This window comes from Acidimicrobiia bacterium, from assembly GCA_036396535.1.
Classification (GTDB): Bacteria; Actinomycetota; Acidimicrobiia; order Spongiisociales; family UBA5794; genus DASWKR01.
Window position 1 is genome coordinate 1 of the sequence record DASWKR010000065.1, and the last position, 56,830, is coordinate 56,830.

Genomic DNA, 56,830 nt, shown 5'->3' on the forward strand with positions numbered 1-56,830 from the left:
GGGAGGGGGATCGACCATGTCGTGTATCCTGCTCGGGCCACTTTCGGGGGTGGTGTAATCGGCAACACGACAGGTTCTGGCCCTGTTATTGGGGGTTCGAGTCCTCCCCCCCGAGCGAGTCCGGGCATCCGCCGAGGTGTCCGTCTCCCTGGCCCCGTCGTCTAGAGGCCCAGGACGCCGCCCTCTCAAGGCGGTAACGCCGGTTCAAATCCGGTCGGGGCTACCACCCAGGAACCGTTGCCTGGCAACGGTTCCTGCGCGTTGGAGGCAGTTGGACCGTCGCCACCACGACCACCAACCGCGCTCGACGTGCTCGCAGAGGCGATGGGCCGCGACTGGATCGACCAACGAGCGGTCGCCTGGCGGGCCGAGCCGAGGGGGCGCTTGGCAGACCGGACCGGAGGATCCCCCTCGACTCGGCGTGCGGCGCTCGTCGATCCCCCGGAAACCGGGGGATTGCGGGGACACCTGCGAACCGTACGGACGGCCACCCACGCTGTCTCCCGCTCGGCGGGGGACCGGCGAGCGGTCGCCCTGCGACGCGAGCCGAGAGGGGCACTTGGCCGCCACACACTGCCCGGCCCCCTCGACTCGGCCTGCGGCGCTCGTCGATCCCCCGGAAACCGGGGGATTGCGTAAGAAGCCTGTCAACCGCACGGACGGCCACACACGCGGTCTCCCGCTCGGCGGGGGACCGGCGAGCGTCCTGCCAGGGACCGAGCCGAGGGGGCACCTGGCAGACCGGACCTCCGCGTGGCCGACGCCGCAAACCGGGACAGCCGCGGCCCGTGGTCATCAATCCCGCGACAGACCATTGGCACCCCGTGGATGACCGCCCTGTCGCGATGGTCTTGGCCCTCTTGTTGTTGCCACGCAACGACTCGTCACGATCGGGCAGAATGGGCCGGTGCTCACTCTGTAGGCGGTAACTCCGGTTCGAGTCCGGTCGGGGCTGCCCCTTGACTCACTCCTGCCTTCCGACACGGTCTGGCTTCTCACCCTGCTTGTGATGTATCACACATCGTGATACGTTGAGTGCATGGCTCAGGCGATCTCGGTTCGACTCGACGATGAGGCGCTCCGCGCGCTCGGCCACCTCGAGGCAACCGGTATGACACGCTCCGAAGCGATCCGTGCCGCGCTCGTCGAAGCAGCATCCCGGCTCCGAGACAAGCAGATGCTCGCCGCCGAGGTCGCCGCTCTCGAAGCCGACGGCGACGATCGTGCGGAGATGCTGGCGGTGGCCGAGCTCATGGAGAGCCTCCGTGCGTCGGGGTGACATCATCGCTCTGCGACTCCCGAAGGGTGCAGGGCACGAACAACTAAGGCGTCGCTTCGGCGTCGTCGTGCAATCCGATGCCTTCCTTCCACGGTCCGTCGTGCTGGTGGCGCCCACGTCGAGGAGCGCCAAAGCGGCATCGTTCCGGCCCGAGATCGACATCGATGGCACCTCTACTCGCGTGCTCGTCGAGCAGGTCGGTGCCGTCGATGTACAGCGCCTCGGTGACCTCGCCGGCCATCTGACCCCGGAAGAGCAGTGGGGAGTCGACACCGCCTTGCTCACCGTACTTGGACTCCACTGAGCAGCGCCGATCACCACGTGCTGAGCAATGATGGACACTCCGCCGAGTGCCCGGGGATCGGCACATCGAGGGCGATGGTCCACGAGGCGCCGCGATCCTTGGTAGCCCGCGGTGGGCCGATGCGATCGGGTTTTCCACCTGTATCCGCGCCTGGACCTGCGAGAATGACGACATGCTGAGCGTCGGAACCGTCGTCATGGGAGTTGAAGAGCTGCCCCGAGCGGTGGCCTTCTGGACGAAGGCCCTCGACTACGTCCCCAAGCGCGCCATCGAGCCCGGCGCCGACTTCGCGATCCTCGTTCCGGCAAAGGGGCCCGGTGCGCACTTGGCGCTCGACGTCAGCGAGACGCCCGTCCAGCAGTACCCCCGAATCCACCTGGACCTCTATGCGGGGGACGCCGCCGACCAGGCCGCCGAGGTCGAGCGGCTTGTCTCGCTGGGTGCGACGCGTGTCGACTGGGATCGGTATCCGGACGACCCCGACTTCATCGTCCTCGCCGACACCGAGGGCAACCGCTTCTGCGTCATCGATACGGGCCACGGCTGACCGCCCCGCACCAGCGAGAGGGGTGCCGTCAGACGTGGGCCAGCAGTCGATCCAGCGGTCGGGGCACTTGGCCAGGGTTCAACGCGTCGACGAGCAAGGGCGCATAGCGGATCTTCCGGCCGGCGCGGGTGCCCATGAAGCGCCGGAGTTGTTCTTCGAGGGTGCGTTCTCGCTGCGCAGGCTGTCTCTGGAAGATGCGGAACGATCCGAGCTCACCTTGAGCGTCGACGACTCGTTCCACGGCGACGGCACCGATCGACCGGATCATCTCGTCCTCCAGGTCTGCGACGCAGACATAGAAGCCGAGGAGCTCCATGTCGGCACGGGTGAGGTTGGAGCCGAGACCCGCCCGCTCGAGACCGCGCTGGAAGTCGCCCTCCTCACCGGCGTCACAGAGCCCCGCCAGCGTGAGGTCGAGCCCCTGAGGCCCGAGCAGCGCCAGGAAGTGCCCGATGTTCGTGGCGCCCCCGATCGGCACGATCGAGACGCCGTCGGCGGCGAGGTCCCGCCCTCGGCGCCGGGCGAGCGCTTCGAGCGCAAACTGGTCGCTGATCCCTTCGACGAGCACCGCGGCACGTGATCCGACGCCTGCCGGCGGCGGATGCGTGGTCGCGCCGAGCTGAGGGGCACCCCCGGCACGGGACGTCCACTCGTCGGCTTCCATCGAGGATGGCGGCTGCTCGTGCATAGCTCGCAGTTTCGCAGCTCTCGAGCGGCGGGTTCGATCAGGATCATCCCTCGGAAATCGGCGCCTCGTCCGTCGACGCGCCACCCGGCAGACTCGCCACACGCCTCCGCTTCGCCTCCGAGGCGTGTCAGGCGCGCAAGGTTCCGGGGGGAGGCGACTGGAGAGCCGCTAGGTGCTCCCCGTCACCGGGATGGCGGCGCCGTTGATGACTCCCGATCCTTCGCTCGCCAGGAAGTCGACGAGGACTGCGATCTCGGCAGGTTTCGGCCACGACACATAGTCGGCGTACGGCAGCGCCGCCCTGGTGGCGTCGGTGTCGATCACGGTCGGGAGGATGGCGTTAGCGGTGATGCCCGTGTCGCCCAACTCGCTGGCGACGCTCTTGATGAGCGCCACCACTCCTGCCTTGGCGATGTTGTACGCGGCTTGACCCGAGGGAGCGTCGAAGGCGGCCTTCGACCCGACCGCGATGATGCGCCCCCACTCGGCATCCCTCATGTGGGGGATCGCCGCTCGGATCGTGTTGAACGCCGATCGCAGGTTCAAGTCGAGCATCCTGTTGAAGCGGACGTCGTCCGTCTCGGCGACGTCACGGCCACCCGCCCATCCTCCGACGAGGGAGCAGAGCACGTTGAACCCGCCGAAATGCTCTGCCGTCTGCTTCATGAAGCTGCTGATCGCCTCGGCATCGGTGGCGTCGACGCGTCGCAGCAACAGCATGCTCTCGTCGAGGTCGAACTGGTCCTCGAACCCCCTCGCCTCCTCCGGCATGAGGTAGGTGATGGCGAGGCTGTACTTGCGTCTGAGCAACAGCGGGACGAGCGCTCGGCCGAGCGCACCAGTACCTCCGGTGACGACTGCCACTGGCTGCTGCATCGGGCCACCCTAGTTGGCGCTCCGCGGAGCGGCGGTTCACGGATGGAGGCGCTTGAAGGCCTCGCCGAGTCCGAGGCCTGCCGGTGCACCCGACTCGGCCGCCCTCTCGGCCAGGCGCTTCTCGAAGGCCGCTCGTGCCTCGTCGTCCGCCCCTCCCATCGTCGTCGGTCCCTGCGATGCGTGGCAGAGCAGTGCCGCCAGCTTGGCCGAGAACGAAGGGGCGATGTCCTCCCAATGGTCCGGCTCGTCAGCCGCCCACAGGAGCATGGCGCTCGGTCGATGAGGCGGCAGCCCTTGCTCGGGGAAGAAGAGGTGATCTCGAGCGGCGACCATCCCGTCGATGGCGCCCCACCCGGTTGCCCTGTGGTCGGGGTGCAGCATGTACCGCTTCCACGGGTCGTGGGAGAGCAGGACGTCCGGGCGATGGATCCTGATCTGGAGGCAGATCTCGTACCGGAGGGCCATGTCGTACACCAACTCGCCGTCGACGTGGTCGAGATGCACCAGGTGAGCCGCCCCCAGCGCGTGGGCGGCCGCCAGCTGTTCCGATCGCCGGGTGGCGGCCAGGTCGGTCGGGTCGGTCCCGACATCCCATGTGCCCTTCGATCCGTCGGTAACGATGAGCAGCGTCACCTCGGACCCGGCGGCGGACCACTTCGCCAGCGTGCCGCCTGCGCCGAACTCGATGTCGTCGGGGTGGGCGCCGATCGCCAAGACGCGCTCCGGAAGCGTCAGCGCATCGCTCATCTACTCGCCTGGGCGGGGACCAGATCGGCGATCCACATCCCGCGTGGATGGGACAGGATCAGCCTCAGGTCATCCGGGGTGTCGAGGTCGTATGCGAGCTCGGGGGTGACGAGCACCTCGGCTCGTGGCATCAGGCCGAGATGCTTGGCGAAACTGCCATGGCCGTACTGGAACCGGAATCCCGGCCCGGTCCCGCCGATGACGTTCGTGCCGCCGTCGTGTGAGGGAGCGATGACACCTTCGTCGGCGGCTGCGGTGAGCATGGCGGGGATGTCGGCGGCCCTGAGCATCGGCAGGTCGGCGTGCACCAGGAGCCAAGGCTCGGACATCCTGGCTGCGTGGCGGGCGACTGCGCTTCCTGCGGCGTTCAGCCCGGTGCCATCGCCTGCCGCTTCGTCTATCGGCTCGTGGCCGAGGGACTTCGCCCAGGCGGCGACGTCGGCGTCACCGGTCACGACGACGACGGGCACATCGGCCGCAGACAGCTCCGACACGGTGTGGGCCGCGATGGCCATGCCGAGGCGCGAACGGGCTGCTGCGTCGACCACGCCCGAGAGGCGGGCCTTGGCGACGCCGAATGGCTTGATCGGGACGCCGATGACGGGCATGGCTCAGACGTACCTGTCCGGAATCCCGGCTGCGACGTGCTCGACGGTGAGACCGGGCAGGTCGTCGAGGTCGACCCACTCAGCCAGTTGAATGACCACTCCGTGTGCCGACTTGGGATGCAAGAACGCCTCCTTCCAGTTGGCGCCTGCCAGGTCGACTCCCACGACGTCGAAACCTGCGTTGGCGGCGCGCTCGATGGCCTGGTGGATGTCGCTCACCTTGAGAGTGACGTGGTGGACGCCCTCGCCGTGGCGCTCCAGGAAGCGCACGAGGAAGTTGTTCGAGTCGGCCCGATCGAGCGGCTGGATCATCTCGAGCCGGCAGGAGCCGGGAAGGTCGAACTGGATCCAGCGGAACCCCTTGGCGGAGGCGTCGCCGCCGTCCTTGACCTCCCCTCCCATGAGATCGACGAGCCGGCGGGCCGCAGTGATGTCCCACACCGCGACGGAGAGGTGATCGAACCGCTCGACCACGCTCCCGAGATCCGCCGGCGCCGTGGGAGGCATGGAGCGGCAGGTTACCCGGCGCCGGCAGCCGGCCTCACGCAGAGACGAGGCTCTGCGGAACGAGGTGCGCCGTCAGCTCGTCCGGCACCTCGATCGCCGTGTAGGAGCTCTCAGGGAAGTCGGCGAGGTACTTGCGGAAGAGTGTCTCGTTCTCGCCGGCGTGCATGGCGAGGAAGGCGGCCCTGTCCTCATCGCTCATCAGGTCTGCCCTCGGGTACTTCGATTGCGGGAAGATCTTGCGGAGGGTGCGACGCGCCAGCGCCACCTGCTCGGGGGCGTCCATGTGTCGGTTCATCACCCTGGCGGCGGCGTACGCCGGCTGGGTGTAGCTCGGGTTCGACTTCCTGGTGCGTTCGAGGTGATCGACCAGCTTCCTCCCGCCGAGCGGAGCCAGGAAGTCACGAATGAAGCGGCGCGGTCCGCCCTCGATGATCTCGAATGGCCGCACCCGGACGGCTGCCACGGTCGGCAGCGTCTCGAGCAGCCCGACCAGGTCGACGTATCGCACCCGGACGTCAGAGCAGACCTGTGCCTGGAAGACCGGCCATCTCCTCGTGCCACCCCGATGGATCGCCTGCATGTAGAGCGACTCGAGTAGCCGGTCCTGGCGGCGCACGTAGAGCCAGATCTCGGTCGAGCGCGGCTCGAGCCAGTCGATGACCTGGCGCACCCCTGCCTCGGCCCGCGGCCAGAACGGATCCCCGTACTCGGGGCCGACGCGCCCGATCATCGACTCGTTCGACAGCAGCACCGTGCGCAGATCCGGCACCGCTCGCATCTCTTTCGAGACGACCTCGCGCAACCCTGCGGCGTAGGCGTCGGCGATCGCCGGGTCGCCCTTCCCGTAGGCCGCCCACGACGTGCGGCCTTCGAGGCCGTGTGTCTGTTGTCGCCCGATGTAGGCGATGCCGGCCTGGCGAAGGTGGGGGCGGAGCTGACGCATCGATCGTTGGATCAGCGAGGAGGCGGTCTTCTGGACCCCGACGTGCAGGACGAGACGGTCGATGACCGGTCGGCCCTGCAGAGTTGCCATGGGCGGGACGGTACAGGCGGGCGCCGGAGAATGGAACGACCTCAGCGGATCTGGCCGGGGATCTGGATGCGCCGTTCGTACCAGCGCAGCAGCAGGCTGAGAAGGAGCGTCAGCACGATGTAGAAGATCGTGAGCACGAAGTACCCCTCGCGGACGCGGAACGATGCGCCGACGTATATACCGGCGAGCTGGGTCAGCTCCCGGACCGCCAGGATGGAGAGGAGCGCGGTGTCCTTCATCAACGCGATCAGATCGTTGCCGAGCGCCGGCAGGGTGTTGCGGATCGCCTGCGGGAGGATGATGAAGCGCAACACCTGTCGGTTCTTCAACCCCACTGCCCTGCCGGCCTCCCGCTGCCCGTGGCTCACCGATTGCACGCCGGCCCGGATGACCTCTGCGATGAACGCCGCGTAGAACAGCGCCAGGGCGGCGCTTCCTCGCCACGCCGCCCGGATCTGGCGAGTGGGGAGATCGATCAGCTCGGCGATGTCGCGGGTGAACACGAAGGCCACGATGAAGATGAACACGATGAAAGGGATCCCGCGCACGAGCTCGATGTAGAGCGTGCACAGGTTGCGGATCGCGATCGAGACGAGCCGCAGCAAGTGGTTCGATCCTTCGTAGCGGTACATGCGGCCGAGCCCGATGACGAGGCCGAGGGCCAGGGCGATGACGAACGACACCGCCGTCGTGACGAGCGTCAGCGTGAGCCCGGGAAGGATTGCGGCGAAGGCGTCCTGATAGGTGTCGCTCGCCACGACGGCGAACACCATGGCCGCGATGATGAGGAGCATCCCGACCAGCCAGTAGGGGAACTCGTCGAAGTCGAGGTCGATGCCTGCAGCTTGCGGATTGGGCGCCGACGGATCGGGCTCCAACGGCTTGAGCTGTGTCATGTCGTCTCCCTGCGACGCGAATGCGCCGGGCCCAGAGGCCCGGCGCATCGTACGCAAACGGTCCAAAGGTTGCTCAGCCGCCGACTTCCTCGATGTCGTCGTAGGTGATGGCGAAGGCGTCGGTGAAGTACTTCCGACCGAGCTCCTCGAGCGTGCCGTCGTCCTTCAACTGCTGGAGAGCGGCGTTCACGTGCGCCACCAGCTCGCTGTCGAGCGGGAAGATGAAGCCGAGCGGATCGCTCTGGAGCGCTCCGTCGAGCGTCACGAGCTGATCGGCATTCACCCCCACGTAGCCCAAGCCTGCGGCGTCGTCGATGATGACGGCGTCGACATCACCGTCGATGAGCGCCTGCACCGCCACGGCGAAGTCCTGGTACGCCTCGACCCTGTCCTCGCCGGCGAGCTCGACGGCCAGGTCGAAGTTCGTCGTCCCGACCTGGGTCCCGATCTTCGCCGAGGTGTCGGCGATGAGGGCGTCGGAGTCGGCGAACCGATCGTCGTCGAGCCTCGCGATGAACTTCTGTTCGACCACCATGTAGGCGTCGGAGAACGCGAGGATCTCTTTGCGCTCATCGGTGATCGAGATCCCGTCCGCAGCGGTATCGATCTCTCCGGCGGCGACCTGGTCGAGCACTGCCGGCCAGCCTGCCTCGACGAACTCGGCGGTGCAGCCGAGGATGTCACAGATCGCGGCCCAAGCGTCGTAGTCCCAACCCTGGCCCTCGGTCTCGCCGACGGGGATGTAGTTGAAGGGGAGGTAGGCGTTCTCGACACCGACGGTCACCGTCTGGCCGGCGAGCGGCAACTCCTCCGCTGCTGCGGTGGTCGTCGCCCCGGCCGCGGTGGTCGTCGCCCCGCCGGCTGCGGTGGTCGTCGCACCGTCACCGCCGCCATCATCACCGCAAGCCCCTGCAAGCATGGCGAGCGACAGGACGAGGGCAGTTGCAACCCTCTTTCTTCCGATCATCTGCTGTTTCCTCCTTGGTGGTGGTTCGCGCCCGCGAGAGGGCGAGAACTGAGCACACGATAGCGCCGCGGCCCGGATCGACTCGATGGAGTCGCACCGTGGTGTGCTTCTTGGCTCGAAGCGGTCCTCCTAAGCTCGCGAGGTGAAGCGCAAGACGAAGATCATCGCGACGCTCGGGCCGGCCGTCGCGACGAGAGAGCGCATCGTCGAGTTGGTGCAAGCCGGCATGGACGTCGCCCGTCTCAACTTCTCCCACGGCACGCACGAGGCCCACCTCCAGCTGTTCAACTGGGTGCGTGAGGCCTCCGACGACGTCGGCCGGCCGGTGGCCATCCTGCAGGACATCTCGGGCCCGGGAGTCCGCGTCGGCACCTTCCCCGGCGGCTCCGTCTACGTGCCCGAGGGCGCCGAAGTGACGCTGACCCCGGGCACCCGAGAGGGCTCGGACACTCACATCTACGTCGAGAACCTCGAGACGGCCGAGCTGACGGCAGGCTCGCCCATCGTCATGGCAGACGGGCTCATCACGATGAAGACGGCGTTCGCCAGCGGAGGGTCGGCCAAGGCCGTCGTGGTCCAGGGCGGCGAGCTCAAGGACCACAAGTCGGTCGCCTTTCCCGGGGTGCACGTCGGCTTGCCCCCGGTGACCGACAAGGACCGGGTCGACATCGAGTTCGGGCAGGAGATCGGGGTCGACATGCTGGCCGCCTCATTCGTCGCCTCCGGAGACTCGATGCGCCAGATCAAGCGCCTCGTTCCCGGCGTTCCCGTCATCGCCAAGATCGAGAGCGCCCTCGGCTATCAGAACCTCGACGAGATCCTCGAGGAGGCGTACGGCACCATGGTCGCCAGAGGCGATCTCGGCGTCGAGCTCCGCTTCGAGATGGTTCCCCGTGCCCAGAAGACCATCCTCTCGCGGACGAACGCCAAGGCCAGGGTTTCGATCACCGCAACCGAGATGCTCGAGTCGATGACCCACTCGCCGCGGCCCACCCGCGCCGAGGTGACAGACGTGTCGAGCGCCGTGCTGGACGGCACCGACGCCGTCATGCTGTCGGCCGAGACCGCGGTCGGGGAGTACCCGATCCGCGCCGTCGAGGCAATGGACCGGATATGCAGGGAGGCGGAGGCGAGCCCCGAGTACGGGAGGGGGCCCGAGATCGAGTTCCTGGAGGACGAGGCGCGGTTCGCATCGGCGACGGCGGCCGCCTGCGTCGACGCCGCCAACAACCTGGGGCTCGAGGCGATCTGCGCCTTCACCGAGTCGGGGAGCACCGCCCGACTGCTCTCGAAGTACCGGCCCAAGGCGGACATCTACGCATTCACCGCGGTCGACGCCACCTACCGCCGCATGGCGATCTATGCGGGGGTCACCCCGATGCACTTCGGACGCGTCGACTCGACGGACGACATGATCATGGGGGCCGAGAAGGTCCTCCTCGGCGAAGGGATCGTCATGGAGGGGCAAGGCGTCGTCATGGCCGCAGGGATCCCTCCGAACCAGGCCGCCTCGACGAATCTCATGAAGCTCCACTACGTCGGCTCGTCGGCCCGCGGGGTGCCGGGCAGCAGGTGAACGCTATCGTCCCGTGCTCTCGGGAGGTTTGATGGGACAGACGATCAGCCTCGAGTCGCGCCGGATCCTCGGCGACGTCCTGATGCTCGACACCGACCGCAGCATCACCGGGCAAGACGGCGTGGCGTACGCCTCACCGGCAGACGCCGACGCATCGGACATCTTCCCCGCCAGACTCGCTGCCAGGCTCTTCGCTGCAGACGACGCCATCGACCACGTCTTCGTCGCCTCGAATCAGGTGGTCGTGCGCAGACCCGGTGGGTGGGACGAGGCGTCGACCGACACGGCATCGACGGTGGTGCGCGACTTCTTCCGTTTCTACAACGGAGAGTGAGCCGCCCCTCGTTGCCTGCCCTCGTCCGGCGGCGGCTCCTCTGGTGGTGGCTCCGTGTAGTGGCCGACTCGCAAGGTGATGGTCGTGCCTGCATCGACGAGATCGCCCGAGTGGGTCTGACTCTGGACGACTCCGTCCTGGGCGGGGTCCTCCACCTCGATGTCGTCGCCGCGCCTCACCGTCAGCCCGGCTTCCTCGAGAGCGTTCTTGGCGTTCTGGTACGACGAGCCGACCACGTCGGGCACCCGGACGGGACAGGTCGCCGTCGACTCAGGCATCTTGCACGGATGGACGTGCAGAATGGTCGGTGCCGCCCGGTACGTCCACGTGAAGGTCTCGTCTTCCGTGGTTCCATCGGGATGGGTGATCCGCCTGACGACCGAGTTGGTGAATCCGGTCGTGCCGCTCTGCTCGGTGATGGTGGTGTCGGGGTCCAAGGCGGGATCGGCGATGTACTCGACCTCCGACTCGACGATGTTGCTGCGTTCGCCCAGCCTGCGCTCGCAGGTCTTCCCCCCGTTGTTGCCGTAGAACGACACGGTGATCGACGTCGCCGTGGCCGAGGTCTTGATGATGACGACGGCGTCGCTGTTGTTGCGAAAGCTCAGATCGGGGGAGGGCCACGAGATGGTCGCCTCGTTCACCTCGGGATACCTGCTGAAGTAGTAGCTGTGGGGCTTGTGCTCGACGTCCTCCATGCAGGAGTAGAAGATGGCGTTGAACATCGTGGTGGCGAACTGACTAACGCCACCCCCGATGGCATCCTCGAACTCACCCCTGAGGATCTGCGGCGCCGCCACGTAGCCCTTGTCCTCCGTGCGTGGCCCGACGAACTCGTTCAGCGAGAACGTCTCGCCGGGGAACACGACGGCGTTGTCGACGAAGTCGGCCATGACGTGGATGTTGGTCACCCGCGGCTGCCCCGCCGGGTACTCGGTGTGGCCGCGCCCGAGCTGTGTGATGGGCTGCATAGCTTCCGCTGCCTCGGTCGTCAGCCGCGGCTCCTTGCCTTCCTTGAACGGGAACTCGCCCTCTCCGGTCCGGGTTCTGGCGATGACGGAGACCCGATCGGTGACGAGGTCCATGTCGAGGACCGTCTCGGAGCGGCCGGGGAGGAGCGTGGCGGAGCCGTCGGAGTTGATGGCGAAGCGGGCGTCGCGCGGCGGCTGCTCGATCTGGTCGCGCAGCGGTTCGATGACGGGCAGCAACATCTCCGGGTCGAGCCCGAACTCGATGCGCGTCGGGCTGTTCGACGTCACTTCGCTGTGGAAGGCGGAGGCGAGCTGCTCCGGGGTGAACGCCACCTCGACCTCGGGGTCGTCGCCGCGCAGGACGACGGCTGAGTCGATCAGGTCGTTGGCATCGGCGGCGGCGGCGTCGATGTCCTCGTCGGTGAGCGTCGGCACGAGCGGCGTGACCGGCAGCGTCGCCGGCGTGCGGGGTATCGAGGCGATCAGCGTTTGTGCGATGTCGATGGCGGCTGTGTTGTCGATGCCCTCCCCCGTGCGCGGGTACCGAGGAACGATGATGCCTCCGTCGAGCTCGAGTCCCCCCTCGAATGCCGGATTGGCGATCGCCTCCTGCTCCCAGACGTCGAGCAGGCCCACGAAGGCTTCGTGGTCGAAGGTGACCGGGACCTCGAGCTCGATCTCGTCGGAGAGAGTGCCGAACCATCCGAACATCTGCGACAGCAGCCCCTCCTGGCGACGCTGTTCGAGCGCCTCGGCGGCGATGGCGTCCTCGTCGATGTCGAGCCCGATGATCGCCGGCTCGATCGGGAACTGGCGCCCGGCCACCACGAATGTCGCCAGAGTCCCGGCCAGCTCCCTCTCATGGGCTTGCAGGGCAGCGACCGCATCGTCCTCGCCCAGCCCACCGAGCTGCACCCCGGCGGCGCTCACGTTCCGTGCCACCTCGCCGTTCGACCTGGCGATGTCGATTCCGATGAAGGCGACGACGAGCAGCACCAACCCGACCGGGACGGCCGCGAGCAGCGCTCGTTGGTTCTTGCTCAATGAGACTCCGGAAAGTGGCATGTGCTTTCGGGGTGATCGAACCGACGCGACGCGATCCCTCGTCCGTCGCCGACTCTCGGCAGAAGTGTAATGCGGCCTGGTGCTACACGAGTTTCACGTCGGTGAGCCAGTTCACCGTCTTTGTGTCGCGACCGACCGATACGATCGACGGCGTGATCGACTTCCCGGCCGTCGAGGACGGCGAGCCCATCGTCGTATCGGCCACGTCGTACGTGGCGTTCGCCAACTGCCCGGACCAGGCGCTCGCCCGGCTTCGCGGCGAGTACCCGGCGGACTCGACGGTGTCGTTCCGGGGCGGGCTGGCCCACCGCGTCTTCGCCCGGCATCTCGAATCGGGCCCGATCGGCGACGACGAGCTCGCCCAGGTGTGCCGCGAGGAGATCGGCCAAGCGATGAATCAGAAGATCGTGTCACTGGCGATGCGGCCGAGCAAGCTGAACGCCGTCATCGCCGAGGTGGGCGAGCTGTATGCGACGTTCAAGCGCCTCTCCTCGGAGGGATTCGAACAGGCCGAGGTGTTCATCGAGATCGAGCCGGCACCGGGCGTGACGCTGCGCGGCTCGATCGACGCCGTGTTCGCCGGCGACGGACAACCGCGCATCGTCGACTGGAAGACCGGCATGCTCGGGGCGGCGCAGCACCAACTGGCGTTCTACGCCTTGCTGTGGACGCTCGACCGTGGCGAGCTCCCCTCGCTCGTGGAGGCCGTCTCCGTCGCAACCGGCGAGCGGCATGCCGAGCGGCCGACCAGGCATGACGTCGAGCGAACGGCTGCGTCCGTCGCCGACATGGTGTCGAGGCAACGCACGGCGCTTGCCGCCGACGGCTGGATCGACCGGATCGCAGGGGGCTGGTGTCGATTCTGCCCCATCCTGGCCACCTGCGAGGAGGGGACGAGCGCCGCCGCGATCTGGGAGTGATGTCGCGCCAGATTGTCCGGGCAGCCTGCGGCTGCCGTTCCGGGGAGCGCTGATACGCTCCCGGGCAATGAGGACCTTGGTTGCCATCCATGCGCATCCTGACGACGAGAGCTCCAAGGGGGCGGGAGCGGTCGCGCGCCTTGCCGAGGCCGGGTTTCGGTGTGTGCTGGTCACGGCGACCGGAGGCGAGGCGGGAGACATCCTCAATCCGGCGATGGATCATCCGGAGGTGGCGGCACGGCTGGCCGAGGTGCGCGGTGAGGAGCTCGATCTCGCCGCCAAGATCATCGGGTACGACGAGGTGGTCAAGCTCGGGTATCGCGACTCCGGGATGCCGGATACGGATCACAATTCCCATCCCGAGGCATTCGCCAATGCACCGTTCGATGAGGTGCTGGAGCGCCTCGTAGCCATCGTGCGTCGCGAGCGGCCGTCCATCGTCTTCGGGTACGACGCCCACGAGCGGTACCCACACCCCGACCACCTGCGGGTCCATGCGCTCTCCGTTGCGCTCGTCGAGGCCGCCGCGGACCCTGTCAGGTTCCCGGCGGCCGGGGAGCCGTGGCGTATCGCACGCCTCTACGCACCGACGTTCACCAAGAGCAGATTGCTCGCCCTCCACGAGGCGATGATCGACCGCGGGCTCGAGTCGCCGTACGGAGACCGGCTCGAGCGGTTCGTCGGCCTCGACGACGACGGCAAGCCCATCTATCGCGTCGACGTCTCCGGGATGATCGAGCGGGCTCGGGAGGCGCTCCGAGCACACCGAACCCAGGTCGATCCGGAGGGCCATTGGTTCGCCGTGCCGTCCGGACTGATCGCCGAGGTGTATCCGTGGGAGGACTTCGAGCTCCTCGCCGCCGACGAAGGGGCGGCCCCGCCGGCGTCTGACCTGTTCGTCCCGGTTTGAGATCGACGCCGCCCCGCCGGCCTCCCCTGCTCGGCTCGGAACGGGTCAACGATGAGCCGATTCCGGTGGGGACCGCATGGACATGTGGTGTAATCAAGTCGTGGAGGGCGTAGAAAGCTCGCGCGCCCGGATCCGGGCTGGTCTCGAGCGGGTCGCAGAACTGCTCGACGACGTGACGTTCAAGCTGCCGACCCCCGACCGGGACGCGCTCGACCGCGAGCGGCAGAGCATCGTCGCCGTGGTCGAGGACTACCTGTTGCCGCGCCTCGACGATCCGCAGGCCCCGGTCGTCGCCGCCGTCGTCGGAGCATCCGGCGTCGGGAAGTCGACCCTGGTGAACTCACTCGCCCAAGACCTCATATCGAAAACGGCGGCCCGCAGGCCGGCCACGACGACACCGATCATCTGGGGTCATCAGGACCACGCCGAGGTGTACGCCGCCAAGCTGGTGGCGCTGCTCAAGGCGAGACAGCGGAACAACGTCGAGTTGGTGGTCGGGGCGGACGAGCTGACCCGCAACCTCACCGTCGTCGACACGCCGCCCCTCGACCTCGGGCCCGGGGAGGAGGTCACCGCCGCCGGAGACGTGCTCGCCTTCGCCGACCTTTGTGTGTTCGTGACATCGGCGGCGCGCTACGCCGACGCCGCCGGGTGGGACGTCATCCACGGGGCCAGGGACAGGGGGCTGCCCCTGCTGTTCGTGCTCAACAGGCTGCCGGCGAGTCCCGAGCTCCAGGACGACCTCAAGGCAGATTTCGCCAGGCGCCTGGCCGAGGCGGGCCTGCTGGACGACGCAGACCCCTCGTACCTGTTCGGCATCGTCGAGGGCGACGTTTCGGCATGGCACATGGGGCTCGAACCGCACAGCGTGTCGCTGCTCCGCAAGGAGTTGAGTGAGCTCTCCGATCCCGACCTGCGGGCCTCGCTGCTCGATCGGGTGGCGGTGGCGACCGGCCAGGCACTCGGACGAAGACTTCACTCATTGTCGAAGGCATTCAGCGCCGAGCAGCGGCACATCGAGCAGCTGCTCGGCCACGCAGAGTCGTCTTATGCCGACCAGATCGAGCGGATCGAACGAGAGCTGGCGTCCGGGGTGTTCGCCGAGCTCGCCGAGCTCGACACGTGGTCGCAGGCCGCCGTCGACCTGACGGGCATCGTCACGCGACGAGCCGGTGTCGCCGCCCAAGACGCCGCGTCGGCGTGGTTCGAGGACGCCGTCGGGGGTGTGCTGCTCGCCACCGGGGGTCAGGGGCTGTGGCGGCACGCCCACGACACCACCTATGACACCCAGCAGGCCTTGGAGCGGTGGGGGGCCTCGCTCGGCTCGCTGGCATCGTCGATGGCGCGCCGCGGTCACCTCTCGGAGCGGGGCAAGCGGCGCATCGTGCGCCGACTGTGGCCCATGGTGCTCGACCCGCGGCGCGAGGTGAAGGGGCTGCGGGCAGTTGGCGATCGGTCGAGTGAGGTCGTCGCCACCGCCCGGCACGGTCTCGCCGAGACTCTGGCGGGAGCATTGCTGGCAGACGCCGCCCGATTCGAGTCGTCACTCGGTCAGGCGGCGCCGGAAGGGCTGATGGCCGAGCTCGGCGTGCTGGAGCGCATCGTGGCGATCGAGCCGGGGTCCCTGGCGGCGCTCCCCGACCCCGACGTGATCGTCGTCCCTGAAGCGGTGCACGAGGAAGTCGATGCGTAGGGTCGACGAAGTGCTCGACGCCGTCGACCTGGCGATCGCCCGCTCGCGGGGGGTCGTGTCGGACGAGCGCCGGATCCAGCTTCTCGATCGCATGCGTGACCTGCGGATCAGGCGTGGCTACCTCGGCGAGACCGTCCTGCTGGCGCTGGCCGGAGGGACGGGGAGCGGCAAGTCGAGCCTCCTCAACGCCATCGCCGGTGACTCGATCGCATCCGTGAGCCACCTTCGACCCCACACCGATCGCCCTCTGGCGTGGATCCCGCAGAACCCGGATCCGGGGGTGATCGAGATGCTGCTCGACCTGGGTGTCACGGAGATGCACGAGCAGTCGGTGATGCCGGAGCTGGCGATCATCGACCTGCCGGACATGGACTCCGTCGAGGAGTGGCACCGCAGGACGGTCGAGGAGCTGTTGCCGCGCGTCGACCTCGTGATGTGGGTGTTCGACCCCGAGAAGTACCGGGACCGCGTCATCCACGAGGAGTTCTTGGAGCCGCTGGTCGAGTTTCGCGACCAGTTCGTGTTCGGGCTCAACAAGATCGACATGGTGTCGCCGGCGGATCTCGACGAGATCCGCGCCGACCTGATCGTGGCGCTCGAGCACGACGGCTTCCGCCGGCCCGAGGTCTTCGCCTTCTCGGCGAACCCGATCGACCATCCGCCGCGTGACGTCGGCCGGGTCACCGAGTTCCTCGCCGAGCAACTCGACACCAAGCGCGTCACCCTCTCGAAGATGGTTGCAGACGCCAAGCTCGTGCTGCGATCGCTCGCCGAGGAGCCGCAGATGTGGGACGGCCCATCGATCGACTTCGTGTCACGGTGGGATCGAGCACGGACGACGTCCGCCCAGGAGCTGCTGCCGGGCTCGGGACCGGCCGCCCGTGAGGACGCCCTGTGCCGCATCGAGGACCTGGTGGCCGCCATCTCGGTGGAGGTCGGTCCAGCCTGTGGAGCCGATCTGCGATCCCGGCTCGACAGGGAGACGATCGAGATCACGATCGACCTGGCCGGGAGCGCAGCCGTCGAGCGCTCGCCTGCCAGGAGGGGCAAGCGCGTCAAGCTGACGACGCAGCGCCAGTCCGCCGAGGCCGCCGCGTCGATACTCGAACAGCGAGTCGGCTCTGAGATCCGGGAGGTGCTGTGGCGGCGGGCCCGGCTCGGAGCGACGATCACGTACGCCGCAGTCGGCGCTACCGAGGTGTCGTCCCACCTGTGACATGGTGCCGACCCTGCGGACGCCTCACCGTCACGGCGAGAGGACGAGCAGCGCTCCGGAGGCCGGGGTGATCTCGAATGCGGTTCCGTATCCGAGTAGCTCGCCGTCGGCTTGGAGCGGGCTCGGGGGGTCGGCGTCGATGAGCATCTTGTCGAGCTCCGGGAACACGGTGCACCCAGGCGCATTGGACAACGATCGGCTGACGACCGCCCTGGCCACGATCGATGCCCCGGTTGCGGCGCCGACCGACTCGATGGCGCATGCGACGAGGCCGCGCCGCGGAGCGGGTCCGAGACGGAGCGGGATCCTCCCGAAGTACGTGTACACCTGGTGGATCTGCACCATCACCGCAACCGCGTCCGTCCTCGTGCCGACGCACTCGACACGGAGGTTGGCCGGCATGTTGCGGTAGCGCCTCACGAGCATCCCGACGGCGGTTGATGCGAAGTGGGCGGCTCCGAAGCTCTGCTTGCTCTCGGGGCGGCGCTCGGCTGCCTCGACGACGTCGGCATCGAAGCCGACCCCGAGGGCGAACAGGGCGTACGCCGATGACACGCCCTTCACCGTCTCTGCGACGACGTGGGCGAGGGTGACCGGCTTCGGTTCGTACTCGCCGATCGCCTTGGCCGCCGCCGCCGGCTTGGCCGGGATGTCGAGGATCTTGGCGAAGACGTTCGTCGTGCCCGCCGGGACGAGCCCGAGGGCGGTCGAGGTGTGAACCAGCCCGTTGGCGACATGGTGCGCCACGCCGTCGCCTCCCATCGCGATCACCGCGTACGCTCCGGACTGGGCGGCGCCGACCGCCTCGCGGCGCGCTTCGCTTGGGCTGGTTGGCCAGGCGGCCGTCACGGAGAACCGCTCGGAGAGTGCGGCCATCACGGCGCGGAAGCGGCCTCCGGTGAAGCCCGAGGCCGAGGGGTTGGCGACGAGAACGACGTGTCGCATCGGCTCCGAGCGTACACCGTTACCCTCGACCCACATGGCGTTCGTCGACAGGCAAGACGCCGGGCAGCGGCTGGCCAAGGCCGTCGCCGCCCTCGGCCTCGACTGGTCGGACGGCGGGCTGGTGCTCGGGGCAGCCCGCGGCGGCGTCCTCGTCGCCGCCCCGGTGGCGAGCCGGCTCGGCGCCCGGCTCGACGTGGCGGTGGTTCGCAAGATCGGGGCTCCGCACCAACCGGAGCTGGCGATCGGGGCGGTCGCCGAGAACGGGAGCCCGCTGCTGAACCACGATCTCATCCGTCGACTGCGCCTCGGCGCCCCCGAGGTCGCCGTGGCAACGGAGGGCGCCCGCCGCGAGCTGACCAGGAGAGCCGCTGCCTACCGGGAGGGGCGAGCCGTTCCCCATCTCCGCGGCGAGACGGTCGCCTTGGTCGACGACGGGGTCGCCACCGGTGCGACCATCGTGGCCCTGGCACGCTGGGCGAGATCGGAGAGCCCGGCCACGCTGGTCATCGCCGTCCCCGTCGGCGCCCCCGAGACGCTGCGGATGCTCGCAGACGAGGCAGATCACGTCGTCGCGCTCGAGCGGCCGCGAGAGTTGCGGGCGGTCGGCGAGTGGTACACCGACTTCCATCAGGTGTCGGACGAGGAGATGATGCGCGTCCTGAGGGACGGCACCGCCATCAGCTGACGATGAGCTTCTCGATGCGCTCGCGCAGCTCGATCGGTCGGAACGGCTTCGTCATGAAGTCGTCGGCGCCTCCTTGGGCCGCCTGCTCGGCGACCTCCGGCTGGGCGTGCGCCGTCAGCACGAGCACCCTGATCCCCCGAGTCGAGTCGTCGGCGCGCAGGTGACGAAGCACTTCCCAGCCATCCATGCCCGGAAGCCCGACGTCGAGGACGATCACGTCCGGGATGTAATGGCGGGCATCCTCGAGGCCTTGGATGCCGTCCTCGGCTGCACCGAGGTCGATGTCGAGCGCCCGCAGGCACACCTCGATGAGTCTCCGGACGCTGGCTGAGTCTTCGATGACGAGGACGCGTGGTTTCACAGTGTTCGCTATCGGCAGGCCTTCATCTCCTATCAAGCATATTTCTCACCTCGGTGCTCGAGCGGGCGGCGTGGCACCGATGTTCCTGCGGTGGCGTAGCCTCGCGGAGAGTCTCCGAGGAGAGTTGCGATGAGACCGTACCTGATCGAGCCATATTCCGACTTCTCGGATCGCGCCGCCAAGGCGGCCTACGAGCTGGCGCTCGCAGGCGTCGGAGAAGCGCTCGGCGCCGAGGCGCCGGTGATCATCTCGGGGGAGCCGGTCGCAACGGCCGACCACATCGTGAGCGTCGACCCGTCGCAGCCGGAGAGGATCGTGGCGGTGGCGGGGTCCGCAACGCCGGAGATCGCCGCCAGGGCGCTCGACGCATCCTGGGAGGCGTTCGCCTCTTGGGGCGCATCGCCCGCAGAGCGGCGGGCCGAGCTCGTCCATGCCGTGGGCGATGCAATCGCCGCCCGCAAGTACGAGTTCTCGGCGTGGATGACATACGAAGCGGGCAAGAACTGGCCCGAAGCCGAGGCCGACGTCGCCGAGGCCATCGACTTCTGCCGCTACTACGCCCACCAGGCCGTCGACATGGCCCGGTCGGTGCCGACGTACGACTACCCGGGCGAGAGCAACGAGTCATTCCTGACACCGATCGGCGCCGGGGTCGCCATCCCGCCGTGGAACTTCCCACTCGCCATCCTGGTCGGCATGACCGTCGGCCCCGTGGCCGCCGGCAACACCGTCGTCCTCAAGCCGGCGTCGAACACCCCGATGATGGGCGCCCTGTTCATGGAGGCGGTCGCCGAGGCCGGCGTGCCCGACGGGGTCGTCAACTTCGTGCCGGGGGCGGGATCCGTCGTCGGGGACGCCCTCGTCGACAGCCCGCGAACCCGGTTCATCAACTTCACAGGGTCGAAGGAGGTCGGGCTGCACATCGCCGAGTCGGCCGCCAAGGTTCGTCCGGGCCAGCGCTGGCTGAAACGGGCGTACGTGGAGATGGGGGGCAAGGACGCCATCGTCGTCGACGAGACGGCCGACATCGACGCCGCCGCCGCCGCCGCCGTCAGGAGCGCCTACGGGTTCCAGGGTCAGAAGTGCTCGGCATGCTCGCGGCTCATCGTCGTCGACGCCGTGCACGACGCCGTCCTCGACCGGGTGGTCGCCGGCGCCGAGGCCCTCACCGTCGGCCCACCGGTCGCCAACCACGCGGTCGGGCCGGTCATCTCGTCTGCGCAGCATCGGTCGATCCTCGGAGAGATCGAGAGGGGGAAGGACGAGGCCAAGCTCATCGCAGGCGGCTCGGCGATCGATATGGACGGCGGCTACTACATCGAGCCGACCGTCTTCGGCGACGTCGAACCTGCGGCTCGGCTCGCCCAGCACGAGATCTTCGGCCCGGTGCTCTCCGTGATCCGGGTGGGCGACTTCGACGAGGCGCTGGCGGTCGCCAACGGCACCGACTACGGGCTCACCGGCGGTCTCTTCTCGACGGACGAGGGCAGGGTCGAGCGAGCCGTGCGGGAGTTTCGGGTCGGGAACCTCTACATCAACCGCAAGATCACGGGCGCCCTCGTCGGGGTCCAGCCGTTCGGCGGGTTCGACATGTCCGGCTCGAACGCCAAGGCGGGCGGACCCGACTACCTGCGGCTCTTCATGGAGATGAAGTCCGTGGCGCGCCGGCTCTGACGCCTGTGAAGCGCTCGGTAGCCGGGGGCCGATGGGATAATCCGATCCCTTGGCTCTGATCTCGTACCGGCAGGCGCCCTTCGTCGCGGTCGCCCTCGTCTTGGCGGCGTGTGCCGCCACCGATCCGGCGATCCTCGAGGGGGACGCCCGTGGTGTCGGCATCGGAGCCGCCGGGGTGCCTGCGACGGCCCCGGGCGGGGAATCCGCCGCCCCTCCGACGGCGGCCCTCCCCGGGGGGGCCGCCGACGACGAACCGGGGCTCGCCGTCGTCCCGGCCGGTGGGGCTCCCATCAGCTCCGAGAAGAACGGCGAGGTGACGATGGTCTTGCACGAGGGCGTCCTCCTCGGCGTCGAGGAAGTCGACGGCCGTTGGGTCCGCACGATCACGCCGTGCGGGCGCGACGCCTGGGCTCGGCGCGCCGACCTCGACATCACCCAACGAGCAGACCGGGCGGTACCGGGCCCCGGCTTCGACCTGACCGCCGCCTCGATCGTCGTCGACCCTGGGCACGGCGGCCGTGACTGGGGAGGCGTCGGCGACAGCATCTCCGAGAAGGGCACGAACCTCGACATCGCCGAGCGCCTTCGCTCACTCCTGCTGTCGTCACAGCAGGTCGGCTGGGAGACGGGGGAGCTCGGCAGCGGCGACACGGTGGCCGCCGCCGGCGCCGTCTGGCTGACGAGGGAGCGGCGCGGGCCGAACGATGGCGACATCGAGCTGTCGCTGGGCTACCGGGCCGCCATCGCCAACGGCGCAGGCGCCGATGTCTTCGTCTCGATCCACAACAACACCGTGCCGAAGCGGACGCTGGACCACCCGGGCACGGAGGTGTTCTATTCAGTCGGCTCCGACGGTTCCGATCGGCTGGCTGGCCTGCTGTACGACGAAGTGGTCCGGAGCCTCGCCGCCTTCGATGCTGCCTGGCAGGGCGGCGACGAGCTCGGCGCTCGCGCCAGGACGGATCCGGCCACAGGCGACGACTACTACGGCGTGCTGCGCAGGGCGGAGATGCCGGCCGCCATCGTCGAAGGGGCGTACATCTCCGAGCCCGCCGAGGAGGCGCTCATCGCGACCGAGGCATTCAGGCAGGCGTATGCGGAGGGTGTCTACCGCGGGATCGTCCGCTTCCTGACCACCGACGACTCGAGCGACTCGATCAACCCGCCGCAGCCGTTCCCGGACGACGCCGGCACCGTCAACACGGACGCCTGCGTCGATCCAGTGCAACCGTGAGGTGGTGGCACGCCGCCGGAGCGCTGGTCGTCGTGGCCGCCGCCGCGGCGACGGCTGTGTCCGTCGTGGAGCCGCCGGGGGAGGCCGCCACCACATCTGCGCCCACCTCGGAACCGCCGGCGGGCACGACCCTCCCCGCCCCGACGACCACGCAGGCGGTCATCTCGACGACCGCGGCCGTCTTCGGCGGGGAAGGCGTCGTGTTCGCACGCAGGGGCGGGGCGGATGTTCTGGCGGGTCCGGCCGGCCCCGTGATCGCCCGGCTGCGCCGGGGCATCCCTCTCGCCGCGACGGGATGGGACGGCGAGCTCATCACGGTGGTCACGCCTTGCGACACGACCGCCTTCGTTCGCGCCGATGAAGTGCGCGCCGTGCCACCGGCGCCGGCCCAGGACCCGGGAATCGGCTTCGACCTCGGAGAGGCGATCATCGTCGTCGACCCGGGCCACGGCGGACCCAACATCGGCGCCCGCGCCCCCGACGGGACACCCGAGAAGTCCGTCAACCTCGAGATCGCCCACCTCGTGCGCGACCTGCTGGAAGCCCCGAGGGCGATCGCCGCGGACGGAGGCGTGCTCGCAGGCGACGATATCGTCGCGGCAGGCCGGGTGCTCATGACGCGGGTGGGGAAGGGAAGCCGAGGCGACTACGAGGCCGGCCTCACATACCGCGCCGCCCTCGCCAACGCAGCCAACGCCTCGGTGATGGTGTCGATCCACAACAACGCCGGCGCCGACATCTCGGTCGAGGTGCCGGGCAGCGACGCCTACTACCAGTCGAGCGTTCCCGAGTCGCGGCGCCTGGCGACGCTCATCGTCGAGGAGCTCAGGAGGAGCTTGGAGGCGTTCGACGCCGATTGGGTCGGCACGGACCCGGTCGGGGCGAAGTCACGGCTCAGCGAGCAGGACGGCAACCCTCAGTACTACGGATTGCTCCGCAGGGCGACGGTGCCGACCGTGATCGCCGAAGGGGCGTACATCGTCAACCCGTCCGAGGCGGCCCTGCTGGCCACGACCGAGTTCAAGATCGCTTACGCCGAAGGCGTGTATCGGGCCATCGTGAGATTCCTCGAATCAGGCGACACCGGAGATGCACCCAGCTACGATCCCGTCACGTGGCCGGGCGGTGCCGGCTCCGGGGACGCGCGTCAGGATTGCACGCTCCCCGAGGAGTGAGCGCTCGTCGCAGCGGGGCCGGCTTCAGAAAGAGCAGGCGGGGTGCCGATAGATCGGCACAGGACCAGGGTGGCCGCGTGCGCGGTCGAAAAGGGAGGAAACCAGCGTGCTTGACGTGACTTCGACGCCGCGACGGCGTCCACTCGTGATTCTCGTCGCCGTGATGGCGATGGGCGCCTCGATCGCATTCATCTCGTCCCCCGCGGTCGCAGCCGCAGCCGTCAAGTGTGACGGGAAGGTGGCGACGATCGTCGGGACGAACGGCGACGACGTCCTGGTGGGCACCGGCGGCAACGACGTCATCGTGGCCAGGGACGGAGACGACACGGTCCTCGGCAAGGGCGGCAACGACACCATTTGCGGCGGCGACGGCGCCGATTGGATCGAGGGCGCCGCCGGCAACGACAAACTGTTCGGTGAGGGCGGCAACGACAGCATCGACGGGGGCAAAGGCACCGACGAGATCGTCGGCGGCGCCGGAGACGACACGCTCATCGGCGGGCCGGGCCCGGACGACGTCGCCAAGGGCAACGCCGGGGACGACCGCTGCAAGGCCGAGGACGAGACGTCGTGCGAGCGGAACCCGATCGACTTCGACCTGGAGCGCTTCTACATCAACCAGGCGGTCCCGGCGGTCGACTCGAAGAAGCCGAACAAGACCGACGTCATCGCCGACAGGGTCGGCATCGTCAGGGCCTTCGTGGCCGCCAACCAGGCGAGCGTCGGCAGTCCCCGGGTGACCGTCTTCTGGCGCGACAACAACGGGTCGGGCAAGTTCAACCTCGACGGGCCCGCCAATGCGCCGACGAACCCCAAGGAGAGCAAGCTCGGCAAGACGTTCAACTACGAGTTCGACAACACGTGGCTGACGCCGAGCACGAAGATCTACGTCGAGGTCGACCCGAACTCGAAGTTCCTCGAGGCCGACGAGAAGAACAACCGGTACCCGAGCAGCGGCTGGCTCGATCTCAAGACCAAGAAGGCCGACAAGATCGACGTGACGTTCCTGCCGACCAGGGTCGACGGGAGCTCGGCGCCCAGCATCTCGAAGAATCCTCTCTTCAAGCACACCGAGCGGGTCTTCCCGATCGGGAAGAAGGCCGTGAGCGTCGGGCCGAACTACAACTACTCCCAGCAGATCCCCGGCGACTGCGCCGGCAACTGGGTGGACCTCCTCAACGAGATCACGGCCGAGTGGGTCGCCAGCGGCGCGGCCGACGAGTTCTTCGCCAGCATCGTGCGTCCCGAGAACAACCCGGGCGGGCAGTTCTGCGGCATCGCAGGCATCGCCTGGGTGAACTGGGACTACGACACGGACTCGCCGTACGGACAGGCGCTCCTCGCCAGCGTGAGCTACGACGACCCCGTCGTCGTCGCCCACGAGCTCGGCCACAACTTGGGGCTGGCGCACGCCCCGTCGACCGGGCCGGGTTGCTTCGCCGTCCCGACCGGTGTCGATCCGGACTACCCGTACGCCGACGGGTTCATCGGCTCCTGGGGGTACGACATCTTCAGCGGCGACCTGGTCAACCCGAACACGCACTACGACATCATGTCGTACTGCGACCCGACGCACATCAGCGACTACAACTACCAACACGCCCTCGACCGGCGCCGGTACTACGACCACTACGAGCTGCCGATCGCCGACGACGAGGCGGTGGTGGCCTTCACGGGCAACGTGTTCGGCGGCGGCCACGAGAAGGCCGATCCGGAGACGGCGACGGCGACGATCCTGACGGCGGAGGAAGTGTCCGCCCGTCCGATCGCTCCGAACCCCGGCCCGTATCGCCTCGTCGGCCTCGACGGTGACGGTGAGGTGCTCGTGTCGGTGTCGTTCGGCACCCACCAGGCGCACTCCTGGGGCGGCGACACCACTGACCTCGAGGGGTTCGCCTTCTCGGTCAGGATGAAGCAGTCGACGGCCGACAACGTCGTCGAGTGGCAGGTCAGGCAGGGCACCCGCGTCCTCGACGCGGCCGCCTCGTAACATCCGCTCAGACGCCATAAGGGACCCGGTCGGCCATCGTGCCGGCCGGGTCCTGCAACATCACGGTGTCCCCGCCGTTCGACCACACGGGTAGGGCGGAGCACCAGAAGAGCTCGTCCTCGGTGTCGTCGCCGCACCCGGTGCGGATGACCAAGGATCGCCCGGGCTCGATCGATGTCCCGTCGGGGAAGACGAAGCGGTTGCTCGTCGACTCGTCGCGCAAGGTCCACCCACCGAGGTCGACCGGGCGCTCCTCGGCCGACTCGATCCTCACCCACTCGTCGTTCATGACGTCGCCGTCCGGGCCTTCCGGGTCGAAGGCGACGTCGGCGACGAAGACCGCAGGGGGGATGTCCCCGCAGGCGTCGATCCCCCACATCCCGAGGCCGGCTGCGGCCGCCTGATCGCCGAGCTCGGCATAGCGTCCGGTGCGCCCTCCCATTGCGAGGGCGTCTCCGCCGGCGACCAGCCTGGCGTTCACCTCGATGCCGTCGACGAAGGCGGCAACGAGATGACGGCCGAACTCGTCGCGCTGAGCCTCCTCGACGGCGGGGACGACCTCGATGGTCCTCTCGTCGATCAGTCCGGCGAGCGCATCGCGCGACTCGTCTCCATGGCATTCCCCGCCTTCCGGCGCGTTCACGTCGAGCAGGCGCACCTCGAGATCCTCGTCCGCCACCACAGCCTCGAACGAGTCCCCGTCGAGCACCCTGGTGACGGTCACCTCCGTGCCGGCATCCTCGACGAGGGGAGGGACGACCACCTCGGGGGGCGGCACCGTGAGCACGTCGTCCCCGGAGCACGCAGTTGCCACGGCCGCGGCGACGATGACGGCGATGAGGCGCACCCCGGGGAAGATACAGCTCCCGCCCTCCGTTCTTGCGTCCCTGCGCCGCGTATGTTCGATCGGGGGACGCCGGAACGGGAGGGCGGGTGGCCCCCTCCGTTCTTGCGTCCCTGCGTCGCGTATGTGCGATGGGGGGACGCCGGAACGGGAGAGACGGTCGTTTAGACCCCGTTTAGCTGCGTGCCGGTACCGTGTGCGGCGACAGCAGGGGAGCACAGCCATGCGGATCTTGGTCGTCGAGGACGAGCCGGAGCTCGCCGAGGCCCTCGCGGTCGGACTCCGCCGCGAAGGCTATGCCGTCGACGTCGCCACCCGCGGCGACGAGGCGGTCGAGCGCCTGGCGACGAGCCCCTACGACCTGGTGACGCTCGACCTCGGACTGCCCGACATGGACGGCCGGGACATCGCCCGCGCCGTTCGCTCCCAGACGGTGACGGACGAGCCGGGGCCGCGTGTCCTCATGTTGACCGCCCGGGACCGTCTGGAAGATCGAGTCGCCGGACTCGACGTCGGCGCCGACGACTACCTCGTCAAGTCGTTCGCCTTCGCCGAGCTGCTCGCCAGGGTGAGAGCCCTGCTCAGGCGGGACGTCGGATCGAACGGCGCCGTTCTCCGCCTCGCCAAGCTGGAGCTCGACGCCGCTCGCCTCGAAGCGAGCCACGACGGCGTCGAGCTTGCGCTCACGGCCAAGGAGTTCGCCCTGCTGCGGTTCTTCATGCTCCACCCCGGCGAGGTCCTCAGTGCCGAACGACTGCTCGACCACGTGTGGGACGAGCACGTCGACCCATTCACCAACACAGTGAGGGTGACGGTCAGCAACCTGAGGCGCAAGCTGAAGGAGGCGGGCGCCGATGACTCGATCGAGACCGTCGTCGGGGCCGGTTACCGGCTGCGGGACATGCGATGAAGCTGCCCGCTTGGATGAGATCCGTCCGGTTTCGGCTCGCCCTGACGTACTCGGTCGTCGTCTTCGGACTCGCCTTCCTCGTGGTCTTCGGTGTCAACGTCGCCCTCTCCCGGTCGCTGGCCGACCAGCCGGTGTCCCAGCAGACGCAGTTCCGCACGTTCGTCGCCCCGAACGGCGCCATCGTCAGGATCGAGGAGACCGTCCGCGGTCGGATGGTGACCCTCGAGCAGCTCGTCAACGCCAGGGCGCGTGAGGACTTGCGCCGCTACTCGCTGCTGGCGCTGCTCGGGATGTTCCCCGTCAGCATCGGGATCGGGTGGCTGGTAGCCAACAGGGCCTTCGCTCCGATCGGCAAGATCACCAAGGTCGCTCAGGACATCCAGTCGACCGATCTCTCGCAACGGATCGATCTCGAGGGTCCCGACGACGAGCTGAAGCAGCTCGCAGACACGTTCGACGGCATGCTCGACCGGATCGAGGCCGGCATCGATCGCCAGCGGAGCTTCGTCCAGGACACGTCGCACGAGTTGCGCAACCCACTCGCCGTGATGGCCGTCAGCCTCGACGTCGCCCTGGCCGACGACGCGGCGGACGCGGCGACGCTCAGGAGGACGGCAGAGGTGGTGCGGCGCAACGTCGAGCGCACCTCGAGGACGGTCGACGATCTCCTCATGTTCGCCCGCAGCCAGATCCCGGAGTCGCAGCTCATCGAGGCGGATCTCGCCGATCTGACCGGTGAGGTCGTCGAGGAGCACCGGGCCGTCATCGAGGAGCACAGGCTCGCCCTGGAGTGCGACCTCGATCACGTCTCGGCGACCGTCGACGACGTCTCGGTGAAACGAGCGGTCGGGAACCTCATCGGCAACGCGGTGCGGCTGTCGCCGCCGAACCGCCAGTTGCGGATCGGAACGGGGGCGGTCGACGGGTGGGCGTGGATCGGCGTCTCGGACGAGGGACCAGGCATCGCCGAGGAGCAGCACGCCACGATGTTCAGGAGGCATTGGTCCGGGGATGCATCGAGCCTGGGCAGCGAGCTACGCGCCGGTCTCGGGCTCGACATCGCCCGCCAGGTAGCCGAGTCGCACTCCGGGCTCATCACGGTCGAGTCGCAGCCCGGCGTCGGCGCAACATTCGTCCTGTGGCTGCCGAGGGGGCCGGGCGCCGACCCTGCGATGGTCACGGAAGACGGCATCCACCCCAAGGCCAACCCGCTGGGGTGAGACCGGGGATGTATCTGGCCTGCCGCCATGGTGCGAGGCGCCAAAGCACTCGCCATGCTGCGCCGACGCACGCACGCCCTGCCTCCGGACGTCTACGCATGGCGTACGACGTGCTCAACCATCGGATCATCATGTGGTTCGAGGCCCTGGCGGACGGGGTCGGGGTCGACGATGTGCTCGTCGAGCTGCTCTCGGAGCTTCCGGCGCCGCGAGTCACGCAGACGGCGTCGGCATGACTCTCACGGCGGAGCAGCGCCCGAGGGGTCTCGACCTTGTCGGTCAGCGGTTGGGGAGCTCCCGGCCACTGTCCTGCCCGCCGGGGTTGGCGTTGCCGCCGCCATTGCCGCCGGCTCCATTGCCGCCGCCTCCGGCATTGCCGCCGCCTCCGGCATTGCCGGTCCCGGAGTCGTCGTCACCGTTCCCGCCGCGATTGCCGGGCGGATCATCGGAGCGACCCGGAGCGTCGCCGGACCCGCCGGGCGCTTCGTCGTCCTGCTGACCCGGCGCGCCGTCCCGGCTTGGATCATCCGGCCGTCCCGGCGGGTCGGCCGGCAGCCCGTAGTCATGCGGGTCGGGGTGGTCGCCGCACGACTCCTGCGGCGTTGGCATGCCGTCTTCCGCCTTCTCGCGGTCCTTGACGCACTGGGTCCAGGCGGCGACCGCCAGGGCGTATTCGTCGGCTCGCTCGCCTTCGTCGTCGACGACGGAGGTGACGGTCGTGGAGACGCCGGGGACTGCCGCCGGTGGATTCGTCCCGGCGGTGGTGACAGTGGCGCCCGCCGTCGCCTCGGCCTGAGGGATGCGAATGCCCACGTGCTCGACGACACCGGCGACTGCGTTCTGCCACCCGGTCGGCAGGTTGCCCGTGGCGGCAGCCGCGCCACCCGTGACGGTGGCGAGCGCCATGGCGCCGAAGAGGAACTTGATAACGAAGCCCGACGTGACCCCGGCGTAGGCGAGACGCCTCCGCCGGGGCGCTGGCTGCACGACGGGTGCTGCGGCGTCCCCCGCTCTAACAGCAACCTGTCGTGCAGCCATGGCAGCCTGGGCGACGTGCGTCGCTTTGGCTGCGCCCGACAGGGGCTGTTCGGAACTGGCCCGGACCCGTTCGACGAGAAGGGCGAGAGCCGGATCGGCCGAAGCCGAACCGCGGATTGCGCTCTCGAGCGCCGCGTCGTCCGGACCTCCGAACAACCACTTCATGTCGTCGTTACCGACGCGATCGCTCATCGTGCTACGCCCTCGTTGTCGAGCTTCCTGCGGATCGCCCCCAGAGCCCTCCGCTGCAGCGCAGTGATCGCCCCGATGCGCTTGCCGAGCGCCCGGGACGTCTCCTCGAGCGTGAGGCCGCCGATGATGCGCAGCATGAGCACATCTCGCTGGTCGGGGGTGAGCTCCGAGAAGAGCGTCCTCAGCAGGCCGTCGTCGATTCGATCGAGAGCGGCCCGCTCCGTGTCGTCTGCCGAGACGACCCCCGTCAGCTTCTCGGTCTCGACGAGCTGCTCCGGCCGGCGGGTGCGGGCCCGGCGCTCGTCGATGAGGCGGCTGTGAGCCACCATGAAGACCCACGAGTGGAAGTTGCGCTCGGTGCCGTCGAACGTCTCGATGTTCCGGGCGACCTGGAGGAAGACCTCGCCGACCAGGTTCTCGGCATCGACGGCACCTCGGACCCGTAAGTACCCGTGGAGCTTGGGGGAGAGCTCGTCGTACAGGATCGACCACGCCCACTCGGCGCCCGCCCGGGCGGCTTCGAGGACGTCATCGAACTGCTCACCGAACGCCATGGACACCCTGATCTCGGGAGAACGTGGGCCGATGGTACCGAGGGTGTCGCCACGGGCGTGACAGGGCAGCCCGAGAGGACTACGCCGTCACTGATCGATCGAGGCCAGGAACACCTCGGCGACGAGGGGATCGAACTGCGACCCCGCCCCGGCTGCGATCTCCTCGATCGCCCGCTCGCTCGCCTGGGCCGGGCTGTAGGGCCGCTCGCAGACGATGGCGTCGTACGCGTCGACGACCGAGATGATCCGGGCCGGCATGGGGATCTGGGCGCCTTCGAGTCCGAACGGGTAACCCTTGCCGTCGAACCGCTCGTGGTGGGTGAGCACCGTCATGGCGACCTCGCGGTCGACCCGGCTCCGCAACATCCAGTAGCCGTGGATCGGGTGGAGGCGCATCTGCGCCCATTCGGCACCGTCGAGGGGGCGTGGCTTGCGGACGACGGTCTCCGCGATCGCAAACTTGCCGATGTCGTGGAGCGAGGAAGCGATCCGAAGCCGATCGATCGCCTCTTCGTCGAAGCCCATTCGCGCCGCGATCACGGCTGCGACGTCGCCGACCCGCTCGCCATGGTCGACCCAGATCGGGTCATCGCCCAAAGCGAGCCCCGCGGCCCTGGCGTCGACGAGGTCGCGGAGCATGCCGGAGCCGCCCGGCCGGCGCGTCGCCCTGTCCAAGGTTGCGGTCATTGGGGAGGTAACCGACGTTGGGTCAGAAATTGCTACGCCGCAGGCTCAATACTTCAAACCCTGAGCAGTTGGATCACCGAGCCGTTCGTGCCGCCGTCGCGATCCGAGTTGGTCCACGGCGTGTAGTAGGAGCCTGGGTCGACGATTCCCTTCACGCGCACCTCGACCTTGTCGCGGGACTGGATGCGCGTCTTCACGATGCACTTGCCCGCCTCGTCGGTCACGCATCCCCGGTCACGGCCGTTCGAGAAGCGCACACGGACCTCGGCACCGGCGACCGGGTCGCCGTCCTCGTCGACCACATTGATCTTGGCTCGGGCCCTCCAGTGCGGGCCAGGCAGCGGCCTGCTGCGGTCGTCGAGGTCGATCGTCGTAACCGCGTGGCGGGCTGCGCCGGGGAACAGGACGAAGAGACCCTGCTCGATCCCGTTCACGACGACCACCCCGCTCTCGAAGAACGGGTAGACACTCCACGCGCCGTTGAACTGCGCGGCGTTGTCTGCCGGCCAGACGTCGAAGTACCCGACCTCGGTGAGGTCGCCGCCGGCGACACCTTTGAGGGACAGCACCCGGAGCCCTGCCCGGTAGTTGGCCTGATAGGTGTGGCCGTCGGCGACGTACTGGTTGTGGTCGATGGCATTGACCCACGACCTGTGGGTGTCGAGGACGGCCGGGTCGTCGACGTCGCGCACGTCCCAGATGTAGGTCGTCGTCTTCACCCCCGAGAACATCTCATCCGCCTCGTCGTCGAGGAGGAAATACCTGTGGTTGTCAGTCAGCCACCCCTGGTGCGTGTACGAGGCGCCCGGGTATGCCCTCCTGGCGAGCTGGATCGGGCTCGACTTGTCGGTGACGTCGACGATCGTGAGCGTGTCCTCGTTCGAGGCGAAGCACAGCTCCTTGCCGGCGTGGGCGGTGTCCGGCCCCCGGTACACGACGCACTGGACGTCGTGCGTGTAGCCGTCAGCCGAGTAGCACCCGGAGAATGCCGGGCTCGAAGGATCGGCGAGGCTCACCATGTAGAGGCCGCCGGAGCATTGGCTCGAACCGATGACGTAGGCGTACCCGGTTTCCTCGTTCACGGCGATGTTGTGGGCGTTCGAGAACCCGTTGAGGTGGCCGCTCTCCGAGAACGTCACCGGCGGTGAGCCGACGTCGAGGAGCTCGGTCAGGTCGAAGTACTGCAACCCCGAGGATGCCGCCTCGCTCACGATGTAGGCGTGGTCCTCGTACACCTTGATGTCACGCCAGATCGAGGAGGTGGCGTGAGGCGGCAGGCTCCCGAGGTAGACGGGATCCGTGGGCTTGGTGACCTCGACGAACGAGGTGCCGGTCGAGCGACCGACGATGGCGAACTCGCGGCCGGACGCTTCGTCTGTCCAGCCCCAGATGTCGTTGCCCTCTCCGCCGCCCATCGAGGGAAGCGGCAGATGGGAGAGCATGTCGACGCCGAGACACGGATAGCTGCCGGCGAAGCCGCCTTCGCATCGCGTGTATGACATCGAAGCCGACTCGAGCACGCGGGAGAGGGCGTTGCGGGCGATGCTGCTCGTCATGCGAGCCGCGTCGACTCCGAACTCGACTTGGCGGGCGCCGCCTTCTGGGTGGGCGCCTGCCGGGAGGGCCAGACCGACGATGAGGGCGGCAGCAGCGACCGCCGTGAGCTTCGCCTGGTATCGGTGCACTGCGACGGAAGCGTAGCCGGGAGCCGCCATGCGGACGCGCAGGTGGGCGGCACCGGTGCGCGCCGCCCACCTACGTGATCAGGGCCGCCTACTTGTCGAGTTACTTGTCGAGCTGGCCGCGCAGCTCGCCACCCGGATATGCGTCGGAGTGGATGTTGACGTAGTAGTCCTCGGGGTTCTGCTGGATATCGCGGAGCAGCGGCTTGGCGACATCGCGCGTGCAGCCCCTGCTCTGCTTTTTCACTGCCTGTCCGAATGCCGTGAAGTCGACCACGATGGGCCCGTCGACGCCCGCAGCCCCATCATGGATGTGGAATGCGATCGGCGTCACGCCCGTGATCGAGATGTCGTAGCAGAGCACCTTCTTGCGCCTGTCGATCGTGACGGTGGCGACTCCGACGCCGTCCGAGTCGATGTCGGCCGTCTCCCCGTCGCCGGTCAGCGTGGCGATGCGCACCTTGGCATTGGTCTCCGGCCCGTCGATGGCGGCGATGGCCGGGATCGCGGCGGCGGCGAGCAAGCCGAGGAGCGCGAGGCCGACGATGAGTCTCCTCCTCATGAACCGTCTCCTTCCCTAGAGGTTCGAGGGGAGTACGGCGCGGCCTGGATATCGGTTCCTTCGTCGGCGCCCGGAGCGCCGACTAGAACTGCTGCTGCTCGGTGGATCCGGCGAGCGCCAGCGTCGACGCCGTGCCGGCGCTGACGACCTGGGCGACCCGGTCGAAGTATCCGGCCCCGACCTCGCGCTGGTGGCGCGTGGCGGTGTAGCCACGCTCTTCCATGGCGAACTCCGACTCTTGCAGCTCGACGTAGGCCGACATGCCGGAGGCGGCGTAGCGGCTGGCGAGGTCGAACATCGAGGCGTTGAGGGCGTGGAACCCGGCGAGCGTGATGAACTGGAAGCGGTATCCCATCGCCCCCAGCTCCTTCTGGAACGTGGCGATCGCCTCGTCGTCGAGGTGGCGCCTCCAGTTGAACGACGGCGAGCAGTTGTAGGCCAGCAGCTTCGTCGCGTGCTGCGAGAGGATCGCCTCCGCGAAGCGCTCCGCCTCGGCCAGGTCGGGCCGCGACGTCTCGCACCAGACGAGGTCGGCGTACGGGGCGTATGCGAGCCCGCGGGCGATGGCGGACTCCATGCCGTTGCGGACCTCGAAGAATCCCTCGGCCGTTCGTGATCCTGTCACGAACTCGCGATCTCTCTCATCGACGTCGCTCGTGAGCAGTGTCGCCGCCAGCGAGTCCGTCCTGGCGACGATCACGGTCGGCGTGTCCATCACGTCTGCCGCCAGCCTGGCAGCCGTCAGTGTCCTCACGTGCTGGCTCGTCGGAACGAGCACCTTGCCGCCCATGTGGCCGCACTTCTTCTCGGAGGCGAGCTGGTCCTCGAAATGGACGGCGGCCGCACCGGCGGCGATGAAGCTCTTCGTCAGCTCGAAGGCGTTGAGGGCACCTCCGAAGCCGGCCTCGGCATCGGCGACGATCGGCACCATCCAGTCGACGTCGTCCGAGCCCTCGACGAAGGCGATCTGATCCGCCCTCCTGAGGGCATTGTTGATGCGGCGCACCAAGGCCGGGGCGCTCGACACCGGGTAGAGGGACTGGTCGGGGTACACCTCTTCGGAGACATTGGCGTCGGCCGCCACCTGCCAGCCCGACAGGTAGATCGCCTCGAGGCCCGCCCGCACCATCTGGACCGCCTGGCCACCCGACATCGCCCCCAGGGCGTTGACGTAGTCGCGCTCGCCCAGCAGGCGCCACAATCGTTCGGCGCCCCGCCTGCCGACCGTGTGCTCGACGGCGAACGACCCCTGGAGCCCGACGACGTCGTCGGCTGTGTAGTCCCGCTGCGCGCCGGCGAACCGTGGTGCGCTCCACGTGGCATCGATCTGTCGTGCTCTCTGCTGACGGTCTTGCATGGTTGTCGCCTCCGATGTGAGCGGCGGGCTCAGTCGAGCAGTTCCGAAGCGGGCAAGGTCAGGAAGTCCGGGAAGGACGACCCGAGCGCCACCTCCTCGAAGAGGTCGCGGGCCTCCTTGAAGCGGCCGGCGAGGAGGCCCTCTCCGCCGCTCTCGCCCTCGATCTCGCCGATGACCTCGTCGGCCATCCTCCGCACGAGCGCCGTCGTGACCCGTGTCCCGTTCTGTGTCGAGATCCCGTGGCGGATCCACTGCCAGATCTGGGAGCGGCTGATCTCGGCGGTGGCGGCATCTTCCATCAGGTTGTAGAGGGCAACCGCGCCGTTCCCGGTGAGCCAGGCCGCCAGGTAGCGGATGGCGACGTCGATGTTCGTGCGGACGCCGGCGAGCGTCACGGCGCCGCCGGGGACTGCGATCGTCTGGAGTGCCGCCGCATCCGCCACGACGTCGGGCCGCAACCGGCCGATCTGGTTCGGTGCGCCACCGAGGACGGCGGCGAACTCGCGGCGAGCGACCCCGACGAGGTCGGGGTGGGCGACCCAGGTGCCGTCGTGTCCGTCGCGGGCCTCGCGGGCCTTGTCCTCGGCGACCTTGGCGAGCGCCTTGGCGTTGACGGCTTCGTCCCGTCTGCTCGGGATGAACGCCGACATCCCCCCGATGGCGTGGGCGCCTCGCCGGTGTGCCGTTGCGATGAGGAGGTCGGTGTACGCCCGCATGAACGGGACCGTCATGACGACCTGGCTCCTGTCCGGAAGCACCATGTCCCTGCGGTTCCTGAACTTCTTGATGATCGAGAAGATGTAGTCCCAGCGACCTGCGTTGAGCCCCGCGGAGTGCTCCCTCAGCTCGTAGAGGATCTCGTCCATCTCGAAGGCCGCCGTGATCGTCTCCACGAGCACGGTCGCCTTGATCGTCCCGCTCGGGATGCCGAGCTCATGCTGGGCATGCAGGAACACGTCGTTCCAGAGCCTCGCCTCCAGGTGGCTCTCGAGCTTCGGGAGGTAGAAGTACGGTCCGGAGCCCCGAGCGATGAGCTCCGAAGCGTTGTGGAAGAGGAAGAGACCGAAGTCGAGGAGGCTCGCCGAGCTCGGTGCCTCGTCGACGAGGATGCGCCGGTCGACGAGGTGCCAGCCCCTCGGCCGGACAATGAGGGTCGCCGGCTCGTCGCCCAGGCGGTACGTCTTGTCCTCCGTGCGCAGCTCGATCGTTCGACGGACGGCGTCACGCAGGTTCAGCTGTCCTTGGATGAGGTTCTCCCACGTCGGCGAGTTCGAGTCCTCGAAGTCGGCCATGAACGTCGACGCCCCGGAGTTGAGGGCGTTGATCACCATCTTCCTGTCGACCGGCCCGGTGATCTCGACGGTGCGCTCCTCGAGGTCGGCGGGCACGGGCGCAACCCTCCAGTCGGATCGGCGCACGTTGCGTGTCTCGGGGAGGAATGCCAGCTCGGCGCCCCCGTCGAGGAGGTCCTGGCGCACGTGCCTGGCGCACAACAGCCCCCGCCTACGCTCACCGAAGGCACGTTGCAGCCCGGCCACGAATGCAACGGCTTCCTCGGTGAGGATCTCGTTCATGCCTTGCATCCTCGTGCCGGTGATCTCGACACCCATCGGGGTCCTCCTGGTCCGGATGGGGCAGAGTGCGCACGCCGGCGGCGTCCTGCCAAGGCGAGTGGACATTAAGTTTGAGTGTTCTTATCATTGAGTCGTCTACTCGGAGGAAATTTTGGCGGCAACTTCGATTGATTCCCTCATTCTCGGGTATCGACTGCGACACTTCCGTAAGCAGCGCGGGCTCACGCTCGAGCAGCTCGGCGCCCTCGTCGACAAGCCGGCCCCGTACCTGTCGCTGCTCGAGAATGGCAAGCGTGAGCCGAGGCTGGGGCTCCTCAACGAGCTGGCCGCTTCGCTCGACGTCTCGGTCGCGGAGCTGCTCGAGCCGACGCCGCCGACGAAGCGATCGCGCATGGAGGTGGCGCTCGAACGTGCCCAGGATGAGCCGATCTACCGGGAGCTCGGGCTGCCATACCTCAAAGCGTCGGCCAAGCTGCCCGACCCCGCCCTCGAGCACATCGTCGCTCTCTACGAGGCCCTCCGGGAGACCAGGACCGTCACCGATCCGACGAGGGAGGCGGCGCGGATCGCCAACGCCGAGCTACGCGCCGAGATGAAGCGGCGCGGCAACTACTTCGAGGAGATCGAGTCGGTTGCAGCCGAAGCCGTCGAAGCAGCCGGGTACGAGGGGTCGCGGGCCCTCACCGAGCGCGACATCGCCCAACTGGCGTCACACTTCGGATTCACGGTCGAGCGCGCTCCCGACGTGCCGCCTTCGGTGCGATCGGTCACGGACCTGCGCAACCGGAGGATCTACGTCGCCCAGCGCGACCTTCTCGGCACCAGGAGCGCCCGTTCGGTTGTCATCCAGACCCTCGGCCACTTCGCGCTCGATCACACGGATCCGAGGAGCTTCGGGGAGTTCCTGCGGCAACGCGTCGAGGCGAACTACTTCGCCGGCGCCGTGCTGCTCCCTGAGGTGGCAGCCGTCCCGATGCTCGTCGAGGCGAAGCGAGAGCGCGACCTCTCGGTGGAGGATCTCCGTGACGCCTTCTACGTGTCGTACGAGATGGCGGCGCACCGCTTCACGAACCTGGCGACCAGGCACCTCGGGCTCAAGGTGCACTTCGTCCGTTCGGACGAGGCCGGGATCATCTGGAAGGCATACGAGAACAACGACGTCCCGTTCCCGCAGAACTCGGTCGGCGCCATCGAAGGGCAGCGGCTGTGCCGCGAGTGGGGGACGCGCCAGGCGTTCCACTCGCGCGACAAGTTCTCGATCCACTACCAGTACACGGACACCTCGCGCGGGACATTCTGGTGCAGCACCCACGTCGACGAGCACCGCATGGCTGCCATCACCACAGGTGCCAGATTCGAGGAGGCGCAGCATTTCCGCGGCAGGGAGACGAACCGGCACTCCGCCTCACGGTGCCCCGACGGGACGTGTTGCCGCAGACCGGACGCCGGGCTGGCGTCGCGCTGGGACGGCTACGCCTGGCCGTCTGTCCGGCCGAACAGCCACGTCCTGGCGGCGATGCCCGTCGAGACCATCCCCGGCGTCGACTTGACCGAGGTGTACGAGTTCCTCGACAGGAATGCGTCTACGGGCTGACGGCCCCCGCTCGCACCGGCTCGAGCCGGAGCACGTCCCCGCCCAGCGTGGCGACGAGCATCTCTCCTTCCGGGTCGAGGCCGAAGCTCGTGACGTTGCCGAGGCCGTCCAGCCACTGTCTCTCGTCGCCGACATCACCGTCGATGAGCTCGAGGCTCCTGACCCAGCCGGCGCAGTAGTCGCTGTAGAAGAAGGTGCCGTCGAGCTCCGGCATGGCTCTGCCGTGGTAGACCGGGCCGGCGATCACGGCGCACTCCGGGACGTGCTCGATGACGAGCACCGGCAATGCGAAGTCGGCGGGGTCGCACACGGGTACCGGTTTGCCGTCCCTGAGGTCCTGGGCGGTGATGAAGCACGTGTCCGCCTCGGCGATGGGCCACCCGAAGTTGGTCCCGGCGCCGTCTGCGAGGGAGATGACGTTGATCTCCTCCCAGAAGTCCTGGCCGACGTCCCCGATGTACACGAGGCCGGACGGGGCATCGATCGTGAACCGCCATGGGTTGCGCAGGCCGTAGACCCACTTCTCCGGGGCACCGCCACCGGCGGCATGAGGGTTGTCGGGTGGGATGGCATAAGGGCTGGCGGCGTCGACGTCGAGCCTGAGGAGGCCGCCGAACACGACGTCCTCGTTTTGGCCGTTGTGGAACGGGTCGCCGATCCCGCCTCCGTCGCCGAGGCCGAGCCAGAGGTAGCCATCCGGCCCGAACTGGATCATCCCGCCGTTGTGGAAGTGGTGGGGCTGGTCCACTGCGAGCACGATCGCCCGGCTCAGCGGGTCGAGCCGGTACGGGTCGTCCCCGTCGACTCGATACTCGAGGATCCGCGAGTCTCCCAGCTTGTTGACGAGGGAGACGAACACCCGGCCATTCTGTGCGAAGCGAGGATGGAAGGCGAGGCCGAGCAACCCCTGCTCCGTGCCCTGGCTGCCGACGTCGTTCGACACGTCGAGGAAGGGCTCCGGGCGCACCACTCCGTCCTCGACGACCACGATCCGGCCGGGCTGCTCGACCACGAAGAGGCGATCGCTCCCCGGGGGAGCCGTGACCTGAACCGGCTGGTTCAGCCCGGAGACCAGCAGCGTCGCCTCGATCCCGGTGAGCGGACCTTCCGGGGCCTCGCCGGGGAGCGTCGTGGCGGGCGTCGGCGTCGTGGTGCCCGGCCCGATCGGGATGCCGGATGCCGCGTCACCTCCGCAGGCGGCGAGGGCGATGGCGAATGCTGCGGCGACCACGAGACGATGCACGGTGAGCGAGGCTAAACCGGCGAGGACGCTACGAGTCGGACGGGTTCTCTCCCGCCTTGCGGGGGACCGACGAGCGCCGAAGGCCGAGTCGAGGGGGTGGCTGCGGCGAGTCGAGTGGACGAGCCCTTCTTACGCAGTCTCCCGCTTTGCGGGGGACCGACGAGCGCCGAAGGCCGAGTCGAGGGGGTGGCTGCGGTTGGGCCCCCTCGGCTCGGTCCCTGGCGGGACACTCGCCGATCCCCCGGCTCACGCCGGGGGATTGCGTAGGGGGTGGCGCGCCCCTGGGTGCGTCGGTCTGGCATAGTGGCCGCCATGTCAGACGTCGTCGTGCCGGTCGACGTGCCCCAACTCGGGGACGACCGCCTGAAGAACTGGGCGAAGGTCGTCCACTCCGTGGACGAGGGCAAGGCGTCCGGCTGGGCGTTCGAGGGCGACTTCATAGCTACCGGCGGGATCCAGGACGTGCCCGCCGGAGCCGTGATCCTGGTGTACGGCGAACGCGGGTCGCGTCAGAGCCCGTCTGTCGAGGCCAAGGTGTACACCGCCAACAACGACGGGACGCTGAGCCAGGAGGCGGAGGCGAAGGGAAGGGCCTGGGCCAGGACGCTGCGTGACCGCGTCGTCGAGCTGCTGACGGCTGCAGAGGCGCTCCCCACGGGCGGGGTCGGGTGGCAGCCCGACCCCCCGGGGGCGGTCGGGTGGAAGCCCGACCTGATTCGATACTCGGAAGCGGCGCTGCGCGAGGAGCTGGCGCGTCGAGGGCTCGCCTCCTGAGCGACGATCCTCCCGCCGTCATCGGGGGACCGGTGCAGCGTGCCGGGTTCGTCTCGATGCTCGTGACCGCCATGGGCGTGGCGACATTCGTCGCAGGGATATTGAGCATCCTGTCGGCGGAGATCATCGACGAGTTCGACATCACGCGCCAGCAGTTCGGGCTCCTCATCACCGCACTCCTCGTCACCGGAGCCGGTCTGTCGTTCGCATCGGGCAAGATCACGGACGCCATCGGCGGCAAGGCCGGGTTCTTCCTCTTGTTCGCCCTGGCGGCCGCCGCATACGCCGTGTACGGGTTCGCCCCTGCGTATTGGGTGATGGCGCTCGGCGGGCTCGTCGGTGCGATGTCGAACTCGCTCGCCAACCCGACGACCAACAAGCTGATCTCCCTGCACATCCCGGCCGGTCGCCGGTCGGTGATCACCGGCATCAAGCAGTCGGGCGTCCAGGGGGCGGTCTTCTTCGGCGGGATCCTGCTGCCGGACGTGGCCCGCCGACTCGGCTGGCGAGGCGCCATGTTCACCGTCGCCGTCTTCTCGATCCTGTTTCTCCCGCTGGTCGCGGCTGCCATCCCGCGTGACACGGCGACCACATCCGCCGACCGGCAGGGTGCCGCACCTGTCCCCGGCTTCGTGCGCTGGCTCGCCCTGTACGGCTTCCTGCTCGGGTTCGCCGGTTCGGTGACGTTCCTCATCCCGCTGTTCGCCCAGGAGTCGCTCGGGATGAGCGCCGATGCGGGGGGCACCGCGGCGGCCGTCGCCGGGCTGGCAGCGTTCGTCGGGAGGATCGCGTGGGCGCGGATCGCGGAGCGGCGCGATCGCTACGTCGTCGAGCTGCTGTGGATCGCCGTGCTGTCGGCCGGGGCGGGGTACGTGTTGCTGCAGGCGACCCCGGAGCTGCCCTCGGCCCTGTGGGTGGGCGTCGTGCTCGTCGGCCTGACGTCCAGCTCGTGGAACTCGGTCGGGATGCTGGCCGTCATCTCACGTGCCGGGGTGCTGAGGACGGGAGGCGCCACGGGAACCGTGCAGGGAGGCTTCCTGCTCGGGCTCGGGATCGGACCTCCGATCTTCGGTCGGCTCGTCGATCGGACGGGGAGCTACGACTCGATGTGGCTGCTGTCCATCGGGTTCGTGGCGGCGGCGGCGCTGCTGTGCGCCACCTGGCTCTGGCGGGACCGGGTCGTCAGGGCTCGACGATGACCCTGCCCCGCATCTCGATCGGGTGGATCTCGCAGAAATACGGGTAGGTGCCCGCCGTCTCGAAGGTGACCGAGTATCGGCTCCCCTCGTCCAGGAAGCCCGAATCCCAGCGGCCGTCCTTGACGTAGGCGTCTCCTCCCCGACCGGATGTGGTCGTGTGGGCTCCCTGGTCGTTCGTCCAACGGACGCTGTCACCGACGGTGATGCGGACGGTCGGGGGACCGAAGGCGTAGTCGACCATCGACACGTCGACGCGTTGGGATGGAGGCTGGGTGGTGGTGGTGGTGGTGGTCGTCGTCGTCGTGGTGGTGGTCGTGGTCGTGGTCGTGGAGGTCGTCGACGTCGACGAGGTGGTGGTCGTGATGGGCGCAACCGTCGTTGTGGGAGGCGCAGTCGTGGTCGTCGCCGGCGCACCTGTTGTCGTGGCCGGCATAGTCGTCGTCGGCCTGCTGGTCGTCGATTCGACCGGAGCGGAGGTCGTCGTCTGGAGCGTCGTCGCCGCGCTCGTGCCGCAGGCGGTCGCCAGCGCCGCCACGACGATGCCACTCCGCAGTCTCACGCCGTCGGATACGGCGCCGTGTCGCATACCGGTTCGCGGTTGCGGCCGCGGCGCGGCGACCCGTAGCCTCGCCCGTCAGTGGCCACCGCCGGCAAGAACGACCCCCGCACGGTGTTCGGTTGGGCGATGTACGACTGGGCGAACTCGGCGTACATCACCATCTTCGGCGCGGTCGTCGCCGCCTTCTTCACGGACTCGATCGTGCCCGACGAGGGACTCTGGGGCCTGAGCGGCGAGACGTTGTGGGCGGCCGTCGTTTCGGTCGGAGCGATCGTGTTGTTCCTCTGGATGCCCATCATCGGCGCCATCGCCGACTACTCGGCGGCCAAGAGGGCTTTTCTGCGCGTCTTCGCCGTGTTCGGTGCGATCGTCACCATGCTCGTGCCGTTCGTCCCGGACGGCGCCGTGCTGCCGTTCCTGTTCCTCGTGCTGCTCACCCAGGTCGGCTTCGTCGGGGCGAACGTCTTCTACGACGGTTTCCTGCCTGACATCACGACCGACGCCACGATCGACCGGGTTTCGTCAAGGGGATTCGCCTTCGGGTACATCGGCGGAGGCCTCTACCTGCTCCTGGCGTTCGTGCTGCTCACGCTGAGCGGCGACGACGGGGCGACCGGGCTCGCTGAGGCGACGGCAGCACGCATCGGTATCTTCGGGGCCGGCGTCTGGTGGCTCGGGTTCACGTGGTTCGCCCTCGCCCGTTTCCCGGAGACCGGAGTCCCCGAACAGCTTCCCGCCGAGTACGGCGGGACCGCCAGGTGGAGGGCATACGCCTCCATCGGGTTCAGGAGGACGATCTCGACCGGTAAGAAGCTGCGCCGGTTCCCGCAGATCCTCCTCTTCGTCCTGGCCTTCCTCTTCTACAACGACGGCACCCAGACAGTCATCGCCATCAGCGGTGCATACGCAGAGGACACCCTGGGTCTCGAGCTCACCCAGATCGCCACCGCCTTCCTCATCGTGCAGTTCATCGCCTTCTTCGGGGCACTCGGTTTCGGAGTGCTCGCCGGTCGGATCGGCGCCAAGCGAGCGATCATCGTGTCGCTCGTCATCTGGGTGGGGCTCGCCATCGGGGCATACTTCCTCCCGGAGGGCGAGGCGCTGCCGTTCTATGGGCTGGCAGCCGTCGTCGGTTTCGTGCTCGGGGGCGTCCAAGCTCTGTCCCGATCGCTCTACGGGTCGATGATCCCCGAGGAGGCGTCCGCCGAGTTCTACGGGTTCTTCTCGGTGTTCTCGAAGTTCTCCGCCATCTGGGGCCCGCTCGTGTTCGCCATCGTCAGTGCCGTCACGGACTCCGGCAGGCCCGCCATCGTCTCGATCGTCGTCTTCTTCATCGTCGGGATGGTCCTGCTCGGACGGGTCGACGTCGATGAGGCGAGAGCGTCGCGGGAGCGGTGGCGCTTCGAAGGCGTCGAAGCCACGGTCGACTGACCGGCGTAGCCCGTAGGGGCCACTACGTTGCCTGGGATGCCCAAGGCCCTGCTCGTCATGCTCCTCGGCGCCCTGGCGGCATCGTCGTGCGCCACCGACGGTGTGTCCGGGGCGAGCACCACCGTCGTCCCGGTGTCGGCTCCGTCGTCGACGACCTCGCCTCCGACGACGGATCCGCCGGGCACCACCCCGGCGGAGCCCACCACGACCGGGCAGCCAACGACGACTGTGTCGCCGACGACGACTGTGTCGCCGACGACGACCGTGCCGCCGCTCGACGAGCTCGACCTGGAGTTGGAGCTCGTCGCCGAGGGCTTCAGGCAGCCGGTCTTCGTCACGGCGCCTCCCGACGACCCGCGCCTGTTCATCGTCGATCAGCCTGGGACGATCTGGGTGATCGACGGTGGAGACCCGGTTCTGTTCCTCGACATCAGCGACCGTGTGCTCGCCGAGGGCGAGCGGGGTCTCCTCGGCCTTGCCTTCCCGCCCGACTTCGCCACGACGGGCCTCTTCTACGTGGATTACACGGATGGAAACGGAGACACCAACATCGCCGAGTTCGCCGTGACGGCCGACTCGGGCGTCGCCGATCCCGACTCGGAGCGGACGGTTCTGGAGGTCTCCCAGCCGGCCTCGAACCACAACGGGGGAATGATCGCATTCGGCCCGGACGGAGCCCTGTGGATCGGCATGGGCGACGGGGGGCGCTCGAACGACGCCTTCGGCAACGGCCAGGATCCGGACACGCTGCTCGGAGCGATGCTGCGCATCCAGCCGTCCGCGGGGAACGGGGCCGAGTACCAGATCCCGCCGGACAACCCGTATGTCGACGGCGGCGGTGCGCCGGAAGTGTGGGCGATAGGTCTGCGCAACCCGTGGCGATGGTCGTTCGACGGCACCGTCCTCTGGATAGCCGACGTGGGCCAGAACACCATCGAGGAGATCGACACTCACGACACGACCGAGGGAGGCGGCGCCAACTTCGGCTGGCCGATCATGGAGGGCGGTTCCTGCTTCCAGGAGAAGGACTGCGACCGGTCGGGCTTGATCCAGCCCGTTGCCGACTACACCCACGCAGAGGGATGCTCGGTGAGCGGCGGCTATGTGTACCGGGGCGGGTCGATCCCGTCGTTGGACGGCCAGTACTTCTACGGCGACTACTGCGGCGGGTGGATCAGGTCGCTGGCGATCGGGGCGGACGGCGCCGTGGCAGGACGCGAGTGGTTCCCGAGCGGTGAGGTCGGAGGCTTGACGTCGTTCGGGGTCGACTCCTCGGGCGAGCTGTATGTCACGTCGACGTCTGGAGAGGTGTGGCGCCTCGTCGCCGCCGGACGATAGGTCGGGCTCAGAAGCGGAAGCTGCGGTCGTGGAGGCTCGGTCCGGCCAGCCACTCCCTGGCTGCGTCGCCCGGGATGAACATCTCGACGTGGCCGAGTGTCCGGAATCCCAACGCATGGAAGAACCGAACCGCTTCCCCATTGCGTGCGACCGGGCGCACTCCGACGGTGGCGGCGCCGCCGGCCAGAGACGCATCGACGGCGGTCGCGACGAGGGCCGCCCCGATGCCGGTGCGTCTGTGAGCGGCCGCCACGACCACGGGCTCGATCTCTCCTTCGTCACCGTCGATCAGCAGCCCGGCGAGCCCCACGACGACACCACCGGCAACAGCCACCCACGTCCCGACCCTGGTCGGCAGCGCCAGGTAGTCGTTGAAACCTGCACCGGGATCGTCACCCCCGATGTCGTCGGCGCGGTAGATCGCCCTGTGGTGCTCGGTCAGCTCTGCCCACAGAGCCCTGCATGCGTCGTGGTCCGGGTCGGCGTACGGCCGGACGGCAGCGTCCATCCGACCATTGTGGTCGACCTCGGCCTCGCCGTACCATCGCCGCCATGTCGATCGCCGTGGTCGGGAGCCTCAACCAGGACATCGTCGCCAGGGTCGAGCGGCACCCTCTCCCGGGCGAGACCGTCCTCAGCCATGGGCACTTCGTCGCCCCCGGCGGCAAGGGTGGCAATCAGGCAGTGGCGGCGGCCCGGCTCGGCCAGAGCGTGGCCATGGTGGGGAGGGTCGGCGCCGACGCCGCAGGGCGTGACATGGTTGCCGCCCTGCTCGCCGACGGGGTCGACGTCACTCACGTCCTCACGGACGAAGGGGCGACCGGGGTGGCGCTCATCACCCTCGACGACGCCGGCGAGAACGCCATCGTGGTGAGCCCCGGGGCGAACGCCAGGCTCACCGCAGCCGACGTCGAGGACGCCGCCCCGCTCGTCTCCGCTGCCAGCGTCGTCCTCTTGCAGCTCGAGGTGCCGCTCGAGGCCGTCGCCGCGGCGGCGGCGCTGGCGACCGGCACGGTGGTGCTCAACCCGGCGCCTGCCCGCCCTCTCCCCGCCTCTCTCCTCGAACGGATCACCGTCCTCGTCCCGAACCGCTCCGAGCTCGGGATCCTCGCGGGACAGGAAGAGCCGCACGACGTGGCTGCGGCGGCGGCGCTGGCGTCGCGGGTCGCGCCGACCGTGGTGGTGACCCTCGGCGAGGACGGGGCGATTCTCGTCAGGGGCGACGACTATCTGCACGTCCCGGCGCCTCCCGTCGTCCCGGTCGACACGACCGCAGCCGGCGACGCCTTCTGCGGAGCGCTCGCCGACGGCATGGCTCGGGGCCACCCGCTCGACGAGGCGGTGCGGTGGGCGGTCGCCGCCGGCGCGGCGGCGACCACTCGTTTGGGGGCGCAGCCCTCGCTCCCCTCGCGCCGCCACGTCGAGTCCCTTCTCGGCGCCTGACGATTCGATCAAGGGGCGGCCGGCTCGCTGGGGGCGCCGGCGCGCACGGAGAGCCGCCGTAGGACGAGGAGGGCCGCCGCGATGACGATCGGGGCGATCAGCAGACTGCGTCCCCCGAACCACAACACGGTCGCGAATGCGACGCCCCTGTGGGCGATCACAGCCGCGGCGACCAGCCCGAACAGGGCGACCACGTCGGGCCTGGCGTGGATGCGGGAGCGCCACAGGAGTGCCGCCGGTACCAGCAGGATCACGAGGTCGTAGTCGAACGTGTACGGCGAGATGAGCAGTCCGGCCCCGATGGCGAGCACGAAGCGGTCACTTGCAGGCACTCCCCGAGAGAACCGCCGCCAGCCGGCGACGACGACAACGGCGAGGGCGAGCCACGCCGCCCGCGCCAGAGACGCCCCGGCGAGCAGCGTGAATGTCGCCCGAGCCGTCACGTGCCTCGCAAGGCGACCCGGTTCGAGGGCGTCGGTCGACTCGAGAACGTGGGTCAGGTAGCCGGACCAGGCCGCCGGCGCCGTCAGGACGCTGATACCGATGAGGGCGGCTGCCGTCGCCGCTGCGCCGGACAGCTCGCGCCTGTGCACTCTCGGGTCGGTCACCCACAGCAGCGCCAACCCGATGGCGTACTGCGGCTTCAGGACGAGCAGGCCGCCGAGGATCCCCTGGACGACATGGAGCTGGTCGCGTGACCGGAGGTGGGCGACGAGCCCGATGATGCCGGCGGCGATGATGCTGAGTTGCCCGAGGCGAAGCGCCCAGGCGACGGGGGCGAAGAGCAGGCACAGCGAGATCCACGCCGTCGACATGCCGAGCTTGCGGAGCGCCAGCACGGCGAGGGCGACGCCGACAGACGTGACGATCAGCCAGCCCACCAGCTGGCTCAGCTCGGCGAATGTCGCCGTCAGCTGGCCGAGCATCGGTGTGAAGAGCAACTTCGGAGCGGGCGGGGGCACCTGGTAGCCGACGACGCCCGAGAGGGCTTCGAGGAATGCCTCGGGCGAGCGCACCAGGGTCCCCCCGGCGCGCACCAGGCTTCCTGCCGCCTGGATGGTCGCCGAGTCGGCCGCCCAGCCGTAATCCCAGAGATCGACGACATTCAGACCATCGGGCGCCCTGCGTGTCAGCCAGTCGACCCATTCGAGCGCCTGGACGGCCAGCGAGAGCGCCAGGGCGGCTGCGCCCCAGCGGCGGACGGCATCTCTCACCGCCGGCCTGCAGGGGTTCTCGGCTCTCGGACCACGCTCCTAGTCTCGTCGGCTGTGAGCGGGCGACCAATCATCATCGACACCGACCCGGGCCAGGACGACGCCGTCGCCATCCTCGTGGCACTCGCCTCGCCGGAGCTCGACGTGCGGGCGATCACCACCGTTGCCGGCAACGTCCCGCTCCCGCTCACGACGAAGAACGCCCTCATGCTCTGCGAGCTGGCCGGGCGGACCGACGTGCCGGTGCACGCCGGATGCGCCGGGCCCCTCGTGAGGCCGCTCTTCACCGCCGAGTACGTGCACGGGCCGACCGGTCTCGACGGAGCCAACCTCCCCGATCCGGTCACCACCCCGGCTCCCGGCCACGGCGTCGACGCCCTCATCGACATCGTGATGGCGTCCGACGACGTGACGATCTGCCCCCTGGGACCGCTCACGAACGTCGCCATGGCCATGGTGAAGGAGCCGGCCATCGTTTCCCGGATTCGAGAGATCGTCATGATGGGGGGCGGCTTCTTCGAGGGCGGCAACGTGACGCCCGCCGCCGAGTTCAACATCTACGTCGACCCGCACGCCGCTCATCGGGTGTTCCGGAGCGGTGTCCCCATCACGATGATGCCGCTCGACGTCACCCACAAGGCGGTGACGACCCCCGACAGGATCGAGGCGTTCCGCAGGCTGGCGACCCCGGCCGGCACTGCCGTCGCCGGGATGCTCGACTTCTTCGACCGCTACGACATCGAGAAGTACGGATCGGAGGGAGGGCCGCTGCACGATCCATGCGTCATCGCCTACCTCCTCGAGCCCGACATCTTCTCGGGCAAGCCTTGCCATGTCGAGATCGAGATCGCATCGGAGGCCACCATCGGCATGACCCTGGTCGACTGGTGGGGCGTGACCGGCAGTGAGCCGAATGCGCTCGTCATCGGCGACCTCGATCCCGACCGCTTCTTCTCGCTGCTCGTCGACAGGATCGCCACCGTCGCCCATGACTAGACCGATGCCGCGTATCACGAATGACCCTGGGGCGTCGGCTCTGCGCTGATACCGTGTTGCCCGGTGGGCTCATCTGGGCAGAGTCCTCGTCAGGGGGTGGGGGTATGTCATACGAGACGGCGGCCGCGCTCGTCACAGGCACGAAGTCATGTGAGCGATGCTCCGGTGACATGGTGAAGCTGGAGATCGGGACCCGGCTGTCGGTGCACATGCCGGGGGACACGCCCGAGGCGTACTGGACGGCGACCCCTCTCGACAGCTGGACGTGCACGGACTGTGGCAAGACGGACCTGTTCGCCAGGAACCCTCGGATCTTCAAGCGTTAGCGGACGGCTCAGCGAAACGCCTCGTGCCGCCCGGCCGCCCGCGGCCGTCTTCCGCGTAGAACGCCTTCCTGTCACACCCCGTCGGTACCATCGGCCACATGGCTAGATTGCACGTCGAGGGGTGGGCGCCTGAGTACGGCAACCCGTTCGACCCCGATCCCGAGCTGCTCGACGAGACGAAGGTCGACGAGGCCGTCGAGATAGCCGGGCGATGGGACCCGATCGACGGACAGGACGACGGCGTCGAGGTGATCGCCTTCGTCGACGGAGTGCGTCGGGTCGACGCTCGGCTCGTCCTCGACGATACCTCCGGCCCGGTCCCGGGAATCTGCGGGTCGTTCGGCGTCGGAGCCGTGCTCTGGGACCGCGCCCGGGAGATCTCCGAGTTCGAGTCGTGCCTCGTTCACCGGCTGGCCCTCTTCGGCTCCGGGAGGGGCCACCCCTTCCCACCCGTCTCGCCGGAGCTGACGTACTCCAGCGAGTCGGTCGCCGAGTCCGATCCGGCTGCATTGATCCAGCGCTTCCACGGGGCGATGCGCAAGGCCGAGGCGGTGCTGTCCGAGCGGCTCGCCCAGCAAGGGCTCTTCGTCGTCGCCGACGGTCCCATCAACGACCTGTCGGCGACCGAGAAGGTGGGCTACATCAAGACCCACCGGGCGCCCTACCTCTCGGAGGTGGCTCTTCCCGTCGTGGGGCGCTTGCGCGCCGGCCAGAGGACCCCCCTCTTCCTCATCGGTGCAGGGGGCGCCTACCCGCGCTACTCGTGGTACTTCAAGCTCGCCGACCTGCCGGGCGGTCACTCGTGGACGGGCGTCGTGCGCGGGGAGCTCTCGAGCCACCTCGATCTGGCGACGGCCGTCAACGTCGCCAACCGGGCGACGGCTGTGCTCCCGCTCGTGGGGTCGCAGCCGCACCGGGACCCGAGAGCGCCGCAGAACCTCGTTCCGATAGCCGCCCTCGAGCGCCGGCTGCGCCGGCTCCTCGGTGATGGGACATTCGTGCACCGCCAGCTACGGTCTGCAGTGATGCGCGACCTCGCAGGATCGGGGCGATGACCGAGCGATCACAGAGCGTCAGCGGCGTCGGCCGCGTCATGGGCGTGCAGCACTCGACGACGAGCGAGTTCCGCGTTGCCCTCGACGACGACGACTATCTCCAGCTCGACGACCTCGTCGTTGTCCGCACCCAGGTGCCCAAACAGGGGGAGGTGCGCACCTACGGGATCGTCACCGAGGTGGAGGCGAAGCACGAGGGCGCCCAGTTCGAGAGCGACACCCACCTCATCGGGGCGGGCGTGCTCCCCGGCCAGAAGGTGCGGTCCGCCCAAGTGGCCGTGACGCGGGTCGAGCCCGAGATCTGGGTAGCCCCCGACCCGGGGGAGATCGTCGAGCGGGCGTCCGGCGAAGCCAGGGAGAAGGCCCTCTACGTCGACGAGATGGCCCGCCCGCTCCCCATCGGCATCGGCAGGGACGGCGAGCCCGCCTACATCGACCTCGACTTTTTCGACGGACGCAAGGGCGGGCACATGTCCATCAGCGGCATCTCCGGCGTCGCCACCAAGACGTCGTTCGCTCTGTTCTTCCTGCGGCTGCTGAGCGGCAGGCCCGACGTCGTCGGGGAGGGAGCCGCCAACCTTCGGGTGCTCGTGTTCAACGTGAAGGGCGAGGACCTGCTGTGGTTGGACAAGCAGAACAAGTACTTCGACGACGACGCCGCCCTCCGCTGGGAGCGGCTCGGTGTGTCGCCTGCTCCGTTCCCGTCCGTCTCGTTCTGGGCGCCCCCGGCGGCGCGCAGCGGCGACGTCGTCGTCCCGGACACGGGAGGGAGGCAGGTCGGTGTCGACGCCTTCGCCTGGACCCCGCGCGAGTTCGTCGAGGAGGGTTTGCTGCGGTTCTTGTTCACCGACTCGAACGACGCCCGCAACCAGATCCCGTTCATCGAAGAGCGGGTTCGCTCACAGCTGGCCAGGTACTCCGTCGACGTGGCCGGCGAGCCCGGCGCCGTCGTTCTCCGAGACCCGGCAGAGGGCCACAAACCGGGCGAGTTCGTCGGCCCGAACAAGGGCGAGCGGGTGATCCGCGACCTACGCGGCCTGGTCGAGGCGATCGAGGAGTTCGTCGAGCCGGAGGATCACGAACCGGACCAGCGGTGGACGGGACGAGCCCAGGTCGGGACCATCTCGGCGTTCATGCGGCGCCTCCATGCCGCTGCGCACCGGCTCGGGCATCTCGTGAGGGCCGGCGAGAGCCGCCGCATCGACCGCCGGGCATCCCAGGTGACCGTCGTGGCGATCCAATCGCTGCACGACCTCGGGCAGCGGTTCGTCGTCGGCGCCCTTCTCGCCGAGACGTTCGCCGAGAAGGAGCAGACGGGCCAGCGCCTCCCGCTGTCTGTGATCGTCCTCGACGAGTTGAACAAGTACGCCCCCCGCGAAGGAGCCAGTCCACTGAAGGACATGCTCATCGACATCGCCCAACGGGGCCGGTCGCTCGGTGTGCTCCTCGTCGGCGCCCAGCAGACGGCGAGCCGAGTGGCGCCCGAGGTGATGGAGAACGCCGCCATCAAAGTCGCCGGCCGGCTCGACGCAGCCGAGGCGGAACGATCCGAGTACGGGTGGATGCTGCCGTCGACCCGGGCGAGGGCACGCCTGCTCAAGCCGGGCACGATGGTCGTCAGCCAGCCGGCGATCCCGGTCCCCCTCGTGCTCGACTTCCCGTTCCCACCATGGGCGACACGCAAGGAAGAGGTCGCCGAGGGGAGTGACGGCGACCCGTTCCGCGGCCTGTGAGGACCGCACTATGAAGGTCCTGCACACCTCGGACTGGCACGTGGGAAAGCGGATCGGGCGGTACGACCGCAGCGCCGAGTATCGCGAGGTCATCGACGAGGTCGTGGCGATCGCCACCGCAGAGCGAGTCGACCTCGTGCTCCACTCCGGAGACGTCTTCGACCGGCCGATGCCGCCCGTCGAGGCGCTCCAGATCGCCTTCGATGGCCTCGTGAGCCTCTCGGACGGCGGCCGCAGGCCTGTCGTCGTCATCGCCGGGAACCACGACTCGCCCGGCTTCTTCGAGGCGCTCGCTCCATTCATGGCGCCGCAGAACATCCATCTCGTCGGCGAGGTCAAGCGGCCTGACGCCGGGGCGGTCATCGAGGTCGAAACGGCGGCCGGGCGCGCCGTGATCAGCTGCTTCCCGTTCCTCAGGGAGGGGAGGGTCGTCGACTTCCTGGCAGAGGCCGACGAGTGGTACAAGCACTACGCCGACCGTCTGCGCCGCATCTCCGAAGCGTATGCGACGAAGGCGGCCGAGCTGGCAGGGGCGGACGCCGTGACGTTCCTCCTCGCCCACTTCCTCGTCGGGGGCGTCAAGGTCCACGGGCACGGCGCCCCGCGCGGCGAGCGCCAGCTCCACATGGGCGAGGCATACGCGGCGACGCCTGAGGCGATCCCCCCGGGGCCGCAGTACGTGGCGCTCGGGCACATCCACGCTCCCCAACCGGTACCGGGAGCGAAGGTCCCGGCCGAGTATGCCGGTTCGCTCCTCGAGCTCGACTTCGGCGAGGCAGGCGAGAAGAAGCGGGTCGTCGTCGTCGACGCCGAGCCGGGGCTACCCGCCAAGGTCAAGTCGATACAGCTCACGAAGGGCAGACGGCTCGTGCGCGCCAGCGGAGGGTGGCAGGACCTGCTCGTCCGCGACGACCTCAGGGAGGCGTACCTCGACCTGACCGTCGACACCGCCGGACCAGACCCCGGGCTCGCCGACAGGGCCCGCACCGAGTACGACTACCTCGTCAAGGTCCGGGCGGAGTACCCGCGCCTGGAGCAGAGCTCGGGAGCCGCTCATGAGGCCCGCTCGCTCGAGGAGCTCTACGCCGACTTCCACGCCGACCGTCACGGGATCGCCGCAGACGAGCTCACCCTCGAGCTGTTCCGCGACATCATGGAAGAGGCGGCCGGTGCGCCCGCTTGAGCTGCGGATCGCCAACTTCCGCTCGTACTTCGGGGCGCCCGTCGTGTTCGACTTCCGGGGGAGGCGCCTCACCGGCATCGTCGGGCCGATCGGAAGCGGGAAGTCTTCCATACTCGACGCCGTCTCCTTCGCCCTGTACGGGCGGACCTCGACGATCGCCGGAGCCACGAAGTCGCTGATCCATCAGCGTGCCGACGGGGCGACGGTCGCCCTTCGGTTCGAGGTCGACGGGGAGGTGTGGCAGGTGATGCGCGCCCCGCGGCGCAAGGGTCAGAGCCAGCACGCCCTCGTCCACCTCGCAGCAGACGCCGACGACGCCGAGGAGCTGCAACGGGTCGTCCTCGAGGCGGACGTCAATGCCAAGGTGATCGAACTGCTCGGGCTCGAGTTCGATGCCTTCTCCCGCTCCGTCCTCCTGGCGCAAGGCCGGTTCGCCGAGTTCCTCTCGTCGCAGCCGGCGGAGCGCGACCGTGTCCTCAAGGGCGTCTTCGGGCACGATCGAATCGACGCCATGCGCGAGGTCGCCAAGGAGCACGTGCGAGCCGAGTCCGCCGAGCTCGACAGGCTCGCCGGCAGGCTCGATCAGCTCGCCCGCCTCGAGCAGCGCCTCGTCGAGAACCGTGCCGCCATCCTCGATCTCGACGAGCGCATCGAGCGCCTCCAGAAGGCTGAGCCGGCTTTCGTCGACCTCGACGAGCGGGAAGCGACCGCCAGGGCGGCAGGGGAGTCGGCACGCAAGCGCCTCGATGAGGTGGCCGCCCATGCCGTCAGGCTGCCTTCGGATGACGTCGTCGCCGGACAGATCGCCGAGGCGGAGGAGGCAGGGGCCAAACGCGCCGAGCTGGCGTCACGGCTGGACGAGGCGCAGGCCACGCTCGTCGAGGCCGAGCAGGCGGTCGAGGACGCCGAGCTGGCGGGATCGGCAGAGACCATCGAGCAGGCGGGCGCGGCGCTCGCCAGGCGCCAAGCGGCGCTCACACGGGTCAAGGAGATCGAGGCGAAGCTCGCCGAGCTCGTCGAGACGGAAGCGGCTGCTTCCCGGGAGGGGAAGCGTACCGCCGCCTCACAGGCGAAGGCCGCCGCCCGGGTCGAGTCGACGGCGGCATCCCTGGCGGAGGCGTCGAACGCCCGCCAGGCGGCGGAGGGGCGCGCCCGGGAGGCTCGCCACCTCGACATGGCGGATGCACTCCGTGCGGGCCTCGAGCCGGGCCACCTGTGCCCCGTGTGCCGCCAGGCCGTCCATGAGGTGCCCCCGCAGAGTGGCAGTGCGCTCGCCGCTGCCGAGCGAGCACTCGTCGAGGCGGGCGAGCGCCATGTTGCCGCTTCCGAAGCGCTGGCCGCCGCCGAGGCCGACGTCTCGGAGGCGCGCGATGCGGCGACGAGGGCCGAGATGCTCGCCGCCACCATCGAGGCCGAGGTCGTGGCGTGGCGTCAGCAGCGCGTCGCGGCCGAGGCGGTCGTCGCCGACATCGACGCCGCGCTGGCCTCCCTGCTCGGTGACGGGGACGCGGCAGCCCTGCTCGACGAGGCTCGAGCGTCGTTGCGGGCACTGGGCGGCGCGGCGGCCGAGGCACGCAAGGCCCTCGACAGGGCCAGGGGAGCGCACGACGAGGCGATCGTCGCCGAGCAGACGGCGGGCAGGCAGGTGGCGGAGCTCCGGGTGCTCCTCACGGACATCGCCGCCCGCCTCGACACGCAGCTGAGCGCCGCCGAGGGTGCCGCCGGTGTCGCGGCAGCCTTCCTCGAGGTCAAGGCGGCATGGTCGGAGACGGTCGCCACGCTGGGGGAACGGGTCACCGTTTCGTCCGCCGAGGTCGAGGCGGTCGGCACGGAGAGAGACAGGCTGCGAGGCGAGCTCGACATCGAGAAGGACATCGTCACCGAGTTGGGAGGGGCCATCGCCCGCTCCAAGCTCCTCGCCGAGCAGATCGACGCCGACGTAGCCGAGGTCGAGGCAGCGAGCGCCCTCGCCACCGAGCGCGAGCTCCTGATCGGGCGGATCGCCTCGCTCGAGCGGATCGCCGGTGATCTCACGAACGCCGGGTTCATCCGGTTCCTGCTCGACGACGAGCGGGCAAGGCTCGCCGACCTCGGCAGCGAGCACTTCCAGCGCCTCTCCTTCGGCCGCTATCGATTCACCGAGGACGGCAAGTTCGACATCGTCGACCTCGCCGCCGCCGACGCGGTGCGGAAGGCGGACAGCCTCTCGGGCGGGGAGACGTTCGTGGCGTCGCTCGGACTGGCGCTCGCCCTCGCCGAGATGGTGAGCGGCGTCGGCGGAAGGCTCGACGCCTTCTTCATCGACGAGGGGTTCGGGTCGCTCGACCCGGAGCACCTCGACTTGGCGATGGACGGCATCGAGGCCCTGGCGGCGGGGGAGGGCACGAGGCTCGTGGTGGTGGTCAGCCACGTGCCGGAGCTGAGACAACGCGTCGAAGACCTCATCGAGCTCGATCGCGACCCCGTCACGGGGGACACGAAAGTCCTCCGCAGCTGATCCTGTTCACGCCAGGAGCAGCTTCTCCACTCGGCGCGCCGCGACGGCCAAGCCGATGGCGGCCATCACGACGAGGTACGCCACATGGCCTGCGATGCTCCAGTCGACCGTGCCCAGCGTGAAGGCACGCAGCATGTCGACGACGTGGTAGAGCGGGGTGAAGCGGGCGACGGCCTGCAGCCAGCCGGGGTAGATCGACAGTGGGAAGAACGTCGCCGAGAACAGGAACATCGGCAGGATCGCCAGCGTGATGAGGTCGAAGTCCTGCCACGATCGCATGAAGGTCGTCGCCGCCATCCCGACGGCGCCGAACGCCAGGCCGGCGAGCATCGCCCCCGGCAGCGCCAGGAGCCCGAGAGGCGACGTGAGCAAGCCCATCACGACCATGACGATGATGAAGGCCAGCGAGTACAGGGTCGCCCTGATCTGTGACCAGGTGATCTCGCCCAGCGCCACGTCCTGCGGGCTCAGCGGGGTCGCCAGGATCCCGTCGTAGGTTCTCTCGTAGGTCAGCTTGAAGAAGATGCCGAAGGACTCGAAGACGGGGCCGTTCATCGCCGATGCCCCCAGCAGTGCCGGAGCGACGAAGGCGGCGTACGTCACGATCCTGCCGTCGACGAGGGTGATGTCGCCGACGAGCTGCCCGAGGCCGACCGTGATCGAGAACAGGTAGAACACCGGCTCGAAGAAGCCCGAGACGATCACTCCCCAGATCTGCCGGTAGACGAGGTAGTTGCGTTCCACGAGCCGGGTGGCGCGCCTGAACCCGAACCGGGTCGGGAGGACACGAAGGAAGGCGCCCGACGTCACTTGACCAGCCGCCGCTCGAGTCTCGCCGTTGCCAGGACGAGTCCACCGGCGGCCACGGCGAGGAGGAACAGGGCGTGCACCATCCACGGCCAGGCGCTCGGGGTGCCGAGCGCCGCGCTTCTCGTCAGCTCGACCCCGTGCCACAGGGGCGTGAGCCACGCCAGCGGCCTGATCCAGGCGGGGAGCTGCGTGATCGGGAAGAACGTTCCCGAGAACAGGAACATGGGCGTGATCCCGAACCTGAAGAGGGAGGAGAGGCTCGTGTCGTTCTCGAGGCCGGTCGTGAAGGCCAGGACCGCGGCGCCGACGGCGAGGCCGGTGAGAGTTGCCGGCACCGAGGCGAGCAGGGCCCGCGGCACGCTGAAGGCGCCGAAGGCCGACCCGACGAGGCCGTAGACACACACGACGAAGGCGGTGCGAGTCGTCACCCACGAGAGGTGCCCGGCCATGATGTCGCCGACCTCCATCGGCGTGGCCAGCACTCCGTCATAGGTTCGCAGCCACTTGATCCCGGCCATCACCGGCCACGAGCTGTCACCAGCCGCTGCCTGCATGGCGGTCGCCGCCATCAAGCCCGGAGCCAGGAACGCCAGGTACGTGAAGCCTCGAAGCGCCGGATCTCCCGTTCCGCCATCGACGAGGCTCCCCAGGCCGAGCCCCATCGCGGCGAGAAACATCACCGGGTTGAGGAACGAGGAGATCACGGACGCACGCCATGTGTGCCGGTACACCCTGGCCCGCGACTCGAAGTACGAGAGGGCGCCGCGAGTCGCCGTCACTCGACGAGGGACCTTCCCGTGAGGCGCAGGAACACGTCCTCGAGGCTGCTGCGCCGCGCCACGATGGTCTCGGGCGCCAGGCCTCGGGCGTGCACCTCGGCGGTGGTGGCGTCGGCGTCGTCGGTGTAGAGCAGCAAGCGATCGGGGAGCATCTCGATCCGCTTGGCGACGCCGTCGAGTTGCTCGAGCGCTCCGTCCTGGGTCCCGACCGGGAACCTCAACTCGACGACCTCGCGAGGGCTGTACTTCTCGATGAGCTGGCGCGGCGAGCCTTCGGCGACGATCTTGCCTTTGTCCATCACGACCAGCCTGTCGCAGAGCTGCTCGGCCTCGTCCATGTAATGGGTGGTGATGATCAGGGTGACGCCGTCCTGCTTGAGCCGGTAGAGGCGGTCCCAGAGGAGGTGTCGCGCCTGCGGGTCGAGACCGGTCGTCGGCTCGTCGAGGAGGAGCAGGTCCGGCTTGTTGATCAGCGATCGGGCGATCGTGAGGCGGCGCTTCATCCCGCCCGACAGCGAGCTGACCTTGGAGTCACCTCTGTCCTCCAGTTGCGCGAAGGCAAGAAGCTCGCGGATGCGCTCCCTGATGACGGAGCGGGGCAGGTCGAAGTACCGCCCGTAGATCATCAGGTTGGCGGCGACGGGCAACTCGGTGTCGAGGTTGTCCTCCTGGGGCACGACGCCGAGGCGGGCGCGGATTGCGGCCCCGTCCCGGTCCGGGTCGAGGCCGAGCACGGTGAGCTCGCCCGAGGTCACGGGGGACACGGCGCCGATCATCCGCATCGTCGAGCTCTTGCCCGCCCCGTTGGGCCCCAGGAATCCGAACGCCTCGCCCA

The 56,830-nt window shown here is 68.7% G+C and carries 55 protein-coding genes and 2 tRNA genes (1 of these 57 cut by a window edge); 31 read left to right on the forward strand and 26 right to left on the reverse strand.

Annotated features, from left to right (window positions below):
• The first annotated feature begins 43 nt into the window (after window positions 1-43).
• From VGC47_11590 to VGC47_11610, 5 genes are all read left to right on the forward strand, one after another.
• Window positions 44-115 (forward strand) — tRNA-Gln (locus VGC47_11590).
• Window positions 116-150: 35 nt separating this feature from the next.
• Window positions 151-226: transfer RNA gene (locus tag VGC47_11595), tRNA-Glu, on the forward strand.
• An 813-nt stretch (window positions 227-1,039) separates the two neighbouring features.
• Window positions 1,040-1,279, forward strand: coding sequence for a ribbon-helix-helix protein, CopG family (locus VGC47_11600; protein ID HEX9855946.1), 240 nt, complete (start codon window positions 1,040-1,042; stop codon window positions 1,277-1,279).
• Window positions 1,266-1,583, forward strand: coding sequence for a type II toxin-antitoxin system PemK/MazF family toxin (locus VGC47_11605; protein ID HEX9855947.1), 318 nt, complete (start codon window positions 1,266-1,268; stop codon window positions 1,581-1,583). Before VGC47_11600 ends, VGC47_11605 begins: the two co-directional genes overlap by 14 nt.
• 172 nt (window positions 1,584-1,755) lie before the next feature.
• Complete coding sequence (locus VGC47_11610; GenBank protein ID HEX9855948.1) at window positions 1,756-2,130, forward strand: VOC family protein; 375 nt, start codon at window positions 1,756-1,758, stop codon at window positions 2,128-2,130.
• Window positions 2,131-2,158: 28 nt separating this feature from the next.
• Here VGC47_11610 and VGC47_11615 read toward each other — a convergent pair whose 3' ends face one another.
• From VGC47_11615 to VGC47_11650, 8 genes are all read right to left on the reverse strand, one after another.
• Entirely contained in the window at window positions 2,159-2,818 is a 660-nt protein-coding gene (locus VGC47_11615) for an ATP-dependent endonuclease (GenBank protein HEX9855949.1), read from the reverse strand.
• Window positions 2,819-2,986: 168 nt separating this feature from the next.
• Window positions 2,987-3,694 (reverse strand): SDR family NAD(P)-dependent oxidoreductase, encoded by a 708-nt coding sequence (locus VGC47_11620; GenBank protein HEX9855950.1) that lies wholly within the window; start codon window positions 3,692-3,694, stop codon window positions 2,987-2,989.
• Between the two features lie 36 nt (window positions 3,695-3,730).
• Window positions 3,731-4,441: a PIG-L deacetylase family protein gene (locus VGC47_11625; GenBank protein ID HEX9855951.1), complete on the reverse strand. Its 711-nt coding sequence runs from the start codon at window positions 4,439-4,441 to the stop codon at window positions 3,731-3,733.
• Window positions 4,438-5,049 carry a 2-phospho-L-lactate guanylyltransferase gene (gene cofC, locus VGC47_11630; protein HEX9855952.1) on the reverse strand — a complete coding sequence of 204 codons (612 nt, stop codon included), beginning with the start codon at window positions 5,047-5,049 and terminating at the stop codon, window positions 4,438-4,440. The genes VGC47_11625 and cofC overlap by 4 nt, the downstream gene beginning before the upstream one ends.
• 3 nt (window positions 5,050-5,052) lie before the next feature.
• Entirely contained in the window at window positions 5,053-5,556 is a 504-nt protein-coding gene (locus tag VGC47_11635; protein ID HEX9855953.1) for a VOC family protein, read from the reverse strand.
• 34 nt (window positions 5,557-5,590) lie between these two features.
• Entirely contained in the window at window positions 5,591-6,589 is a 999-nt protein-coding gene (locus tag VGC47_11640) for a hypothetical protein (protein HEX9855954.1), read from the reverse strand.
• A 41-nt stretch (window positions 6,590-6,630) separates the two neighbouring features.
• Window positions 6,631-7,485, reverse strand: coding sequence for an amino acid ABC transporter permease (locus tag VGC47_11645; GenBank protein HEX9855955.1), 855 nt, complete (start codon window positions 7,483-7,485; stop codon window positions 6,631-6,633).
• A gap of 73 nt (window positions 7,486-7,558) precedes the next feature.
• Window positions 7,559-8,452, reverse strand: coding sequence for an ABC transporter substrate-binding protein (locus tag VGC47_11650; GenBank protein HEX9855956.1), 894 nt, complete (start codon window positions 8,450-8,452; stop codon window positions 7,559-7,561).
• Window positions 8,453-8,594: 142 nt separating this feature from the next.
• On the opposite strand from VGC47_11650, the gene pyk reads away from it, so the two are divergent.
• Both pyk and VGC47_11660 read left to right on the forward strand, forming a co-directional pair.
• Window positions 8,595-10,028: a pyruvate kinase gene (gene pyk / locus VGC47_11655; GenBank protein HEX9855957.1), complete on the forward strand. Its 1,434-nt coding sequence runs from the start codon at window positions 8,595-8,597 to the stop codon at window positions 10,026-10,028.
• Window positions 10,029-10,059: 31 nt separating this feature from the next.
• On the forward strand, window positions 10,060-10,362 hold the full coding sequence (locus VGC47_11660; GenBank protein ID HEX9855958.1) for a hypothetical protein: 303 nt from the start codon (window positions 10,060-10,062) through the stop codon (window positions 10,360-10,362).
• On the opposite strand, the gene VGC47_11665 is transcribed toward VGC47_11660, so the two are convergent.
• Window positions 10,347-12,377: a VanW family protein gene (locus VGC47_11665; protein HEX9855959.1), complete on the reverse strand. Its 2,031-nt coding sequence runs from the start codon at window positions 12,375-12,377 to the stop codon at window positions 10,347-10,349. The genes VGC47_11660 and VGC47_11665 overlap by 16 nt on opposite strands.
• Window positions 12,378-12,550: 173 nt before the next feature.
• Between VGC47_11665 and VGC47_11670 the strand changes: the two genes are divergently transcribed.
• The 4 genes from VGC47_11670 to VGC47_11685 all read left to right on the forward strand — a co-directional run bounded on the left by VGC47_11670 (window position 12,551) and on the right by VGC47_11685 (window position 17,137).
• A complete protein-coding gene (locus VGC47_11670) occupies window positions 12,551-13,318 on the forward strand; it encodes a PD-(D/E)XK nuclease family protein (GenBank protein ID HEX9855960.1) in 768 nt (255 codons plus the stop codon).
• 67 nt (window positions 13,319-13,385) lie between these two features.
• A complete protein-coding gene (locus VGC47_11675; GenBank protein ID HEX9855961.1) occupies window positions 13,386-14,228 on the forward strand; it encodes a PIG-L family deacetylase in 843 nt (280 codons plus the stop codon).
• Window positions 14,229-14,328: 100 nt separating this feature from the next.
• On the forward strand, window positions 14,329-15,921 hold the full coding sequence (locus tag VGC47_11680; protein HEX9855962.1) for a GTPase domain-containing protein: 1,593 nt from the start codon (window positions 14,329-14,331) through the stop codon (window positions 15,919-15,921).
• Window positions 15,914-17,137, forward strand: a complete 1,224-nt coding sequence (locus VGC47_11685; protein HEX9855963.1) for a GTPase — start codon at window positions 15,914-15,916, stop codon at window positions 17,135-17,137. The genes VGC47_11680 and VGC47_11685 overlap by 8 nt, the downstream gene beginning before the upstream one ends.
• Window positions 17,138-17,167: 30 nt before the next feature.
• Here the strand turns inward: VGC47_11685 and VGC47_11690 are convergent, their stop codons facing one another.
• Window positions 17,168-18,082, reverse strand: coding sequence for a diacylglycerol kinase family protein (locus VGC47_11690; GenBank protein ID HEX9855964.1), 915 nt, complete (start codon window positions 18,080-18,082; stop codon window positions 17,168-17,170).
• Between the two features lie 34 nt (window positions 18,083-18,116).
• Here VGC47_11690 and VGC47_11695 point away from each other — a divergent pair, with 34 nt between their 5' ends.
• A complete protein-coding gene (locus VGC47_11695) occupies window positions 18,117-18,767 on the forward strand; it encodes a phosphoribosyltransferase family protein (protein ID HEX9855965.1) in 651 nt (216 codons plus the stop codon).
• On the opposite strand, the gene VGC47_11700 is transcribed toward VGC47_11695, so the two are convergent.
• Complete coding sequence (locus VGC47_11700) at window positions 18,760-19,128, reverse strand: response regulator (GenBank protein HEX9855966.1); 369 nt, start codon at window positions 19,126-19,128, stop codon at window positions 18,760-18,762. The two genes, VGC47_11695 and VGC47_11700, sit on opposite strands and share 8 nt — an antisense overlap.
• A gap of 129 nt (window positions 19,129-19,257) precedes the next feature.
• On the opposite strand from VGC47_11700, the gene pruA reads away from it, so the two are divergent.
• The 4 genes from pruA to VGC47_11720 all read left to right on the forward strand — a co-directional run bounded on the left by pruA (window position 19,258) and on the right by VGC47_11720 (window position 25,201).
• On the forward strand, window positions 19,258-20,802 hold the full coding sequence (gene pruA, locus VGC47_11705; GenBank protein HEX9855967.1) for an L-glutamate gamma-semialdehyde dehydrogenase: 1,545 nt from the start codon (window positions 19,258-19,260) through the stop codon (window positions 20,800-20,802).
• A gap of 49 nt (window positions 20,803-20,851) precedes the next feature.
• Window positions 20,852-22,036 carry an N-acetylmuramoyl-L-alanine amidase gene (locus VGC47_11710; GenBank protein ID HEX9855968.1) on the forward strand — a complete coding sequence of 395 codons (1,185 nt, stop codon included), beginning with the start codon at window positions 20,852-20,854 and terminating at the stop codon, window positions 22,034-22,036.
• A complete protein-coding gene (locus VGC47_11715) occupies window positions 22,033-23,211 on the forward strand; it encodes an N-acetylmuramoyl-L-alanine amidase (protein ID HEX9855969.1) in 1,179 nt (392 codons plus the stop codon). Before VGC47_11710 ends, VGC47_11715 begins: the two co-directional genes overlap by 4 nt.
• Window positions 23,212-23,317: 106 nt before the next feature.
• Window positions 23,318-25,201 (forward strand): hypothetical protein, encoded by a 1,884-nt coding sequence (locus VGC47_11720; protein HEX9855970.1) that lies wholly within the window; start codon window positions 23,318-23,320, stop codon window positions 25,199-25,201.
• A gap of 7 nt (window positions 25,202-25,208) precedes the next feature.
• Here the strand turns inward: VGC47_11720 and VGC47_11725 are convergent, their stop codons facing one another.
• The gene (locus VGC47_11725; protein HEX9855971.1) at window positions 25,209-26,048 is read right to left on the reverse strand and encodes a lamin tail domain-containing protein; all 840 of its coding nucleotides are present in this window, start codon (window positions 26,046-26,048) and stop codon (window positions 25,209-25,211) included.
• Between the two features lie 220 nt (window positions 26,049-26,268).
• Between VGC47_11725 and VGC47_11730 the strand changes: the two genes are divergently transcribed.
• From VGC47_11730 to VGC47_11740, 3 genes are all read left to right on the forward strand, one after another.
• Complete coding sequence (locus VGC47_11730) at window positions 26,269-26,955, forward strand: response regulator transcription factor (protein HEX9855972.1); 687 nt, start codon at window positions 26,269-26,271, stop codon at window positions 26,953-26,955.
• Window positions 26,952-28,175: a HAMP domain-containing sensor histidine kinase gene (locus tag VGC47_11735; GenBank protein ID HEX9855973.1), complete on the forward strand. Its 1,224-nt coding sequence runs from the start codon at window positions 26,952-26,954 to the stop codon at window positions 28,173-28,175. The genes VGC47_11730 and VGC47_11735 overlap by 4 nt, the downstream gene beginning before the upstream one ends.
• Before the next feature lie 98 nt (window positions 28,176-28,273).
• A complete protein-coding gene (locus tag VGC47_11740) occupies window positions 28,274-28,411 on the forward strand; it encodes a hypothetical protein (protein ID HEX9855974.1) in 138 nt (45 codons plus the stop codon).
• A 43-nt stretch (window positions 28,412-28,454) separates the two neighbouring features.
• Here VGC47_11740 and VGC47_11745 read toward each other — a convergent pair whose 3' ends face one another.
• The 7 genes from VGC47_11745 to aceB form a co-directional block, all read right to left on the reverse strand.
• On the reverse strand, window positions 28,455-29,405 hold the full coding sequence (locus tag VGC47_11745; GenBank protein HEX9855975.1) for a hypothetical protein: 951 nt from the start codon (window positions 29,403-29,405) through the stop codon (window positions 28,455-28,457).
• A complete protein-coding gene (locus VGC47_11750) occupies window positions 29,402-29,959 on the reverse strand; it encodes an RNA polymerase sigma factor (GenBank protein ID HEX9855976.1) in 558 nt (185 codons plus the stop codon). The genes VGC47_11745 and VGC47_11750 overlap by 4 nt, the downstream gene beginning before the upstream one ends.
• A gap of 87 nt (window positions 29,960-30,046) precedes the next feature.
• Window positions 30,047-30,646, reverse strand: a complete 600-nt coding sequence (locus tag VGC47_11755; protein HEX9855977.1) for an HD domain-containing phosphohydrolase — start codon at window positions 30,644-30,646, stop codon at window positions 30,047-30,049.
• 53 nt (window positions 30,647-30,699) lie between these two features.
• The gene (locus tag VGC47_11760; protein HEX9855978.1) at window positions 30,700-32,331 is read right to left on the reverse strand and encodes a choice-of-anchor B family protein; all 1,632 of its coding nucleotides are present in this window, start codon (window positions 32,329-32,331) and stop codon (window positions 30,700-30,702) included.
• A gap of 100 nt (window positions 32,332-32,431) precedes the next feature.
• Window positions 32,432-32,890 carry a CHRD domain-containing protein gene (locus VGC47_11765; protein HEX9855979.1) on the reverse strand — a complete coding sequence of 153 codons (459 nt, stop codon included), beginning with the start codon at window positions 32,888-32,890 and terminating at the stop codon, window positions 32,432-32,434.
• Window positions 32,891-32,972: 82 nt separating this feature from the next.
• Complete coding sequence (gene aceA / locus VGC47_11770) at window positions 32,973-34,247, reverse strand: isocitrate lyase (GenBank protein HEX9855980.1); 1,275 nt, start codon at window positions 34,245-34,247, stop codon at window positions 32,973-32,975.
• 29 nt (window positions 34,248-34,276) lie between these two features.
• Window positions 34,277-35,857: a malate synthase A gene (aceB, locus tag VGC47_11775; protein ID HEX9855981.1), complete on the reverse strand. Its 1,581-nt coding sequence runs from the start codon at window positions 35,855-35,857 to the stop codon at window positions 34,277-34,279.
• A 115-nt stretch (window positions 35,858-35,972) separates the two neighbouring features.
• Here aceB and VGC47_11780 point away from each other — a divergent pair, with 115 nt between their 5' ends.
• Window positions 35,973-37,415, forward strand: a complete 1,443-nt coding sequence (locus tag VGC47_11780; protein HEX9855982.1) for a helix-turn-helix domain-containing protein — start codon at window positions 35,973-35,975, stop codon at window positions 37,413-37,415.
• On the opposite strand, the gene VGC47_11785 is transcribed toward VGC47_11780, so the two are convergent.
• Window positions 37,405-38,658: a PQQ-dependent sugar dehydrogenase gene (locus VGC47_11785; protein ID HEX9855983.1), complete on the reverse strand. Its 1,254-nt coding sequence runs from the start codon at window positions 38,656-38,658 to the stop codon at window positions 37,405-37,407. The genes VGC47_11780 and VGC47_11785 overlap by 11 nt on opposite strands.
• A 312-nt stretch (window positions 38,659-38,970) precedes the next feature.
• On the opposite strand from VGC47_11785, the gene VGC47_11790 reads away from it, so the two are divergent.
• Together VGC47_11790 and VGC47_11795 are read left to right on the forward strand one after the other, a co-directional pair.
• On the forward strand, window positions 38,971-39,432 hold the full coding sequence (locus VGC47_11790) for a hypothetical protein (protein ID HEX9855984.1): 462 nt from the start codon (window positions 38,971-38,973) through the stop codon (window positions 39,430-39,432).
• A gap of 32 nt (window positions 39,433-39,464) precedes the next feature.
• On the forward strand, window positions 39,465-40,631 hold the full coding sequence (locus VGC47_11795; protein HEX9855985.1) for an MFS transporter: 1,167 nt from the start codon (window positions 39,465-39,467) through the stop codon (window positions 40,629-40,631).
• Here VGC47_11795 and VGC47_11800 read toward each other — a convergent pair.
• Window positions 40,615-41,190 (reverse strand): plastocyanin/azurin family copper-binding protein, encoded by a 576-nt coding sequence (locus tag VGC47_11800; GenBank protein ID HEX9855986.1) that lies wholly within the window; start codon window positions 41,188-41,190, stop codon window positions 40,615-40,617. The two genes, VGC47_11795 and VGC47_11800, sit on opposite strands and share 17 nt — an antisense overlap.
• Window positions 41,191-41,268: 78 nt before the next feature.
• Here VGC47_11800 and VGC47_11805 point away from each other — a divergent pair, with 78 nt between their 5' ends.
• Entirely contained in the window at window positions 41,269-42,621 is a 1,353-nt protein-coding gene (locus tag VGC47_11805; GenBank protein ID HEX9855987.1) for an MFS transporter, read from the forward strand.
• Between the two features lie 36 nt (window positions 42,622-42,657).
• Window positions 42,658-43,959, forward strand: coding sequence for a PQQ-dependent sugar dehydrogenase (locus VGC47_11810; protein ID HEX9855988.1), 1,302 nt, complete (start codon window positions 42,658-42,660; stop codon window positions 43,957-43,959).
• 7 nt (window positions 43,960-43,966) lie between these two features.
• Here VGC47_11810 and VGC47_11815 read toward each other — a convergent pair whose 3' ends face one another.
• Window positions 43,967-44,467, reverse strand: a complete 501-nt coding sequence (locus VGC47_11815; protein ID HEX9855989.1) for a GNAT family N-acetyltransferase — start codon at window positions 44,465-44,467, stop codon at window positions 43,967-43,969.
• 44 nt (window positions 44,468-44,511) lie between these two features.
• On the opposite strand from VGC47_11815, the gene rbsK reads away from it, so the two are divergent.
• Window positions 44,512-45,402, forward strand: coding sequence for a ribokinase (gene rbsK, locus VGC47_11820; GenBank protein ID HEX9855990.1), 891 nt, complete (start codon window positions 44,512-44,514; stop codon window positions 45,400-45,402).
• Window positions 45,403-45,410: 8 nt separating this feature from the next.
• Here the strand turns inward: rbsK and VGC47_11825 are convergent, their stop codons facing one another.
• On the reverse strand, window positions 45,411-46,616 hold the full coding sequence (locus VGC47_11825; protein HEX9855991.1) for a glycosyltransferase 87 family protein: 1,206 nt from the start codon (window positions 46,614-46,616) through the stop codon (window positions 45,411-45,413).
• Window positions 46,617-46,670: 54 nt separating this feature from the next.
• On the opposite strand from VGC47_11825, the gene VGC47_11830 reads away from it, so the two are divergent.
• The 6 genes from VGC47_11830 (at window position 46,671) to VGC47_11855 (ending at window position 54,406) form a co-directional block, all read left to right on the forward strand.
• Entirely contained in the window at window positions 46,671-47,612 is a 942-nt protein-coding gene (locus tag VGC47_11830) for a nucleoside hydrolase (GenBank protein ID HEX9855992.1), read from the forward strand.
• A gap of 104 nt (window positions 47,613-47,716) precedes the next feature.
• Window positions 47,717-47,938 carry a hypothetical protein gene (locus VGC47_11835; protein ID HEX9855993.1) on the forward strand — a complete coding sequence of 74 codons (222 nt, stop codon included), beginning with the start codon at window positions 47,717-47,719 and terminating at the stop codon, window positions 47,936-47,938.
• A 98-nt stretch (window positions 47,939-48,036) separates the two neighbouring features.
• Complete coding sequence (locus tag VGC47_11840; protein ID HEX9855994.1) at window positions 48,037-48,993, forward strand: hypothetical protein; 957 nt, start codon at window positions 48,037-48,039, stop codon at window positions 48,991-48,993.
• Window positions 48,990-50,726 carry an ATP-binding protein gene (locus tag VGC47_11845; protein HEX9855995.1) on the forward strand — a complete coding sequence of 579 codons (1,737 nt, stop codon included), beginning with the start codon at window positions 48,990-48,992 and terminating at the stop codon, window positions 50,724-50,726. The genes VGC47_11840 and VGC47_11845 overlap by 4 nt, the downstream gene beginning before the upstream one ends.
• A 10-nt stretch (window positions 50,727-50,736) precedes the next feature.
• Window positions 50,737-51,909, forward strand: coding sequence for an exonuclease subunit SbcD (sbcD, locus tag VGC47_11850; protein ID HEX9855996.1), 1,173 nt, complete (start codon window positions 50,737-50,739; stop codon window positions 51,907-51,909).
• Entirely contained in the window at window positions 51,896-54,406 is a 2,511-nt protein-coding gene (locus VGC47_11855) for an SMC family ATPase (GenBank protein ID HEX9855997.1), read from the forward strand. The genes sbcD and VGC47_11855 overlap by 14 nt, the downstream gene beginning before the upstream one ends.
• A gap of 6 nt (window positions 54,407-54,412) precedes the next feature.
• Here the strand turns inward: VGC47_11855 and VGC47_11860 are convergent, their stop codons facing one another.
• The 3 genes in view from VGC47_11860 to VGC47_11870 are tightly spaced (each overlapping or abutting the next) and all read right to left on the reverse strand, a layout consistent with a single transcriptional unit that may run on beyond the window.
• Window positions 54,413-55,216, reverse strand: a complete 804-nt coding sequence (locus VGC47_11860) for an ABC transporter permease (protein HEX9855998.1) — start codon at window positions 55,214-55,216, stop codon at window positions 54,413-54,415.
• Window positions 55,213-55,995: an ABC transporter permease gene (locus VGC47_11865; protein ID HEX9855999.1), complete on the reverse strand. Its 783-nt coding sequence runs from the start codon at window positions 55,993-55,995 to the stop codon at window positions 55,213-55,215. The genes VGC47_11860 and VGC47_11865 overlap by 4 nt, the downstream gene beginning before the upstream one ends.
• Window positions 55,992-56,830: the 3' portion of an ABC transporter ATP-binding protein gene (locus VGC47_11870; GenBank protein HEX9856000.1), read on the reverse strand. It continues 91 nt past the right edge of the window; the window shows 839 of its 930 coding nt (coding positions 92-930); the start codon falls outside the window, past its right edge; its stop codon occupies window positions 55,992-55,994. Before VGC47_11870 ends, VGC47_11865 begins: the two co-directional genes overlap by 4 nt.

What these genes read in the sequence shown, in the direction of transcription:
- VGC47_11600 (HEX9855946.1), top strand. Translation starts at nt 1,040, where the DNA reads ATGGCTCAGGCGATCTCGGTTCGACTCGACGATGAGGCGCTCCGCGCG.
- VGC47_11610 (HEX9855948.1), top strand. Translation starts at nt 1,756, where the DNA reads ATGCTGAGCGTCGGAACCGTCGTCATGGGAGTTGAAGAGCTGCCCCGA.
- VGC47_11615 (HEX9855949.1), bottom strand. Translation starts at nt 2,818, where the DNA reads ATGCACGAGCAGCCGCCATCCTCGATGGAAGCCGACGAGTGGACGTCC.
- VGC47_11620 (HEX9855950.1), bottom strand. Translation starts at nt 3,694, where the DNA reads ATGCAGCAGCCAGTGGCAGTCGTCACCGGAGGTACTGGTGCGCTCGGC.
- VGC47_11625 (HEX9855951.1), bottom strand. Translation starts at nt 4,441, where the DNA reads ATGAGCGATGCGCTGACGCTTCCGGAGCGCGTCTTGGCGATCGGCGCC.
- cofC (HEX9855952.1), bottom strand. Translation starts at nt 5,049, where the DNA reads ATGCCCGTCATCGGCGTCCCGATCAAGCCATTCGGCGTCGCCAAGGCC.
- VGC47_11635 (HEX9855953.1), bottom strand. Translation starts at nt 5,556, where the DNA reads ATGCCTCCCACGGCGCCGGCGGATCTCGGGAGCGTGGTCGAGCGGTTC.
- VGC47_11640 (HEX9855954.1), bottom strand. Translation starts at nt 6,589, where the DNA reads ATGGCAACTCTGCAGGGCCGACCGGTCATCGACCGTCTCGTCCTGCAC.
- VGC47_11645 (HEX9855955.1), bottom strand. Translation starts at nt 7,485, where the DNA reads ATGACACAGCTCAAGCCGTTGGAGCCCGATCCGTCGGCGCCCAATCCG.
- VGC47_11650 (HEX9855956.1), bottom strand. Translation starts at nt 8,452, where the DNA reads ATGATCGGAAGAAAGAGGGTTGCAACTGCCCTCGTCCTGTCGCTCGCC.
- VGC47_11660 (HEX9855958.1), top strand. Translation starts at nt 10,060, where the DNA reads ATGGGACAGACGATCAGCCTCGAGTCGCGCCGGATCCTCGGCGACGTC.
- VGC47_11675 (HEX9855961.1), top strand. Translation starts at nt 13,386, where the DNA reads ATGAGGACCTTGGTTGCCATCCATGCGCATCCTGACGACGAGAGCTCC.
- VGC47_11685 (HEX9855963.1), top strand. Translation starts at nt 15,914, where the DNA reads ATGCGTAGGGTCGACGAAGTGCTCGACGCCGTCGACCTGGCGATCGCC.
- VGC47_11690 (HEX9855964.1), bottom strand. Translation starts at nt 18,082, where the DNA reads ATGCGACACGTCGTTCTCGTCGCCAACCCCTCGGCCTCGGGCTTCACC.
- VGC47_11695 (HEX9855965.1), top strand. Translation starts at nt 18,117, where the DNA reads ATGGCGTTCGTCGACAGGCAAGACGCCGGGCAGCGGCTGGCCAAGGCC.
- pruA (HEX9855967.1), top strand. Translation starts at nt 19,258, where the DNA reads ATGAGACCGTACCTGATCGAGCCATATTCCGACTTCTCGGATCGCGCC.
- VGC47_11730 (HEX9855972.1), top strand. Translation starts at nt 26,269, where the DNA reads ATGCGGATCTTGGTCGTCGAGGACGAGCCGGAGCTCGCCGAGGCCCTC.
- VGC47_11735 (HEX9855973.1), top strand. Translation starts at nt 26,952, where the DNA reads ATGAAGCTGCCCGCTTGGATGAGATCCGTCCGGTTTCGGCTCGCCCTG.
- VGC47_11740 (HEX9855974.1), top strand. Translation starts at nt 28,274, where the DNA reads ATGGCGTACGACGTGCTCAACCATCGGATCATCATGTGGTTCGAGGCC.
- VGC47_11745 (HEX9855975.1), bottom strand. Translation starts at nt 29,405, where the DNA reads ATGAGCGATCGCGTCGGTAACGACGACATGAAGTGGTTGTTCGGAGGT.
- VGC47_11750 (HEX9855976.1), bottom strand. Translation starts at nt 29,959, where the DNA reads ATGGCGTTCGGTGAGCAGTTCGATGACGTCCTCGAAGCCGCCCGGGCG.
- VGC47_11755 (HEX9855977.1), bottom strand. Translation starts at nt 30,646, where the DNA reads ATGACCGCAACCTTGGACAGGGCGACGCGCCGGCCGGGCGGCTCCGGC.
- VGC47_11765 (HEX9855979.1), bottom strand. Translation starts at nt 32,890, where the DNA reads ATGAGGAGGAGACTCATCGTCGGCCTCGCGCTCCTCGGCTTGCTCGCC.
- aceA (HEX9855980.1), bottom strand. Translation starts at nt 34,247, where the DNA reads ATGCAAGACCGTCAGCAGAGAGCACGACAGATCGATGCCACGTGGAGC.
- aceB (HEX9855981.1), bottom strand. Translation starts at nt 35,857, where the DNA reads ATGGGTGTCGAGATCACCGGCACGAGGATGCAAGGCATGAACGAGATC.
- VGC47_11790 (HEX9855984.1), top strand. Translation starts at nt 38,971, where the DNA reads ATGTCAGACGTCGTCGTGCCGGTCGACGTGCCCCAACTCGGGGACGAC.
- VGC47_11810 (HEX9855988.1), top strand. Translation starts at nt 42,658, where the DNA reads ATGCCCAAGGCCCTGCTCGTCATGCTCCTCGGCGCCCTGGCGGCATCG.
- VGC47_11815 (HEX9855989.1), bottom strand. Translation starts at nt 44,467, where the DNA reads ATGGACGCTGCCGTCCGGCCGTACGCCGACCCGGACCACGACGCATGC.
- rbsK (HEX9855990.1), top strand. Translation starts at nt 44,512, where the DNA reads ATGTCGATCGCCGTGGTCGGGAGCCTCAACCAGGACATCGTCGCCAGG.
- VGC47_11835 (HEX9855993.1), top strand. Translation starts at nt 47,717, where the DNA reads ATGTCATACGAGACGGCGGCCGCGCTCGTCACAGGCACGAAGTCATGT.
- VGC47_11840 (HEX9855994.1), top strand. Translation starts at nt 48,037, where the DNA reads ATGGCTAGATTGCACGTCGAGGGGTGGGCGCCTGAGTACGGCAACCCG.
- VGC47_11845 (HEX9855995.1), top strand. Translation starts at nt 48,990, where the DNA reads ATGACCGAGCGATCACAGAGCGTCAGCGGCGTCGGCCGCGTCATGGGC.
- sbcD (HEX9855996.1), top strand. Translation starts at nt 50,737, where the DNA reads ATGAAGGTCCTGCACACCTCGGACTGGCACGTGGGAAAGCGGATCGGG.